We start from the raw sequence: 57,085 nt of genomic DNA, 5'->3' as shown, positions 1-57,085 counted from the left end.
ACCCACCAGCGGCCACCGCAGCCCGCGTCCCGGGCTGACCGCGCGCCCACCGGTGTCCGGCGGGCGCACGGCAGGGGGCTCAGCCGAGGTCGTGCATCCACCCGTACGGGTCGTCCGCGGCACCGGACTGGAGGGCGAGCAGCGCCCCGCGCAGGCGCATGGTGACCTCGCCGGGCTCCCCGTCGCCCTGGGTCCATTCCGCGCGCCGGGACTTGACGGTCCCGACCGGAGTGATCACGGCGGCGGTCCCGCAGGCGAACACCTCGGTCAGCGCACCGCTGGCGGCGTCCCGCTCCCAGTCCTCCGTGGAGATCCGGCCCTCCTCGGCGGTGTACCCGAGGTCCCGTGCGATGGTGAGGAGCGAGTCCCGGGTGATCCCGGGCAGCAGCGAACCGGTCAGCGCGGGCGTGACGATCCGGTCCCCGTACACGAAGTACAGGTTCATCCCGCCCATCTCCTCGACCCAGCGGTGTTCCACGGCGTCGAGCCACACGACCTGGTCGCAGCCCTCGGCGGCGGCCTCCTTCTGGGCCACCAGCGAGGCCGCGTAGTTGCCGCCGGTCTTGGCCGCCCCGGTGCCGCCCTTGACCGCGCGGACGTAGTCCTCGGACAACCAGACGGAGACGGGCTTGACGCCCCCGGGGAAGTAGGGGCCGGCGGGCGAGGCGATCACCACGAACAGGTACGCGTTGGCGGGCCGCACCCCGAGGCCGACCTCGGTCGCGAACATGAAGGGCCGCAGGTAGAGGGACTGCTCGCCGTGGGCGGGCACCCACGCCTTGTCCTGGGTGACGAGGGCGTCGCAGGCGGCGATGAACAGGTCGTCGGGCACCTCGGGCATCGCGAGCCGCCGCGCGGAGGAGCGGAACCGGTCGGCGTTGGCCGCGGGCCGGAAGGTGGCGACGGAGCCGTCGGGGCGCCGGTACGCCTTGAGGCCCTCGAAGATGGTCTGCGCGTAGTGCAGGGTCATGTTCGCCGGGTCGAGGGAGATCGGCGCGTACGGCACCAGCTCGGCATCGTGCCAGCCGCGACCCTCGGACCACTTGACGGTGACCATGTGGTCGGTGAAGTGACGGCCGAAGCCGGGGTTGCGCAGGATCGCCTCGCGCTGTTCCTCGGGCAACGGGTGCGAGGAGGGCTTCAGCTCGATCGTGGGCGTCGTCATGACTGGTTGTCCTTCACCGTAGGTGGTCAGGGGCCGAGTCCCGTCTGTCCTCACGGCTCACGCCCGCGCGTGACGATACTAGGACGTCCGAGCTTCGTCGTGTACGGGTGGGTACGCGACGAATGCACGGCCCTGGCTTTCGAGTATCGCGCGCACGGCGGGGCCACGGGGAGACCGCCGGGGGACGGGCCGGGCAGGCGCGCGGAGCCGGCCCGGCACGGGCCCGCCCCGGTCTTGAGGGTGACACCGGCAGGCGGCACACGAGAAGCCGCCGGACGCTCGTGGGCGCCGGCGGCTTCTCGTTCCGGGGTGGGCCCCGGGTGTCCGGGGGCCTGCCCCGGGACGTGTGGCGCGCCGGGTCAGCCGGCTACGCGTGCGGCGAGCGCGTCACCGATCTCGTCGGTGGTGCGCGGGGTGCCGTCGCGCTCGGCGAGGTCGACGGAGACGGCCTCCTCGATCCGGGCGGCCGCGGCCTCGTGACCGAGGTGGCGCAGCAGCAGGGCGACGGAGAGGATCGTCGCGGTCGGGTCGGCCTTGCCCTGGCCCGCGATGTCGGGCGCGGAGCCGTGCACCGGCTCGAACATGGACGGGAAGGCGCCGGTCGGGTTGATGTTGCCGGAGGCGGCAAGCCCGATCCCGCCGGTCACGGCGGCGGCCAGGTCGGTGAGGATGTCGCCGAAGAGGTTGTCGGTGACGATCACGTCGAAGCGCTCGGGCTGGGTGACGAAGAAGATGGTCGCGGCGTCGACGTGCAGGTAGTCCGTGGTGACGTCGGGGTACTCGGCGGCCACCTTGTCGAAGGTGTTCTTCCAGAGGTGACCGGCGTACACGAGGACGTTGTTCTTGTGGACGAGCGTCAGCTTCTTGCGGGGGCGGGCGTTGGCGCGCTCGAAGGCGTCCCGGACGACCCGCTCCACGCCGTAGGCGGTGTTGAGGCTGACCTCGGTGGCGACCTCGGCGGGCGTACCGGTGCGCAGGGAGCCGCCGTTGCCGGTGTAGGGGCCTTCGGTGCCCTCCCGGACGACGACGAAGTCGATCTCGGGGCGGCCGGCCAGCGGGGTCGCGGTGTTCGGGAACAGCTTCGACGGCCGCAGGTTGATGTAGTGGTCGAAGGCGAACCGCAGTTTGAGGAGCAGTCCTCGCTCCAGCACCCCGGAGGGCACGGAGGGGTCACCGATCGCACCGAGGAGGATCGCGTCGTGGCCCTTGAGGGCCTCCAACTCCGCGTCGGGGAGCGTCTCCCCGGTGCGGTGCCAGCGCTGGGCGCCGAGGTCGTACTCCTTGGTCTCCAGCTTCACGTCCTCCGGGAGGACGGCACTGAGGACCTTGAGCCCCTGGGCTACGACCTCCTGGCCGATGCCGTCACCGGGAATCACTGCGAGATTGATGCTGGGAGACATGGCGGCACCCTACTCTCCGTCCCAGGGGATGACACCGATGGTCCACCATTCGGACATCCCAGACGGGAGGGACGGTCGTTCCCTCAGTGTCCGGTGGCGCCGCCGTTGTCACGGCGGTCGAGGGCGCGCTGGAGGGCGGCGGCGGCGTTCTTGCGCTCGACGTCGTCGGTGCGGGGGTGGCGGACCCGTCGGGTGGTCGTCTCGGCCATGGTGATCTGCTCCTTGGCGTCCGGGAGTGCTCAGAGGGGATGCGTCGCGCCGGGGGCGTGAGGCCGTCGGGAGCGGGGAGCGCGGTCCGCAGGGATCACCTGCACGGGGACACGGGCTCGCAACCGCGATCGCTCGGTCGAGCGGGACGTTCGGCTCCTACAAAACTAAGGCAGCGGGACCCATCTGTCTCCACAAGTAGTCGGACTTCCTACTATCTGAGACGACGGCCGCGTTTCCCCAGGTCACGACGGGTACGCCCCAGGTAGGGGGCCGCAGGTGGAGGCTCAGCGGTTGAGGAACTCCGCGCACCGGTGGGGCCCGAGCGCAGCGCCCTCGGTCGGCTTCAGGGTGACCTCGACCTCGGCGGCCCTGACCTTCGGATCGAGCACGGACTGGGCACGTGCCAGCGAGCACACCAGCTGCCCCTTGCCGTCGCCCGGGTAGAGGCCCTCCATGCGCAGGGTGACGCGCTTGCCCTTGCCCGTCGCCGAGTAGGGGCCCGGCATCACGACCAGCGTGGTGAGTCCTTCGCCCTGTCCGACGGGCGGCGGGCTCAGGAGCAGTTTCACCACCCAGTCGAGCGCCTCGATCTTCCGGTCGAGCATGGGCACCGCGCGCAGCCCGGTGTCGGACTCGTAGTACAGCCGCATGCCGCGCGACAGTCCGGCCGCGGACTCCCCCGCGTCCACCACCCCGGTCGGCTGGACCCCGCAGCCCACGAGGGCGGCCCCGAGGACGACGCCCGCCAGCCCCTGCCGGATCTTCACTGCGGGTCCTCCCCGGTGAGTCGCCGGGGCAGCCGCAGGGTGAACACCGCACCGCTCCCCCGCCCGTCGGCGACCTCGATGGTGCCGCCGTGCAGTCGCGCGTTCTCCCAGGCGATCGCGGTGCCGAGGCCACTGCCCTGGCCGCCGCCGTCGGCTTTGCGGGTACGGGCTTCGTCCGCCTTGTAGAAGCGGTCGAAGACCCGCTCCCGTGCGCCGGGCGGTAGCCCGGGGCCGTGGTCGGCGACCTCCAGCGTCACCCAGTCCCGGCCCGCCACGGGCTCCACCCGGAGGGTCACCGTGACCGGCGGGGCACCGTGCCGCAGGGCGTTGCCCACCAGGTTCGCGACGATCACGTCGATGCGGCGCCGGTCGACCACCGCCCGCACGCCCGGCGGCAGGTGCGTGACCACCCGGTCCGTCCAGCCGCGCAGGGCGAGCGACGCCCGTACGGTGTCGGCGAGGTCCGTCTCGGCCGCGTTCAGCCGGATCGCCTTGGCGTCGAAGCGGGAGATCTCCATCAGGTCCTCCACCAGCCGGGCCAGCCGGGCCGTCTCCGCCCCGACGGTCCGGGCGGCCCGCGCCGCGTCCGGCGGCAACTGGTCGGCGTCCTCCTCCAGGACGGTCGCCACCATGGTCATCGCCGCGAGGGGCGTGCGCAGTTCGTGGGACACGTCGGCCACGAAGCGGCGCGCCTTCGCCTCCTGTTCCCGCAGTTCCGTGTCGGAGGCCTGGAGCGCGTCCGCGGTCTCGTTGAACGTCCTCGCCAGGTCGGCGAGTTCGTCGTGTCCCTTGACGGCGACCCGACTGCCGAGGTCGCCGGCCGCCAGCCCACGGGTGGCCCGGCCCAGCTTCCGCACCGGACGCAGGACCGTACCCGCGGCCAGCAGCGCCAGCACCGCCGCCAGCACCACCACCGGTGCGATGCCGTCCCGCACGGAGTCCAGCAGGGCGGCGGTGTCCTCGTGCTCGGCCCGTAGGTCGCTGATCGCGAAGACCTCCAGGCCCGAGGTGCGGCGGTCCCCGTCGGCGTACCGCACGGGCATGCCGACGACCAGGTAGGGCTCGCCCCGCCACCTCACCCGCTGGAACCGGGCCGCCTCCCCGGCGCGCACCGCGGCGCGCAGCTCGGGGGTGATCCGGCCCTGTGTGTCGGCGAGTTCGTCGGAGACCCCGACGAGGTCCTGGTAGCGGGCGACCACCTTGCGGTCGCCCGTGCCGACGCCCTCCGAGACCTTGCCGGCGAACCGGGTCAGCGAGCGCCGGTCGGGCGGGAGGTCGAAGTCGGCGGCGACCTGGCTGGTCCGCTCGCGCAGGTCGTCCACCGCGGCGTTCTGGGTGCGCTGGAGGACGGCGGTGCGGGCGTCCCGGTAGGCGAGGGCCGTCGCGGTCACCGCGCTGATCAGGGCGACCGCGACGAAGGTGGCGACGAGCCGGACGCGCAGCCCGCCGAAGAACCCGGGGGCACGCCGCGTCGGCCCGGCACCGCGGCGGTCCCCGCCCGGGCGGCTCACAGCGGCCCGAAGCGGTAGCCGAAGCCCCGCACGGTCTGGACGTACCGCGGTTTCGCCGGTACGTCCTCCAGTTTGGCCCGCAGCCGTCCGACGGCGGCGTCCACCAGCCGGGAGTCGCCGAGGAAGGTGTGGTCCCAGACGGATTCGAGGAGCTGTTCACGGCTGAAGACCTGGCCGGGGGAGGCCGACAGCTCCAGCAGCAGCCGCAGTTCGGTGGGCGGCAGCGCGATCGTGGCGCCGTGCTTGGTCACGGTCAGCCCGGCCCGGTCGATGACCAGCCCGGCGAGGTCGGCGTCCGTCCGTATCTGGCCGGACGGTTCCGCACGTCTCAGCACGGCCCGGATGCGGGCCTCAAGCACGGGGGCGGTGACCGGCTTGGTCACGTAGTCGTCGGCGCCCGCCTCCAGGCCGGTGACGATGTCCTGGTCGTCGCCGCGGGCGGTGAGCATGATGACCGGCAGGGTGGCGCTGCGGCCCCGGATGCGGCGGCACACCTCGAAGCCGTCCATCCCCGGCAGCATCAGGTCCAGCACCGCCAGGTCCACGTCCTTGCCGCCCGGGCCGTCCAGCAGGGCGAGCGCTTCCTCCCCGGTGGCCGCCGTGTCGATGGCGTACCCGTGCCGGCGCAGCACGAGCTCCATTCCGTCCCGTACGGACGCGTCGTCCTCGATGAGCAACACATGCGGCATGGGGTCGATTATGTGCACCCCGACGGCCGGTCCGTCGCCCCCGTCCCCGGTCGACTCGGCAGGTCGGGGGCATTGTTACGTTCCCATCATGTGGTCATGCAGTGGCCATGAACTGTCGTGGCGAAGGTGGGCGCCATGATCCTCAAGACGACCTCCCGCAGTACGTCCCGGCTGCGCCTGGCCGCGTTCGTCGCGGCCCCCGTCCTCGCCCTCTCGGTGGCGTGCGGCGGGGGTGACGACGGCGGCGGCACGAAGAGCCACGGCATCGCCGACGCCCCGACCGCCACTCAGTCCGAGGAGCCATCCAAGGCCGCGCAGTCCTCGAAGTCCGCCGGGAAGGAGACCCGGCCCGCGGGCAAGAGCGCCTTCTACGACGCCCAGGTCACGTTCGTCCAGTGCATGCGCGCCAAGGGCGACTACCCGGAGTTCCCCGACCCCAAGCTCAGCGGCTACCTCGACTGGGACAAGATCAACGAGCTGGGCTCCCAGCCCGGACGCAACCAGGGCATCAAGGCGGGCAAGAACAACGTCTGTTTGCCCGAACTCCAGGCGGTCATGGCGGTCGAGCCGGAGCGCGACCAGCAGAAGTCCTTCGAGTCGATGCTCGCGCACGCCCAGTGCATGCGGGACAACGGCGTCTCCCGGTTCACCAACCCGACCATGAGCGGTGGCAACGCGATCCCCGGCGGCGACCCGAACCCCGCGTCCCCGGTGCTCGACCACGAGTCGCCCGCGTACAAGAAGGCCGAACGGGCCTGCAAGCCGAAGCTGATCGACAGCGTGGCGGGCATGCAGTGAAGCACCGCTCCGCCTTCCTCGCGCTCGGCGCCGTGACCGTGGTCGCCGCCACCGGGGGTTTCCTGTACCTCGGTGGCGGCGACGGCGCGGACACCCCCGGGAAGGGCGGCGACCTGCCGCCCGCCACCGCGGCCGTCGTGCGCACCGACCTGGTGCAGTCCAAGACGGTCGACGGCAAGCTCGACTTCGCCCAGCGCCGCACCGTCAAGTCCGCCGTAGAGGGCACCGTCACGGTGGCCGCGGCCGAGGGCGAGACGCTCACCACGGGACAGGCGCTGTACGAGCTGAACGACAAACCCGTCACCCTCCTGTACGGGCCGGTCCCGATGTTCCGCGAGATGAAACGGGGCGACCGGGGCAGCGACGTCCTCCAGCTGGAGCGCAACCTCCGTGACCTGGGGTACGGGGCGAAGCTGTACGTCGACGTCTGGTACGACGAGGACACCGAGGCCGCCGTCAAGCAGTGGCAGAAGGCCCTGAACCGCGACACCACCGGGCGGGTCGGCAAGGGCGACGTCGTCTTCCAGCCCGGCCAGGTCAAGGTGGCGAAGGCCGACGCGGCACTCGCCGACCAGGTCGCCCCGGGCGAACCGGTCCTGACGGTCGCCTCCACCAAACCGGTCGTGCGGGCCGAGTTGGAGCAGTCCGACGGCGCGCTCACCTCCAGCGGCACCAAGGTCGAGGTCGTCCTGCCCAGCGGGAAGACCGCCGCCGGCAAGGTCGCCGGGACGGTGCGCCCCGAGGCGACCGGCGAAGGGGGCGAGGGTGCCCAGGACGGCATCACCGTGGAGGTGGTCCTGGACGGCGGGGCGGGCGCCGTGGCCGGCGAGGACGCCAGGAAGTCGGCGAGCGTGCGGTTCGTCAGCGAGGCGCGCAAGGGGGTGCTGGCGGTGCCCGTCGAGGCGGTCGTCGCCCTGCGCGGCGAGAACGGCGGCTACGGCCTCCAGGTCGTGCGGGGCACCACCTCACAGGTGGTGCGGGTGGAGACCGGGATGACCGCCGACGGACGGATCGAGGTCAGCGGCCCGGACGTCCGCGAGGGCCTGCGGGTGGGAGTGGCGAAACCGTGACACCGACACCGGTACCGACCACCACCCCGACCCCGGTGGTGGAGCTCCGGGGCGCCACCAAGTCGTACCCGGGCGGGGTGCACGCCCTGCGCGGGGTGGACCTCACCGTCCACGAGGGCGAACTGCTCGCCGTCGTCGGCCCGTCCGGCTCCGGCAAGTCCACGATGCTCCAGGTGATGGGCACCCTCGACAAGCCCACCGCGGGCACCGTGCGGATCGCCGGGTACGACGTGTCCGCGCTCCCCGACTCCCGGCTCTCCGCGCTGCGCGCCCGGCACATCGGCTTCGTGTTCCAGCACTTCCACCTGGCGGCGGGGCGCGATGCGGTGGACAACGTCGCGGACGGCCTGCTCTACGCGGGGGTGTCGCTGCGCGAGCGGCGGGCCCGGGCCCGCGAAGCACTGGCCCGGGTGCGCCTCGACCACCGCTTCGGGCACACCCCGAACGAACTGTCCGGCGGCGAGAAGCAGCGCGTGGCCATCGCCCGGGCCCTGGTGGGCGCCCCCCGGCTGCTGTTGGCCGACGAGCCGACCGGGGCGCTGGACACCGCGTCCGGCGCGGTCGTCATGGAGTTGCTGCACGAGCTGAACGCGTCCGGCACCACCGTCTGTGTGATCACCCACGACCACGGGATCGCGGACGCGCTGCCGCGCCGGGTGCGCTTCCGGGACGGCGAGATCGTCTCGGACTCGGGCCCCGGCCCGGCCCGCGCCGACCGTGCGGAAGGAGCCGGTTCATGAGGAACGACCTCAAGCCCGCCCGGCTCTCCGCCCGCGACGTGCTGCGCGTCGGCGCGGTCGGCCTGCGGGCCCGCCGCGCCCGGGTGGTGCTGTCCGCCCTCGGCATCGCCATCGGCATCGCGACCATGGTCACGGTCATCGGGCTGTCCGAGTCGAGCCGGTCGGACCTGATGGCCCAGCTCGACCGCCTCGGCACCAACCTGCTCACCGCCGAAGCGGGCGAGGACCGCGAGGGGAACCCGCTCAAGCTGCCCAAGAGCGCGGTCGCGATGGTCGAGCGGATCGGCCCGGTGCAGCACGCCACGGCCACCGCCGAGGTCGACGCCCGCATCCGGCGCAGCGATCTGGTCCCCGAGGAACGCACCGCCGGGGTCACCACCCAGGCGGCCCGTACCGATCTGCTGACCGCGCTCGGCGGCGAGGTGGACCGGGGCGTCTGGTTGGACGCGGCCAGTTCGCGGCTGCCCACGACGGTGCTGGGGTCCGAGGCGGCGAAACGGCTGGGCATCACCGGCACCGGGGAGACGATCATGATGAACGACACCCGGGTGGTCGTCGTCGGCATCCTCGAACCGATCGTGCTGGTCCCCACCCTGGACCGGGTGGCCCTGGTCGGGTTCCCCGCCGCCGAACGCTACTTCGGCTTCGACGGGCATCCCACCACCGTCTTCGAGCGCTCCACGGACGCTTCGGTCGAGGAGGTGGGGGCGGTCCTGGCCCGCACCATCAGCCCCGGGCATCCGGGGGGCGTCAAGGTGTCCCGGCCCTCGGACGCACTGGCCGCCAAGGCCGCCACCGACGAGGGCCTGACGCGGCTGATGCTCGGTCTGGGCGGGGTGGCCCTGCTGGTCGGCGGGGTGGGCGTGGCCAACACCATGGTCATCTCCGTGTTGGAGCGTCGTCAGGAGATCGGTCTGCGCCGCTCGTTGGGCGCCACGCGCCAGGCGATCCGGCTCCAGTTCCTGACCGAGTCGCTGCTGTTGTCCGCGCTCGGCGGGGTGTCGGGTGCGCTGCTGGGCGCGGCGGCGACCTACGGCTTCGCGACGGTCCAGGGGTGGACGGCGGTGGTGCCGCCCTGGTCCCTGGCGGGCGGGCTGGCGGCGACCCTGCTGATCGGGGTGGTCGCGGGCCTCTACCCGGCGATCCGGGCCGCCCGGCTCCACCCGACGGTGGCGCTGAACGCGGTGTGACGCGGCGGGTTTCAGTGATCGCGGTGGGCGCAGGCCGGGCCGCGCCCCCGAAGGACCCGGCCCGCCCGGCCCGCGCCACCCGACGTCCCCGGCGTCACAGCACGTCGCCGTCGCGCCAGTCGAAGAGCAGCGGGTGTGCGGGATCCGGGACCCGGTGGCCGGGGTCGGCGTCCGGCGCGGCCCACACGTAGGTGGTGCCCTCCTCTTCCGGCAGCCGCTCCTCGCCGTTCGGTCCGAGGACGCCCAGCGCACCGGGCCACACCTGCCAGCCGCGCTGTTCGTACAGGGCGGCGCCCGCGTCGCTCGCCGACAGGGCCCCGCACGCGTACGAGCGGGCCACGACCTCCTCCAGGGCGGCCATCACCCGCCCGCCGAGGCCGCGCCGGCGGACGTCGGCGCGAACGGCGACCCCTTCGACGTACCCGACGCGCAGGGAACGCCCGGCGTGCAGCACCCGCCGCTGGATCACCGAACCGTGTGCGGCGACCCCGCGCGCATCGGTCACCAGGGCGTGCATCCCGCCGACGGTGTGCTCCCAGTCCCCGTCGCTGAAGTCGCCGTCGAAGGCGTCGTGGAGGAACGCCCGCACGGCGCGCAGTTCCTCGGCGGTGAGTTGGGCGGTGTGGGCGATCCGGACGTCGGGGACGGTGGGGTGCGCAGGGGGCGGGGAGGCGGTCATCGCCCCAGTATCGGCAGCCGTCGCCGGGGCGCGCACCCGAAATTCCGGCGCCGGCCCGGTGCACGGGTGACAGTGCCGGACTATCGTCCCCTGCTGTCTGCCCGCGCACCCGGGTCACCCGGCACACTCCCCGGTATGACGGAGACCGCACGGCACTGGAGTCCGATCCACGGCGAGCCCTACCGGCCCGAGCCCTACCGCCCGGTGCGGGTGCCCGCCGCCGCTTCGGTGGCCTGCGCGGCCGAGCTGCGGTGGCGCATGGAGGAGCGGCGGACGGTACGGATGTTCTCGCCGGACCCGGTACCGGCCGAGGTGGTGCGGGACGCGGTGGCCTGTGCGCGCACCGCACCGTCGGGGGCGCACCAGCAACCGTGGACGTTCGTCCTGGTGCGAGACGAGGAGGTGCGGCAGTTGATCCGGCGGGCCGCCGAGCGCGAGGAGCGGACCTCCTACGACGGGCGGTTGGGCGAGGAGTGGTTGGCGGCGCTGCGTCCGCTCGGCACCGACGAGGTGAAGCCGCACCTCACGGACGCGCCCGCGCTGTTGGTCGTGTTCCAGCAGCGGTACTGGGTGGGGCCGGACGGCGCCCGGCGCAAGCACTACTACGTGGACGAGTCGGTGGGGATCGCGGTCGGCATGCTGTTGACCGCGCTGCACCTGGCGGGGCTCGCGGCGCTGGTGCACACGCCCAGCCCGATGGGTTTTTTGCGGGAGGTGCTGGGTCGCCCGGCGAACGAGAAGGCGTTCGCGGTGCTCCCGATCGGTTATCCGGCCGCCGACTGCGAGGTGCCGGCGCTGGTGCGGAAGTCGCTGGAGCAGGTGTTGGTGGAGGTCTGACCCGTTGAGCTGCGCGTGCGTTGTCCTGCTCGGGTGCGCTGTGGCTTTGCGCAGTTCCCCGCGCCCCTGTCGGGGCCCTGGCGGGGCGGGGGGCGACGGCGAGGAGCGAGTGGGATCAGGGGCGCGGGGAACTGCGCAAAAGCCACAGCGCACCGCACGGGTCAGCGCACCGGTGGGGGGATGGAGACCGCCCCGGACCCTGACTTGGGGGTTCAGGGAACGGGGCGGTGTCTGGGGGCCCGCGCGTGGGCCGGGGGGCGGTCCACGCGCGGGCGGGCGGTGGCTGGGCTGGGAAGGGAGCCACCGCCGGAGGACGGCCGGGTGAGGACCGCCCTGGTCTAGGTCAGCCCATGTGCGGGTAGGTGTAGTCGGTCGGCGGGACCAGGGTCTCCTTGATGGCCCGGGTCAGGGTCCACCGCATGAGGTTCTGCGGGGCGCCGGCCTTGTCGTTGGTGCCGGAGGCCCGACCGCCGCCGAAGGGCTGCTGGCCGACGACCGCACCGGTCGACTTGTCGTTGATGTAGAAGTTGCCGGCCGCGTAGCGGAGCTTGTTCATGGTGTGCGCGACGACGGCGCGGTCACCGGCGATGACGGACCCGGTGAGGGCGTAGTCGGACACCGACTCCATCTGGTCGAGCATGGCGTCGTAGCGGTCGTCCTCGTAGACGTGGACGGCGAGGAACGGGCCGAAGTACTCGGTGGTGAAGACCTCGTTGGTCGGGTCGGAACACTCGACGACGGTCGGGCGCACGAAGTAGCCCACCGAGTCGTCGTAGGTGCCGCCTGCGACGATCGTGCAGCTGTCGTCGGCCCGGGCGCGGTCGATGGCGGCCTTGTTCTTGGCGAAGGACCGCTCGTCGATGACGGCGCCGATGAAGTTCGACAGGTCGGTGACGTCACCCATGGCGAGCCCGTCGACCTCGGCCGCGAACTCCTCCTTGAAGCCGGAGTTCCAGATCGAGGCCGGGACGTACGCGCGGGAGGTCGCGGAGCACTTCTGGCCCTGGTACTCGAAGGCACCGCGGGTCAGGGCGGTCTTCAGGACGGCGCGGTCGGCGCTGGGGTGCGCCACCACGAAGTCCTTGCCGCCGGTCTCGCCGACCAGCCGCGGGTAGGTGCGGTACTTGGCGATGTTCTCCCCGACCGTCTTCCACAGCAGCTGGAAGGTGGGGGTGGAGCCGGTGAAGTGGATGCCCGCGAGGTCGCGGTGGTGCAGGGCGACCTCGGAGACGGCGATGCCGTCGCCGGTGACGAGGTTGATGACGCCCTTGGGCAGCCCCGCCTCCTCCAGGAGGCGCATCAGCAGCACGGCGGCGTGCGTCTGCGTCGGGGACGGCTTCCACACGACGACGTTGCCCAGGAGCGCGGGGGCGGTGGGCAGGTTGCCCGCGATGGCCGTGAAGTTGAACGGCGTGATCGCGTAGACGAACCCTTCCAGCGGGCGGTGGTCGAGGCGGTTCCACACGCCCGGCGAGTTCGCCGGCGGCTGCTCGGCGAGCAGGTCACGGGCGTACTGGACATTGAAGCGCCAGAAGTCGACCAGCTCGCAGGGCGTGTCGATCTCGGCCTGCTGGGCGGTCTTGGACTGGCCCAGCATGGTGGAGGCGGCCAGCGTCTCGCGCCAGGGACCGGCGAGCAGGTCCGCGGCGCGCAGGATGATCGCGGCACGGTCGTCGAAGGACATCGCACGCCACGCGGGGGCGGCGGCCAGGGCCGCGTCGATGGCGTCCTGGGCGTCCTCGCGGGTGGCGTTGCGGTACGTGCCGAGCACGGCGCGGTGGTTGTGCGGCTGCACGACCTGGAAGGCGTCGCCGCCGCCGAGGCGCTTCTCGCCGCCGATCGTCATGGGGAGGTCGATCGGGTTCTCGGCCAGCTCCTTGAGCTTGGTCTCCAACCGGGCGCGCTCCGGGGAGCCGGGCGCGTAGCCGTGGACCGGCTCGTTGACCGGCGTGGGGACCTGGGTCACAGCGTCCATGGTTTCCGTGTCTCCTAAGTGGGTCGGGAGGGGGCGGGGAGCGCTCAGCCCTTGGTGAGGATGGAGCGGGCGAAGAAGAGCAGGTTCGCGGGCTTCTCCGCGAGGCGCCGCATGAAGTAGCCGTACCAGTCGGTTCCGTAAGCGGTGTACACGCGCATGCGGTGGCCCTCGGCGGCGAGCCTCAGGTGCTCCTCGCTGCGGATGCCGTACAGCATCTGGAACTCGTACTCGTCCAGCTTGCGCCCGGCGCGGTGGGCGAGGTCCTGGGCGATGGCGATCAGACGCGGGTCGTGGGACCCGATCATCGGGTACCCCTCGCCCTCCATGAGGATGCGCAGGACGCGGACGAACGCCTTGTCGATCTCGGCCTTGTCCTGGAACGCGACGGAGGCGGGCTCCTTGTAGGCGCCCTTCACGATGCGCACCCGGCAGCCCTCGGCAGCGAGCCGGCGGGCGTCCTCCTCGGTGCGGAACAGGTACGCCTGGATGACGCATCCGGTCTGCGGGAAGTCCTGCCGCAGCTCGCTGTGGATGGCGAACATCGAGTCGAGGGTGGTGTGGTCCTCGGCGTCCAGGGTGACGGTGGTGCCGATCTCGGCGGCGGCCTCCACGACCGGCCGCACGTTGGCGAGCGCCAGCTCGTGGCCGCCCTCCAGGGCCTGGCCGAACATGGACAGCTTCACCGACATCTCGGCGCGCTCGCCGAGGCCCAGCTCCTTGAGGCGGCCGATCAGCTCCAGATAGGCGTCCCGGGCGGCGAACGACTGCTCGCGGGTGGTGATGTCCTCACCGACGACGTCGAGGGTGACCTCCAGGCCCCGCTCGGCGGACTCGCGCACGATCGGGATCACCTGGTCGACGGTCTCACCGGCGATGAACCGGGCCACGACCTGCTTGGTGCCCGGCGCCGCCGACACGAACCGGCGCATCTTGTCGCTGCGCGACGCGGCGAGAATCACGGGACCCAGCACGGGCCACCTCCACGGAGAGAACGAACAGGCCGCTGGCCCGGGGGTCCGACAAGGAAGTGAACGGTCCGGGGACGGCAAGGGGAACCACCGTGAAAACTAGGGATCGGTCCGATCCTGGGCCATCGACAGCTGTCACGCATCCGCGGCCCGGATCTCAGACATCTGTATGAAGAACCGGCCGCCGCAGGGGAGAATGGCATCCGTGAAGGGCGACTACGGCGACTACCAGGAACTCGTGGACGAGGTCTCGGCGCTGCTCGGGGCGCCCGCGACCCTGGAGAACCGGGACTTCCGGCTGATCGCGTTCGGCGCCCACGACAGCGACGACGACACGGCGATGGACCCGGTCAGGACCCGCTCGATCCTCACCCGCGGCTCCCCGGCCGCGGTCCGTTCCTGGTTCGAGGGCTTCGGCATCACCCGGGCCACCGGTCCGGTGCGCATCCCGGCGGCCCCCGAGGCGGGGGTGAACCGGGGCCGGATCTGCCTTCCGGTGCGCCACCGGAACGTCGTCCTCGGGTACGTGTGGCTGCTGGACGACGACCCCGGGCCGAGCGAGGTGCAACTCGCCGCGGCGATGGAGGTCACCGAACGGATCGGGGTGCTGCTCGCCGACGAGGAGCAGGCGGGCGCGGACCTCACCCGCGAGCTGCGGGCGGTGCTGACGGCCGGGCCCGGCTGGCAGGGCGACATGGCGGTGGCCGCGCTGCGCACCGCGCTGGGGCCCCGCGCTGACGGTCTGCACGGCGTGGTCTGCGTGGCGCCCTGGTCGGTGACGGGTGCCGCGGCGCCCCCGTTGCCGTCCGTGCGGGCGCTGCCCGCGGCGAGCGCCCTGTGCGCCCTGCCCTGGGGCCCGGACGCCCAGGCGCTCGCCGTGCTGGTGCGGCTGCGGACGCCCGACGCGCTCGACCCGGCGTTGACCGTGGCGGAGCGGCTGCGCACGACGCGGTCCGGGGCGTCCCCCGGCGAGCGGACGTCGGCGACGGCCGGGGTGGGCGCGCCCCGCCGTGACCTGGCCGATCTGGCGGGCGCGTGGCGGGAGGCCGCCGCGGCGGCCCGGGCGGCCCGGGCGGAGTCCCGGTTCGCCCCGGTGGCCGAGTGGTCCGCCATCGGTCCGTACCGGCTGCTGACCGCCCTGGCCCCGCCGGGGGGCGAGCCGGTGCACGATCCGGCGGCCCGGGAGCTGCTCGCGCCGGCGCACCGGGAGCTGGCCCGCACCGCCGAGGTGTACCTGGACCGTGCGGGTCAGGCCGGGCGGGCCGCCGCCGAGCTGGGCATCCACCGCCAGACCCTGTACTACCGGCTGTCCCGGGTGGAGCAGCTCACCGGCCTGGACCTGGACGACGGCGAGGACCGACTGCTGCTGCACATGGCGCTCAAGGCAGCGCGGCTCTAGGGCCTCCCGACTTGTGGCGTACGGGGTCGGGCCGGGTCAGACCGCGGCGGGGAAGTCCTTGATCGGGGCGTGGCCGAAGACCGGGGCGAGCACGTCGGCCAGCCGGTCCTTGACCGCGTCCGGGTGGGCGAGCGGGTGCAGCGGTCCGGACGGCGTCAGCGGCACTCCGCGGTCCGCCAGCAGGTACAGCATCCGCAGGGTGCGCATCGTGTTGGAGGTGTGGACGGGCATCGGCCCGCGGCCGAGCGCGGCGAAGTCCGCGCCGATCGGGTCCAGCCACGCCGTGGACGCCCCGGCGGTCAGCTCGGGGCGGGTGAGCACCCGGGCCAGGGCGCCGGCCAGCCGGTCGTCCTCCCGCTGGTCGAAGACGTGGTCGGTGCGGGCCAGCAGCCGCTCGGCGGCCAGCGCCAGCATCGCGGTCGGATCGACCTGCGGATGCGTGCCGAAGGTCCCCAGCAGGTCCGCGCCGTGGGCGACCGCGTGCAGCCACCCCGCCTCCGCGTCGAAGCCGCGCAGATCGGGCTCGGTGACGTACCAGTGCGTGAACGCCTCCAGCCAGGACGGCGCGAAGTCGCCGCGGCTGACGATCATGTCCAGCACCAGCGGGGCGAAGGTCCGGGCCTGGATCTCGTCATCGGCGAACCGGGCGGCCATCTCGTCGCCCAGCCGCAGCCTGCGCTCGCCGGCGATGACGTCTCGGGCGATCCAGGTGCGCAGCACCACGTACGGCACCCCGTCGCGGACGTCCGGATCGGGATCGCGCAGACACCGCGCGAGTTCGGCGGTCAACGCGTCGAGGTCCCCACCTGCCGGTACCTGGATTCCGGCCTCGAAGATCTCATTCCAGTGATCGGTCACAGCCGGTCACCGTAGCACCCGTGCTACGCCATCGGTGCGGCCCCGGTGACGCCCCCTACGGCCGGGCCTGGCCCAGGATGCCCCGCTCGTACGCCCTCGCCACCGCCGCCGCGCGGTCGTTGGCGCCCAACTTGGCGTACAGATGGGCGAGGTGAGTCTTCACCGTGCTCTCGCTGATGAAGAGTTCATGGGCGATCTCCCGGTTCGACGTGCCCCGGGCGACCAGGATGAGGATCTCGCGTTCACGGGCGGACAGCGGCTCGTTGCCGGGCGCGCGGACCGCCCGGACCAGCCGCGAGGCCACCGCCGGGGAAAGGACCGTACGCCCCTGGGCCGCCGCCCGGACCGCCGTGAAGAGTTCGTCGCGCGGGGCGTCCTTCAGCAGGTAGCCCGTCGCGCCCGCCTCGATCGCGGGGAGGGTGTCGGAGTCCGTGTCGTACGTGGTGAGCACCAGGACCTTCGCACGGGCGCCGCGGCGCGTGAGTTCGGTGATGGCGTCGACCCCGCCGCCGCCCGGCATCCGCAGGTCCATCAGGACCACGTCCGGGTCGAGTGCCGTGGTCGCGGCGACCGCCTCCGTGCCGTTGGACGCCTCGCCCAGCACGGTGAAACCGGGTGCGGACGCGAACATGCCGCGCAGACCGTCCCGTACGACGGGGTGGTCGTCGACGATCAGCAGCGAGATCACGGCGTCTTCGGCCGGGGCGTCATCGGTCACGGCGTCATCGGTCATGGCACACCAACGGTACGCGAGCCGACACCGCCGTGCCGTACCCCGGTTCGGCCTCCACGGTGAGCGATCCCGCCATGCGGGCGGCGCGGGCGCGCATGCCGTCGAGTCCGAAGCCGCCGGTGCCGGTGCGTCCGGGCACGGCCATCGGGTCGAAGCCCCGCCCGTCGTCACGCACGTCGAGGGTGACCTCGTCGCCCATGAAGCTGAGGGTGGCGACGACCCGGGAGGCGTCCGCGTGCTTCGACACGTTCGCCAGGGCCTCCTGGGTGATGCGCAGCAGGGTGGCCGACACCTCTGCGTGCAGGTGTTCCGCCGCACCCGTGAGGATGAACTCGGCCCGCACCCCCGTCCGTTCGGCCCACTGGTCGATGGTCTTGCGCAGCGCCCGGGGCAGGCCGTCGCGGGCCAGGGCCACGGGCGCCAGGTTCTGCACCGAGCGGCGGGCCTCGCCGAGGCTGTGCCGGGCGAGGTCCGAGGCGCGGTCCACATGGGTGCGGGCGACGGCCGGGTCAGGGGTGTTCGCGACGACCTGGAGTTGGGCGATGATCCCGGTCAGCCCCTGGGCGAGGGTGTCGTGGATCTCCGCGGCCAGCCTTCGGCGTTCGTCGGCGATGCCCGCCTCCCTCGCCTGGACGAGGAGTTGGGCGTGCAGGGCGGCGTTCTCGTCGAGCGCCTGGTGGAGGGCCGCATTGGCACCCTCGAGTTCGGTGATGCTTTCCGCCCGGGCCCGGGACAGCGACTCCTCCAGTTCGTAGAAGTGGGCGACCAACGTCAGCAGGACGTTGTTGGCCACCAGGAGCCCGACGAACAGCAGCCAGCCCGCCCCGCCGTGGAAGGGCAGCCCGCCGGCCTGTGCGCCCGCGACCGGCACGGAGCAGGCGACCAGCCCGACCCGCCGCCAGCGCTGGTCGGGTATCCGCTCGTTGACGTCGAAGTAGCCGGTGGAGACGTAGAACGCGAAGAGCGGGTTGAGCCAGGTCAGAACGAAGCCGATCGCCCAGCGCGCGGTGTAGTAGGCCGCCGAGGTGGAGTCCGGACCCCGGTGGGTGCGCACGGCCCGGCCCCACCACAGTTGGAGCGCCAGCGCCACGACGACCAGCACCGCGACGGCGACCCGTTCGGCGGTGCTGGGCATCAGCTCGGCCGTGGGGACCGAAAGGACCGCTCCGACGCCGAGCAGCCCGTACGGCTGCCACCGGTGGAAGACGTCCCAGCGCCGCTCCATGTCCCTGTCCACCGTGGTCATCCCCCAAGTCTGCACGGCCGCGAGCCTGAAGGTTCCCGCCCCTACTCCCAGCGGAACCAGCGGATGGCCACGGCGGAGGGGACGAGCGTCCACGCGGCGAGGACACCGAGGTGGGACCAGGCGGGCCAGTCGCCGGCCGCCGCCGCGTCGAGGGCACTGGCCGCGGCACCGAAGGGGGTGAGCTCCACCATCCGGGCCAGGACGTCCGGCATGGCCGCCACGGGCACCCACACGCCCGCGGTGAACAGCATCGGGAAGGCCATCGAGGAGCCGATGGCGGTCGCGACCTTCGCGGTGGGGGCGAACGCCGCCACGAGGGCGCCGAGGGCGAGCGCCGCGGCGGCGGCGAGCAGCAGGGCCAGCGCGTAGCCGAGGACCTGGCGCGGCAGCGCCACGTCGAAGGCGAGTCGACCCACCGTCAGGGAGGCCAGCGCCGACAGCAGGGCCGCGGCACCGTTCAGCCCCATCTGCGCGGTCAGCAGGGCGGACGGCCGCATCGGCGTGGTCGACATGCGGCGCAGGACGCCCCGCTCGCGGTAGCCGGTGAGAACGGGAGGCATCACCTGGAGGCCGGCCATGATCAGGGCGACCAGCACGGCCACCGGCACGTACACGTCGATGAGCCGGATGCCCCCGAGGTCGTCGCTCACCTCCCGGAACTTGGGGACGAAGCCCAGGACCACGAACAGCAGGGTCGGGAAGCCCAGGGCCCAGAAGAGGCTCCCGGGCTCACGGCGGAAGAGCCGGGCCTCGGCCCGCAGCACGGCGGTACGGGGGGAGGCCGCGCGGGACGGGGTCGCAGGGGCGGTCATGGTGCTGCTCCAGGTCGGCTCTTCGGCGGAACGGGCGTGGGCGGGGCGTGGGCGGTGGGTGCTCATGCGTCCGTGAGGCCTTCGGTCAGGTCGAGGAAAGCGTCGTCCAACGTGGCGTCGGTGACGCGGAGTTGGTGGGCCGTGACGTGGTACCGGGCGAGGAGCGAGAGCACCGCGTTGACGGTCTCGTCGGTTCCGCCGAGGGTGATCCGGCCGTCCTGGTGGGCGAGGGACGCGAGTCCGGGCAGTGCGGTCAACTGCTCGTCACCGAGGGGCGCGGACGGGGTGAACGAGATGACGGTGGCTCCGGCCGTCCGGTGGATCAGGCCGCGGGGCGTGTCCAGTGCGGTGACCCGCCCGTGGTCGATCACGGCGATCCGGTCGCACAGCCGCTGCGCCTCCTCCATGAAGTGCGTGACCAGGAGGACGGTGACGCCGCGGTCGCGGACGTCTTCGACGATCTGCCAGGTGTCGCGCCGGGCCCGTGGGTCGAGTCCGGTCGTCAACTCGTCGAGCACCACGATCCTGGGGTTCCCGATCAGCGCGAGCGCGATGAACAGGCGTTGCTTCTGGCCGCCGCTGAGCACCGCGAAGCGGCTGGCGAGGTGCTCGGTGAGGCCCAGGCCTTCGGCGAGCTGACGCCAGGGCGTCGGGTTCGGGTACAGGGCCGCGTACAGTTCCAGCGCCTCGCGCACGGTGAGCTTGGCCTGGAGTTCGCTCTCCTGGAGCTGGGCGCCGAGGACGCGGGTCACGGCCGCGTGGTCGGCGACCGGGTCGAGCCCCGCGACGCGGACCCGGCCGCCGTCGGGGACGCGCAGCCCCTCGATGCACTCCACGGTGGTGGTCTTGCCGGCGCCGTTCGGGCCGAGGATGCCGAAGATTTCGCCCTCTTCGACAGTGAAGGAGACGCCGTCTACGACGGGGCGGCCGCCGTAGGACTTGCGCAGGTCGCTGACTTCGATGACGGGTCTGCGGGTCGTCATCGGGGGGTTCGCCGTGGTCATGCAAGGAGCTTCGCTCCGGGGGCGTGGGGTTCGCATCGCCCATCACGCTCGACGTGGCATCGGCCGATCGGTCGGTGGGTCCGCCCTGGAGGACGACCCCGTGCGGGTGCGCTGCGCTGGCCCGCGCCGTTCCCCGCGCCCCTTCGGTACGCCCCGGTGAGCCTCCGCTGTCCCCTGCGGGTGCGCAGTGGTCACCCGCGCCGTTCCCCGCGCCCCTTCGGTACGCCCCGATGAGCCTCCGCTGTCCCGTGCGGGTGCGCGGTGGTTGCCCGCGCCGTTCCCCGCGCCCCTTTGGGGCGTCCCGGTGGACGTGTCGCCGGGGGGGGCGGGCGGATGTCTGGCGGTGGGGCGTGCCCCTTCAGGGGCGCGGGGAACTGCGCAAACGACAGCGCACCCGCACGGGACTACGCACGCCGGCCAGGACGCACCATCAGGGGCGCGGGGAACTGCGCGAAACGACAGCGCACCCGCAGGGGACTGCGCAGGTCAGCCGGCGACCTCGGGCTGCTTGAACACCTCAAGCAACGCGTAATAGTTGTCCTTGGCGTGACCGAGCGCAACGCCCCGTTCCGCGATCGTCCGCAGCAGCCGCGGCTGATCCGCGCGGATGCCCTGCTCCTCACTGGTCTTGGTGATGTGGTCCAACGCGTTCAGGTTCATCTCCAGGGTGCCGAGGTCACCCGGGTACGCGGCCTTGTCCAGGTTGACCGCGCCGGCGAGGAACCCCTCGTTGCTCAGCACCGTGGGCACGAACCAGCCGAAGGCGAGCTCCGCGAACTCGGTCGGCTTGACCCCGGACGAGCCCACCAGCGCGGTGGCGTGCAGCCACCCGTTCATGGTGGTGTACATCATCTCCAGCAGCGCCGTGTTGTAGAGCACGGCGAGGCCGGGGTCGGTGCCCAGGAAACGGGAGTCGCCCAGGGTGTCCAGAGCGGTCCGGTGCTGGTCGAACACGTCCCGGGGACCGCTGTACAGCAGGACCGAACCGGGCTTGCCGATGAGCGTCGGCGGCACCATGATCGCGCCGTCGAGGTAGGCGATCCCGAGCCGCTCCGCCCATGCGGCGGCCTCGGCGGCCTCCTTGGGCGTACCGGAGTTGAGGTTCACCAGGGCGCGGCCCGCGAGGGCCTCCTCGGCGCCGTCGAGGATCGCGTACGAGGTGGTGTAGTCATTGAGACACAGGAGCGTGACGGGGCTCGCGGCCACCGCCTCGGCGACGCTGTCGGCGCGGTGCGCGCCCTTGGCCACGAGGGCGTCGGCCTTGCCGGGGGTGCGGTTCCAGACGGTCACGGGGTGGCCGGCGTCGACCAGGGCGTGCCCGAGGACGACACCCATGGGGCCCAGGCCGATGAGGGTAACGGGGGTGTCGGATGCGCTACTTGCTTGCTGGTTCGTCATGAACGGCACGCTAGGGTTTCACATAGATGTGAGAGTCAAGCGAATCTGAGTGGTGACGGTCACATGCGCATAGGTGCGTTCTCCCGCCGGACCGGGGTCAGCCAGCGGCTGCTGCGGTACTACGAGGAACAGGGCTTGCTGGCGCCCCGCAGACTGCCCAGCGGGTACCGCGAGTACGAGGAGGCGGACGTCCGTACGGTGCGGGGCATCCGCACCATGCTGGCCGCGGGGCTGAGCACCCGGACGATCGCGGAGTTGATGCCCTGCCACGTGGACGACGGCGTGGGTCTCGTACCCGCCTGTTGGGGGGTGCTGCCCGAACTGTTGAAGGAGCGCGAGCGGCTGGACACCGCGATCACCGACCTGTTGAGCGCGCGCGACGCGCTGGACGGCATCATCGCGGTCACCCCGCAGCCCGAGCCGGACGACATCGGAGCCGGGGCCGAGGCCGGCGTGGTCCCGGCCGGCGCCGTCTGCTGACCGGTCCGGCCCGGTGCGGCCGGGCCGGGATCAGGGGCGCTCGGCGGCAGCCATGACCTGCCGCAGCCCCTCGGTGAGTTGGGCGCCGGTCGGCGTGGTGCCCGGGTCGAAGAACCACTGCACCATCAGGCCCTGGAGCAGGGTCCCGTAGAAGCCGCCCGCCGTCACGGCCAACGGGTCGGTCGGCTCGGGCTCGGGGCCGCCGAGGAACATCGCGACGAGCCCGCTGCGGGCCGCGCCGGTCGCCCGGGCGAGGTGTTCGCGCACCCCCGGGAGCCGATCCGCGTGCACCATCACCTCCAGACCGAGCCGCCAGGTCGACCGGTTCTCGGTGAAGGTGCGGATCACGTTCTCCCAGGAGCGTTCGAAGCGGGCGAGGGAGCCGTCCCCGGTGGGGTCGTCCCCGTCCGGGACCTCGTCGAACGTGAGGCTGACGCCTTCGATCAGATCGACGTACGCCTGCGCCAGGAGGGCGTCCTTGGAGCCGTAGTGGTAGCCGATGGACGCCAGGTTCGTCCCCGATTCCCGGACGATGTCGCGCGCCGTCGTCTCCAGGAAGCCCTTCTCCAGCAGGCAGCGCTTGGCGCCTTCGAGCAAATCCTCACGGTGTCCCATGCCGGGCAGCGTACCGGCGGGCGCGCACCCGCTCCGTACCGCCGACCGCAGCGATCTATACGCTCGTACTAGACAAGTGTCTTATACGTTCGTATGGTTCCGCCATGACCAATCCTTCGGTGGGTGCCCCACGGCACGCCGCCCCTCCCCCGCCCCGCGCCGGGCGCCGCGAGTGGACCGCGCTGGTGGTCCTGATGCTTCCCCTGCTCCTCGTCTCGATGGACGTGTCCGTGCTGTACTTCGCCGTCCCGGCGATCAGCGCGGACCTCGCCCCGAGCGGCACCCAACAGCTGTGGATCTTCGACATCTACGCCTTCGTCCTCGCCGGCCTGCTGATGACGATGGGCTCGGTGGGCGACCGCATCGGCCGCCGGAAGCTGCTGCTGATCGGCGCGGTCGCGTTCGGCGCCGCTTCCCTGGGCGCCGCCTACGCCAGCAGCGCCGAGATGCTGATCGCCGCCCGCGCGCTGCTCGGCATCGGCGGGGCGACCCTGATGCCGTCGACCATGGCGCTGGTGCGGAGCCTGTTCCAGGACCCGGCGCAGCGCGCCAAGGCCATCGGGGTCTGGTCGGCCGTGATGACGGGCGGCGTGGCGCTGGGCTCGGTCATGAGCGGGGTGCTCGTGGAGTACTTCTGGTGGGGCTCGGTCTTCCTGGTCAACCTGCCCGCCATGGCACTGCTGCTGGTGCTCGCGCCCCTGCTGATCCCGGAGTCGAAGGATCCGGCGCCCGGCCGCTTCGACCTGCTGAGCGTGCCGTTGTCGATGGCCGCCGTGCTCCCGCTGGTCTACGGGCTCAAGGAGATCCCCTCGGAGGGCTTCGCGACCCCCTCCGTGCTGTCCTTGCTGGCCGGTCTGGTCTTCACGGCCCTGTTCGTCCTGCGCCAGCGCACCTCGGCGTCCCCCCTGATCCCGCCCGCGCTGCTGAGCGGGAGCGGCTTCGGCCCGGCGGTCTGCCTCAACTCGCTCGCCATGTTCGCGATGATGGGCTCCGCCTACTTCACCACCCAGTACCTCCAGTCCGTGCTCGGCAAGAGCGCGATGGAGGCCGCCCTGTGGTCGCTGTTGCCGTCGGTGCTGATCGGTCTCGCGGCCCCGGTGACCACGGGACTCGTCCAACGGGGCGCCCACCGCGGGTACGTCGTCACCGGCGGCTTCGTCACCGCGGCGGGGGGTTTCGCCCTGTTGACCGCGGCCGGGACCGAATCCCTGTGGCTGGTGCTGGCCGGGTCGGGCGTACTGGCCTGCGGAGTCGTCACCGTGATGGCGCAGATGACGGACGTGGCGCTGGCGGCGGCCCCACCGGAACGGGCCGGATCGGCGTCCTCGCTGCTGGAGACGGGACAGGAGTTCGGCGGTGCACTGGGCATGGCCGTCCTCGGTTCCATCGGCACCGCCGTCTTCCGCCACCGGATGGAGGACGACGCACCGCCGGGGCTACCGGAAGCCGCCACGGAAACGCTGGGCGGGGCCCTCGCGGTCGCCACCGAACTGCCGGCGGGCACCGGGGCGGCACTGACGGCCCTGGCCCGCGGGGCGTTCACGGACGGCATGGGCGCGGCGGCCCTCGGCGGCACGGCGGTCCTGCTGCTCGCGGCCGTCCTCGCCCTGGTGCTGGTGCGCCGGCCGACGGCCGGGGCCCCCGCGGAGCGACCCGCGCCGAACACCCTCGACCACGTCTAGGACGCCCCGCGCACACGGACGGGCCGGTCGATCCGGGGGGATCGACCGGCCCGTCCGTGCGTGGTTCACCGCCTTGCGGCGGGCCTACGGGGCGTGACTCAGTGGGTCAGGTCCACCGAACGGGCGGACACCGCACCGATCTCGTCGCCCAGCTCCGCCAGCACCGTCGCCGGCACGGTGTCGTCGACGGTGAGGACCGCGAGGGCCTCGCCACCGGCCACCGAGCGGGAGACCTGCATGCCCGCGATGTTGACGCCCGCCTCGCCGAGGACCCGGCCGACCGTGCCGACGACCCCGGGACGGTCCGCGTACTTCAGGACGACCATGTGGTCGGCGAGGGCGAGGTCGATGTCGTGCTCACCGATCGCCACGATCTTCTGGTGGTGCTTGGGACCGGCCAGGGTGCCGGAGACGGACACCTCCTGGCCGTCGCCGAGGGTGCCGCGCACGGTGACCACGTTGCGGTGGTCGGGCGACTCGCTGGAGGTCGTCAGCCGGACCTCCACCCCACGTTCCTGGGCGAACAGCGGGGCGTTGACGTAGGACACCGTCTCGTCCACGACGTCCTCGAAGACGCCCTTCAGCGCGCTCAGTTCGAGCACCTTCACATCGTGCTGCGTGATCTCGCCGTACACCTCGACGTCGAGCCGGACCGCGACCTCACCGGCGAGCGCGGTGAAGATCCGGCCCAGCCGCTCGGCGAGCGGCAGCCCCGGCTTGACGTCCTGGGCGATGACGCCGCCCTGGACGTTCACCGCGTCCGGCACCAGTTCGCCCGCGAGCGCCAGCCGCACGGAGCGCGCGACGGCGATGCCCGCCTTCTCCTGGGCCTCGTCGGTCGAGGCGCCGAGGTGCGGGGTGCAGACGACCTGGTCGAACTGGAACAGCGGCGAGTCGGTGCAGGGCTCCTTCGCGTACACGTCGAGCCCGGCGCCCGCGACGCGCCCCTCCTTCAGCGCCGAGTACAGCGCCTCCTCGTCGACGATCCCTCCGCGCGCGGCGTTCACGATCCGCACGGTCGGCTTGACCTTGTGGAGCGCCTCGTCGCCGATGAGGCCCAGGGTCTCGGGGGTCTTCGGCAGGTGGACGGTGATGAAGTCCGAGACCTCAAGGAGCTCGTCCAGCGACAGGACCTTCACACCCATCTGCGCGGCGCGCGCGGGCTGCACGTAGGGGTCGTAGGCGACGATCTTCATGCCGAAGGCGGACATCCGCTGGGCGACGAGCGCACCGATGCGGCCGAGGCCCACCACGCCCAGGGTCTTCTCGGCGAGTTCCACGCCGGTGTACTTCGACCGCTTCCACTCGCCGTTCTTCAGGGCGGAGTTGGCCTGCGGGATGTTGCGCGCGGTGGCCACCAGCAGACCGCAGGCCAGTTCGGCGGCGGTGACGATGTTGGAGGTCGGGGCGTTGACGACCATCACGCCGGCCTTGGTGGCGGCGGACACGTCCACGTTGTCCAGACCGACGCCCGCGCGGGCGACGACCTTCAGCTTCGGGGCGGCGGCGATGGCCTCGGCGTCGACCTTGGTGGCCGAGCGGACCAGGATGGCGTCGACGTCCGCGATGGCGGGCAGCAGCGCGGCGCGGTCCGCCCCGTTGCAGTGGCGGATCTCGAAGTCGGGCCCGAGTGCGTCGACAGTCGCGGGCGACAGCTCTTCAGCGATGAGTACGACCGGTTTGCCGTTGGCAGCAGTGCTCACGTGAGTCCTCACAAGTCCATTGCGGACGGCCGTCCCGACGGCCGCAGGCGGTGGAGGTTGGCTTGCCGCGTGGAAGACGCACGACGCTGTGGGCCTGACGCGTATGTGCTGTGCAGTGTAGTGGCGTGACGGGGGACGAATTCCGCCGCACCGGAAGGATCACCCATCCGTGGCTGGCCGGACTGGACAAACAACGCACCCCGTCCGCGCGGACCGATGGAGGCGGGCGCCCAAGACCGGAGGGGCCGGATCGTGTGATCCGACCCCTCCCGGCCTGATGGGACGTGGCGCGCCCCCGACGGTTCCGTGCCGGGGCGTCCCGCGCGGGCGCGGTGCGGCGCACAGGCGCACGGCAGCGCACGGGAATCCGGTGCCCCGGCGGTGGGGCGCACGGACAGGCGCGCGCCCCGGAGGCTTACGCCTCCTCGTCCACCCAGCTCATGAGCTTGCGCAGGTCCTTGCCGGTGGTCTCCAGCAGGTGCCCCTCGTCCGCCTTCTTGTACTCGTTGTACTTCGGCAGCCCGGCCTCGTACTCCTTCATCCAGTTGTTGGCGAAGGTGCCGTCCTGGATCTCGCCGAGGACCTTCTTCATCTCGACCTTGGTGGCGTCCGTGATGATCCGCGGGCCGGTGACGTAGTCGCCCCACTCGGCGGTCTCGGAGATCGACCAGCGCATCTTCTCCAGGCCGCCCTCGTACATGAGGTCGACGATGAGCTTCAGCTCGTGCAGGCACTCGAAGTAGGCGATCTCCGGCTGGTAGCCGGCCTCGACCAGGGTCTCGAACCCGGCCTTGACCAGCGCGGAGGCACCACCACAGAGGACGGCCTGCTCACCGAACAGGTCGGTCTCGGTCTCCTCGGTGAAGGTGGTCTTGATGACGCCGGCGCGGGTGCCGCCGATCGCCTTGGCGTAGGAGAGGGCGAGCGCGAAGGCGTTGCCGGAGGCGTCCTGCTCCACGGCGGCGATGCAGGGCACGCCGCGCCCCTCCTCGTACTGGCGGCGCACGAGGTGACCCGGGCCCTTGGGGGCGACCATGCACACGTCGACGCCGGCCGGGGGCTTGATGAAGCCGAAGCGGATGTTGAAGCCGTGTCCGAAGAACAGGGCGTCGCCGTCCTTCAGGTTGTCCTTGATGGACTCCTCGTAGACCTTGCCCTGGAGCGGGTCCGGCACGAGGATCATGATCACGTCGGCCTCGGCGGACGCCACGGCGGGGGTGACCACACGCAGACCCTGCTCCTCGGCCTTGGCCTTGGACTTCGAGCCCTCGTGCAGACCGACCCGGACGTCGACGCCGGAGTCACGCAGCGACAGCGCGTGGGCGTGGCCCTGGCTGCCGTATCCGATGACGGCGACCTTGCGCCCCTGGATGATGGACAGGTCGGCGTCGGCGTCGTAGAACAGCTCGGCCACTGGGTTTCTCCTTGGTTTCTACCGGTGTCGCTGGTTGTGCGTCCCACCGTACGGCGGGCGGGGACGGGGGCGGTGCGGGGTCTCGCGATGCGGGCGCGCGCGTGGGGTGGTACGCGCGCGGGGCCCCCACGTCGTGCGGGAGGGCGCCGGTGCGCTGGTCGTACCGCCCCACGCGCGCGGAGGGTCCCGCGCACACGAGGGCTTGGGTGGGGCGGTGGGACCGGGGTGGGGTCCCGCCGCCACCGGGTCAGGCGGAGCGGTCCAGGGCCCGCAGAGAGCGGTCCGTGATGGAACGGGCGCCCCGGCCGATGGCAATGGTGCCCGACTGGACGAGCTCCTTGATGCCGAACGGCTCCAGCATCTTGAGCATCGCCGACAGCTTGTCGCTGGAGCCGGTGGCCTCGATGGTGACGGCCTCGGGCGAGACGTCGACGGTCTTGGCGCGGAACAGCTGGACGATCTCGACGATCTGGGAGCGGGTCTCGTTGTCGGCGCGGACCTTCACCAGGACGAGTTCACGCTGGATCGCCGAACCGGGCTCCAGCTCCACGATCTTCAGGACGTTGACGAGCTTGTTGAGCTGCTTGGTGACCTGTTCGAGGGGGAGGTCCTCGACGTTCACCACGATGGTGATGCGGGAGATGTCGGGGTGCTCGGTGACGCCGACGGCGAGCGAGTCGATGTTGAAGCCGCGGCGGGAGAACAATGCGGCGATCCTGGCCAGGATGCCGGGGGTGTTCTCGACCAGGACCGAGAGCGTGTGCTTGGACATGACGGTCATTTTCTTCCCTGCCTCGATCGTCTTCCGGGCCTCAGTCGTCCTCGTTGTCGCCGAAGTCGGGGCGGACGTCACGAGCGGCCAAGATGGTGTCGTTGGAGGTCCCGGCGGCGACCATCGGCCACACCATGGCGTCCTCGTGGACGATGAAGTCGACGACCACGGGACGGTCGTTGATGGCGTTGGCCTCGGCGATGACCTTGTCGAGATCGTCGGGCGACTCGCAGCGCAGGGCCACGCAGCCCATGGCCTCCGCCAGCTTCACGAAGTCCGGGACGCGGGTGCCGCCGGCGGGCTTGCCGGGGACGGGCTGGCCGTCACCGGTCGCGTCACCGGGGCCGCTGTGCAGGACGGTGTTGGAGTAGCGCTGGTTGTAGAACAGGGTCTGCCACTGGCGGACCATCCCGAGGGCGCCGTTGTTGATGATGGCGACCTTGATGGGGATGTTGTTCAAGGCGCAGGTGGTCAGTTCCTGGTTGGTCATCTGGAAGCAGCCGTCGCCGTCGACCGCCCAGACCGTGCGCTCCGGCTGACCCGCCTTGGCGCCCATCGCCGCGGGCACCGCGTAGCCCATGGTCCCGGCGCCGCCGGAGTTGAGCCAGGTGGCGGGCTGCTCGTAGCGGATGAAGTGGGCGGCCCACATCTGGTGCTGGCCGACGCCCGCGGTGAAGATCGTTCCCTCGGGGGCCAGTTGACCGATCCGCTCGATCACCTGCTGCGGTGAGAGCGAGCCGTCGGCGGGCTGGTCGTAACCGAGCGGGTAGGTGTCGCGCCAGCGGTTGAGGTCGGTCCACCAGTCGGCGTAGTCCCCGGTGTGGCCGTCGCTGTGCTCCTTCTGGACGGCCTGGACCAGATCGGCGAGGACCTCGCGGGCGTCACCGACGATGGGCACGTCCGCGGCGCGGTTCTTGCCGATCTCGGCGGGGTCGATGTCCGCGTGGACGATCTTGGCGTAGGGGGCGAAGCTGTCCAGCTTGCCGGTGACGCGGTCGTCGAAGCGGGCGCCGAGGGCGACGATCAGATCGGCCTTCTGGAGCGCGGTGACGGCGGCGACCGAGCCGTGCATGCCGGGCATGCCGAGGTGCTGCGGGTGGCTGTCGGGGAAGGAACCGAGCGCCATCAGCGTGGTGGTGACCGGCGCGCCGGTCAGTTCCGCGAGGACCTTCAGCTCGGTGGTGGCACCGGCCTTGATGACCCCGCCGCCGACGTACAGCACGGGCCGCTTGGCCTGGGTGATCAGCTTGGCGGCCTCGCGGATCTGCTTGGCGTGCGGCTTGGTGACCGGACGGTAGCCGGGCAGGTCCTGGGCGGGGGGCCAGCTGAAGGTGGTGCGGGCCTGGAGGGCGTCCTTGGCGATGTCGACCAGGACCGGGCCCGGGCGGCCGGTGGCGGCGATGTGGAACGCCTCGGCGATCGTCCGCGGGATGTCCTCGGCCTTGGTCACCAGGAAGTTGTGCTTGGTGATCGGCATGGTGATGCCGACGATGTCCGCCTCCTGGAAGGCGTCGGTGCCGATGGCGGCGGAGGCGACCTGGCCGGTGATCGCGACGAGCGGGACGGAGTCCATGTGCGCGTCGGCGATGGGGGTGACCAGGTTGGTGGCGCCCGGCCCCGAGGTGGCCATGCAGACCCCGACCTTGCCGGTGGCCTGGGCGTACCCGGTGGCCGCGTGACCGGCTCCCTGCTCGTGCCGGACCAGGACGTGCCGCACCCGGGTGGAGTCCATCATCGGGTCGTAGGCCGGCAGGATCGCGCCGCCCGGAATGCCGAACACCGTCTCGGCCCCGACCTCCTCGAGGGAGCGGATGAGGGACTGCGCGCCCGTGACGTGCTCGACGGTGACGGACTGTCCTCCGGAACGGGGCCGCGGCTGCGGATGGGCCCCGGTGGCCTGCTCGGTCATCGGCATTCTCTTCTCGATGCTGAGGGGGATTTGCGAGAGTTGTACGGAGTGCTGCGGTCTGGTCTGGCGACCGGCGCGGTGCCGGTGCAACAAAAAACCCCTCGTGCCGTGAGGCAAGCGAGGGGAGCGCGCCGGTGCGTTCGCTGGGTGCCGTGAAGGACCCTGCTTCAGCCGACGCGCTGTCCAAGTACGAGAATTCGGGTGCGCATGGCTACGACCCTCTCCCCCGCACTCAACCCCTGTCAAGTGGGTGGGACGTGGGTCTCATTATGTGAGCGGGTGGAGAGTCCACGGCGGTGCACGGGCGGCGGCGGCGCCGGGTACGCACCCGGGCTGAGCTGGCTGTATCCGCCTCCCGGCGGCCGGGATTCACGGGCGGTGGCGGGGCCGGTGCCGCTCGGCTCGCGGGCGGGCCGAGCAGGCGACCCGCCGCCCGCGAGGACGGACGCCGTGACGGCGCTGCGACCGTCCCAGCCCTCTCCCCCGGCGTCCCGGGCGCCCTCGTGGAGGGCACCGGCGGACGTCTCCTGGGGCACCGGGTAGCGGCCGGTGCTCAGGGCGCGCCGCAGCCGGTACTCGTCCAGGGCGGGCGAGAAGGCCGCGCCCTGACCGTAGGTGCAGCCCATCGCCCGCAGCGCGGTCACCTGTTCCGGTAGGTCCACCCCGTCCGCGACGGACTCCAGGCCGAGGTCGGTGGCGATCCGCAGCAGACCGCTTGTGATCTTGTGGAGCCGTCCGGACTCGACGACGCCCTCCACCAGGCTCCGGTCCAGTCGGAGAATGTCCAGCGGGAGCCGTCGCAGGGCCGTGAGGGCTCCGTGCCCGTTACCGAAACCGTCGAGGCCGATCCGCACGCCGAGCCTGCGCAGGGCCGTGAGGCGGCGTTCCAGTTCGTCGAAGGACACCGTCGGGTCGCAGTCGGCCAGCTCGACCACCAGGCTTCCGGCGGCGAGCCCGTGCCGGGCCAGCAGGACCTCGACGGAGGACATCGGTCGGGACCGCTCGACCAGGTGGCGGGCGCCGACCCGGACGACGACGGTCGTCGGGTGGCCCGCACCGGCCCGGTCGGCGGCCCGGACGAGGGCTTCCTCCAGCGTCCAGCGCCCGAGCTCCGCCGCGCGGTCGGTGTCGTCGGGCGCCCACGGGAACTCGGCGGGGGTGAACAGGCCGTCCTGTGCGGATCTCCAGCGTGCCTGCGCGCCGACGGCGCCGATCACCCCGGTGGTCAGGTGCACCACGGGCTGGTGCAGCAGGGCGAACTCGCCGTCGTCCAGCGCCGCCCTGAGCCGTCCGGCGAGCTCGGCGCGGCGCACCACGTCGGCCTGCATCTGTGGGGCGTAGAGCTCGACACGGCCCTTGCCGGCGGCCTTGGCCCGGTACATCGCGAGGTCGGCGTTGCGCAGCAGTTCGCTCTCGCCGACGCCCGGTTCCGCGAAGGCCACGCCGATGGACGCGGCGACCCGGACGTCGTTGCCGTCGATCGGGTAGGGCTCGGACAGTCGGGCCCGCAGTCGGTCGGCGAGGTCGAGGATGTGGCGTTCGCGGGCGGCCCGGTCGGTGGTGCCGTCGCCGAGGACGAGGGCGGCGAACTCGTCGCCCCCGAGGCGGGCGGCGGTGTCGCTCTGACGTACCGCCTCCTGGAGTCTGCGGGCGGCCTGGACGAGGAGTTCGTCGCCCGCCTGGTGCCCGATGGTGTCGTTGACCGCCTTGAAGCCGTCGAGGTCGATGAAGAGCACGGCGGTGCCCGGATCGCGGTCGGCGGAGCGGCGTCCGCCGAGGCCGCGGGCGACCCGGCGGGTGAACAGGGCCCGATTGGGCAGGCCGGTGAGCGGGTCGTGCTCGGCGCTGTGCTGCAACTGGGCCTGGAGCCGGACGCGTTCGGTGACGTCACGGCTGTTGAAGAGCAGCCCGCCGTGGTGGCGGTTGACGGTGGACTCCACGTGCAGCCACTGGCCGCCGCCGGAGCGGAAGCGGCACTCGATACGGGTCGTGGGCTCGTCGTCCGCGCTGGCGGCGAGGAACCTGCGCACCTCGTGGACGACCGCCCCGAGGTCGTCCGGGTGGATCAGCGCGGCGAGTTCGCTGCCCATCAGGTCCTCCGCGTCACGGCCGTAGACCCCGGCGGCGGCGGGGCTGACGTAGCGCAGCACCCCGCTGGGCGCGGCGATCATGATGACGTCGCTGGAGCCCTGCACCAGGGAGCGGAAGTGGTTCTCCTTCTGGGCGAGTTCCTGGGTGAGGGTGGTGTTGTCCATCAGCATGATGCCCTGCCGGACGACCAGGGCGAGGACGACCGTGCAGGCGGTGACCAGGACCACGCGGTCGATGCTGCGGTCGTTGAGCACGTTGTAGAGGATGCCCAGGGTGCAGACCGTGGCCGCCAGGTAGGGCGCGAGCGCGGCGAGCGAGCCGGCGATGGGCCGCGGGGCGGTCCGGGGTGCGCCGTCGTGCAGGCACTGTGACCGGAACTGCTCCACCGGGTGCTGGACGGGCCCGTAGGCACCGGGGTCGGTTCCGGCCTCCGGCCACCCCCGGTCGGGCGCCGGAACCGACCGGAGCGGCGGCCCCCACCGTGCGCTGCGGTTCGCCGGGGCGTGGCCGTGGCCCTGGTGCCCGTGGTCCTCGTGGCGCCGCTGGTGGGTGTGGCCCTCGTGACCGTGGGCGCTGTGTGGCCGGCCGCGGTACGGGGCGCCTTCGTGCGGGCGTTTGGTGCCGGACGGGACACCGCCGGACGGGACCGCGCCCGGTGGGCGCGGCGCCGGGCTGTCGTCGCCGCCGCTGTCGGTGGCGGCGCGCTGGTGCGGCAGGCGGAGCGCCGGGAAGGACCGCACCACGGTGTCCCCGCGGGGTGGTGGGCCCGATACCGGGAGCACCGACACGGGGAAGGACGGCAGGACCAGGGGGTGTTCGTCGGGCACGGGTTCCTGGTCGAGGGGCCGCCCGGTCGCGTCCTGGAGGGAGGCCCAGGGCGCGTAGGCGAGCAGGAGGGAGCCCGCGAACCAGCCCGCGTCCAGGAGTTGCCCGGAGCGGTAGCTGGCGTGCAGGATCGGCGAGCTGAAGAGGGCGTCGCACATCACGGTGACGGCGAGGGCGCCGATCGCGGTGTTCACCGCGGAGCGGTTGACGGCCGTGCGGCGGTAGTGCAGCGCCAAGACGATGCTGACCAGGGCGATGTCCAGCAGCGGGTACGCCAGGGACAGCGCCGCGTGGGCGACGCTCTGACCCTCGAAGCGTGCCGTGTGGGCGAGCGCGAGGCTCCAGGAGAGGGTGAGCAGGGACCCGCCGATGAGCCAGGTGTCGAGAGCGAGGCAGATCCAGCCGGCCCTGGTCACGGGCCGTTTGGCGAGGAGCAGCAGCCCCACGATGGCGGGTGGGGCGAAGCACAGGAAGAACAGGTCGGCGAAGCTGGGGCTGGGCACCGGCTCGCGCAGGACGACCTCGTACCAGCCCCAGACGCCGTTGCCCAGGGCCGCCATCGCCGAGGAGAGGGCGAAGAGGTACCAGGCCACCCGTGAGCGGCTGTGCCGGGTGCGGGCGTAGAGCAGGCAGGACACGGCGGCGGTCGCCGCGGCGGCGCTCAGCCCGAAGTCACCCATGACGAGGGCCACTTCGGGCGAGCCCCAGTCCAGGGCCGCCCCGGTCGCGTAGCCCCCGCAGACGAAGGCGAGGAGGATCTGGGTCACCAGGCCGGTCCCGCCGGCCGTACGGGGCCGGACGGAAAGGGCGGCGCCCCGGGCGCTCACCGCTCGCTCCCCGGCTGGGAGCGGGCACGGTTGCGCTGCCCTCGCTGACATCGGTGGCGCGGGCGGGTGTCTTCGCGGCGGCTGCTCTCACCGCCCGGTCCGCGGCGTACGAGTGCGCGTGCGGATCGCCGTCGGATTCCTCTGCGTGTCGGATGGTCGTTCCATAGGCCGTGCATCAACGATCGCCCCCCTTGCGTTCTCACTGTCTCGTCCCCCGCGCCGAACAGCGTGCGGCGCAGCCCCTTGATGCCGACGATACACCAGACTCGTCACTCAGGGACATAGTTGCTCTACTCTCCGTGACGGTCGGCGGCGTTTCCGACACACGGAGCATTTGGGGGAAGGCGGGAGGTCCCCGACCGCCGGGTGGCGCGCTGGGGGACGTGCCGCGGGTCGTGCACGGCGTGGCACGGCGGTGCGCGGCACACCAGGGGGCGCTCGACGCACCTCGGTGCGCTGCGGTCACTGCGCGCACGCCGTGCGGCCCTCGTCCGGTGACCGCGCCGTGCGGCTCACCCGGTGACGAGGACCGGGTTCAGCAGCGGCTCCCCCGCCGCGTACCGGGTCAACTGCGCGACCAGCAACCGCTTGGCCCGCGGCAGGTACGCGCTGGAGGGCCCGCCCGCATGGGGGCTGATCAACACCCCCGGTGCGTGCCAGAGGGGGTGGTCCCCGGGCAGCGGCTCGGGGTCGGTGACGTCGAGCGCGGCGGTGAGGCGGCCCCGGGTCAGCTCCGCGAGCAGCGCCCCGGTGTCCACGACGGCGCCCCGGGCGATGTTCACCAGGAGCGCACCGTCCTTCATCCGGGCCAGGAACGCGGCGTCGGCCAGGTGCCGGGTCTCGTCGGTGAGCGGGGTGGCGAGGACCACGACGTCGGAGTCCGGGAGCAGGGCCGGCAGTGCGTCCAGGGCGTGCACCGGACCGCGGGCGGCGATCCGTGCGGAGCGGGCGACCCGGGTGACGTCCGCGACCTCGAAGGGCAGCAGCCGCTCCTCGATCGCCGCGCCGATCGACCCGTACCCGACGATGAGCACCGACCGGTCGGCGAGCGCGGGACGGAAGCCGGAGCGCCACCGGCCGCGGTCCTGGTCGCGCACGAAGTCCGGGACGCCGCGCAGGGATGCGAGGATCAGTGCGAGGGTCAACTCCGCGGTGCTGGCGTCGTGCACCCCGCGCGCATTGCACAGGTGCACGCCGGAGCGCACGGAGGGCAGCGCCGGCAGCACGTCGTCGACTCCGGCGGTGAGCGTCTGGACGACCTCCAGACGGTGCATCAGGGGCAGTGCGCCCACCTTCACGGACGACCGCTTCAGATAGGGCACCGTGAAGAACGCGCAGTCCGCGGGGTCGGCGGGGTACGCCTGCTCGCCGTCCTCGCCGCCGTCGTAGAAGTGGTAGGAGAGGGCGTCGGGAAGGCCCTCGATCTCGTCCGGGGGCATGGGCAGCCACACGTCACCTGTCATGGTCTCGAGGCTAAGGGCTGTCCCGAGCCGGTCCGCGACGGCCGGTGGACGGCCCCTGCGGCGAGGAGGTCCGGTGCGCAGCGGTTAGTTTGGGGGCCGCTCGAACAGCAGTGGGAGGGTACGGCGAGGTGGAGCGCAGGACGATCGGCGCGACGGGACTGCGGGTGGGTGCGGTGGGGCTCGGCTGCATGCCGATGAGCTGGGCGTACTCCGCCTCCCGGCGGCGCGGCGAGGAGTCCGTGCGCACCCTGCACACGGCTCTGGACCTGGGCTGTTCGCTGCTCGACACCGCCGACATGTACGGGCCCTTCACCAATGAGCTGCTGATCGGACGGGTCCTCAGACAGCGCCGGGCCGAGGCGTTCGTCACCACCAAGTGCGGCCTGTTGGTGGGCGACCAGCACATCGTGGCCAACGGTCGCCCCAGCTATGTGAAGCGGGCCTGTGACGCTTCGCTACGCCGACTCCAGACCGATGTGATCGATCTGTACCAGTTGCACCGCCCCGATCCGGAGGTGCCCGTCGAGGAGACCTGGGGGGCGATGTCCGAGTTGGTGGGCGCGGGCAAGGTGCGCGCCCTCGGTGTGTGCGCGCTGGGCGTGCGCGCCTCCCGCCGGTCCACGGAGCGGCCGCACGCGGTGACGGTGCGCCAGTTGGAGCGGCTGCAACAGGTGTTCCCGGTCGCCGCGGTCGAGGCGGAGCTGTCGGTGTGGTCGCCGGAGGCCGTCGAGGTGCTGCTGCCCTGGTGCGAGGCGCGGGGGGTCGGTTTCCTGGCCGCGATGCCGTTGGGGAGCGGCTACCTCACCGGCACGCTGACCCCCGGTCAGGGCTTCGAACCGGACGACGTACGGGCCCGGCACCCCCGTTTCACCGCGGAGGTGATGGCCGCGAACCAGTCGATCGTGGCGGGTTTGCGCCGGGTGGCCCGGCGACACGGCGGCACCGCGGCCGGGGTGACCCCGGCGCAGGTCGCGCTGGCGTGGGTACTGGAACGGGGCCGGCACGTGGTCGCGGTCCCGGGCGCCAAGCGGGCCCGCTGGGTGGTGGAGAACGCCGGGGCGGCGGGGCTGCGGCTGACCGACGCGGACCGGGCGGAGATCGCGGGGCTGCCACCGGTCCGGGAGTCCTGGGAACCGTGGGACTAGCTCTTCCTTTCCCCGGCAGTCGCCGTCTGCGGCCATCGCCCGCGGTTTCTGCACGAGAACCCGTCCGCGAGCCGACCGCCGTCTGATCACGCCGCGTAACGGGTCACCGGGGAAGCGGGACGGCTTCCCAGGGAGCCGTCGGGCGGGATTGCATCTACCCATCCCCTTCAACAAGACGATACGTATCGTCTTGACACGCGGGTCATCGTCCCGTACCTTCTCACCCATGGGAACTCTGTGATGACAGCACGCGCCACCGCGTAGAGCCTCGCTCCGCCGTGGGCGCACCGCCGCCCGTCCGTCACCACCCGAGGGGGCCTGTCTTGCGTACCCATACTGCCCAACTGACCGTGCACGACCTCACCAAGCGCTACGACGAGAAGCTCGTCCTCGACCACGTCCACCTCTCCGTCCGGCCCGGCGAGAAGGTCGGCGTGATCGGGGACAACGGCTCGGGGAAGTCCACGCTGCTCAAGCTACTGACCGGCCATGAACGGCCCGACAGCGGTGAGGCCACCGTCAGTGCGCCCGGCGGCGTCGGCTATCTCGCGCAGGCGCTCGACCTGCCCGCCGACGCCACCGTCCAGGACGCGATCGACCTGGCACTGACCGAACTGCGCGCCCTGGAAGCCCAGCTGCGCTGCGACGAAGAACAGCTGGAGACGGCCGACGACGGCCCCGCTCTCGCATCCGCTCTCACGGCCTACGAGCGGCACCTCACCCGGTACGAGGCGCGCGACGGCTACCGGGCCGAGGAACGCGTCGACATCGCCCTGCACGGGCTCGGCCTGCCCGCACTGGCGCGCGATCGCCTGCTCGGCTCGCTCTCCGGCGGTGAGCGGTCCCGGCTCGCGCTCGCCGCGACACTCGCGGCCCAGCCGGAGCTGCTCCTGCTCGACGAACCGACCAACGACCTGGACGACCAAGCCGTCGGCTGGCTCGAAGCGCACCTGCGCGAGCACCGTGGCACGGTGGTCGCGGTCACCCACGACCGCGCCTTCCTGGCCAACCTGACCAACACGATCCTGGAGGTCGCGGACGGAAGGATCACTCGGTACGGCGACGGCTACGCCGGCTACCGCACGGCGAAGGCCGCCGAGCGCAGCCGCCGTCTCCAGGAGTACCAGCACTGGCGCGACGAGCTCACGCGCAGCCGTCATCTGGCCGAGTCGAACGCGGCGCGGCTCGGGGCGATCCCGCGCAAGGTGCCGATGGCGAAGTTCGGGCACGGCGCGTTCCGCTCCCGGGACCGCAGCCACGGGGCGACGGTCCGGATCCGGAACGCGAAGGAGCGCGTCGCCCGGCTGACCGCCGCACCGGTCCACCTACCGCCCGATCCACTGGTGTTCGCCGCATCGGTGCCCACCGGCACGACCAACGGCGAGGCCACCGACGGCAGGGTCGAGCCCGCCGCCGAGCTCGTCGACGTCCGTCTGGACGACCGGCTCGACCTGCCGCAGTTGTCGCTCGCTCCGGGAGAGCGGCTGCTCGTCACCGGGCCGAACGGTGCGGGCAAGTCCACGCTGCTCGGGATCCTCGCGGGCGAGGTCCGGCCGCAGCGCGGCACGGTGCGGGTGTCCGGGAAGGTGGGGATGCTGCGCCAGCAGCAGGTGCCGTGGCCGTCGGACCTGAGCGTACTCGGCGCCTTCGCCCACGACCGGCCCGGCGACCGGGAGGAGCAGCGCGACCTGCTGCTCTCCCTCGGCCTGTTCCGGCCCGCCGACCTGCGGCTGCGGATCGGCGAGCTGTCGTACGGCCAGCGGCGCAGGATCGAGCTGGCCCGGCTGGTCACGCGGCCGGTCGATCTGCTGCTCCTGGACGAGCCGACGAACCACCTCTCCCCGGCCCTGGTCGAGGAACTGGAGCAGGCCCTCACCTCGTACGGGGGCGCGCTCGTGGTGGTCACCCACGACCGGCTCATGCGGGAGCGGTTCACCGGGAGCCGCCTCGAACTGGCCGGTGGGCGACCCGTCGTGAACGTCTGACACGAGGAGGCCGCGAGAGGGGCGGTGCAGGCGCGGGGGTACCCCGGCAGTCGGGAACGTTCCGGGGCCGGGCGGTGTACTGGAGACTGGGCGCCCGCCGGACCGTGGACGGCCTACGGTGCCGACACCGCCCGGCCGTGCCCATTGACCACGACGAAGGGACCGAGATCGTGCGACGTCCAGCCGTGACGGCCGTGCTCACCGCCGCCGCGCTCCTGCTCACCGGGTGTTCCTCGGACGGCTCCGACCCACCCGGCCTCGGGAGCCGGACGACGGACGCTTCGACGGCGCCCTCGGCCTCCGCGTCCGGGGCCGACGCCGACGCTCCCCCGGCGAAGGGCACCGCCTCGGTGGTGCGCACGGTGACCGAGGACCTCCCGTCCCCCTGGGGCCTCGCCCCGCTGCCCGACGGCGACGTGCTGGTCTCCTCGCGCGACGAGGGCACCATCAGCCGGATCGACGGCCGGACCGGTGCGCGAGTGGAGCTGGGTGCCGTACCCGGGGTGGCGGCGGCTGGCGAGGGCGGGCTGATGGGGCTCGCGCTCTCGCCCTCCTTCGCCTCCGACCAGATGGTCTACGCCTACTTCACCACCGCCTCGGACAACCGCATCGCGCGGCTGCGGTACGAGGAGGACAAGCCCACCGGGCAGCAGCTCGGCGCGCCCGACACGGTGCTGCGCGGGATTCCGAAGGGCACCAACCACAACGGCGGCCGGATCGCCTTCGGCCCCGACAAGATGCTGTACGCCGGCACGGGGGAGATCGGCGAGACGGGACTGTCCCAGGACAAGGAGTCGCTGGCCGGCAAGATCCTGCGCATGACCCCGCAGGGCGAACCGGCACCGGGCAACCCCCTGGGCAAGGACTCGTACGTCTACTCGTACGGACACCGCAACGTCCAGGGGCTCGCCTGGGACGAGGAGAAGCGGCTGTGGGCCGCGGAGTTCGGCCAGGACACCTGGGACGAGCTCAACGAGATCGTCCCGGGCGGCAACTACGGCTGGCCCGAGGTCGAGGGCAAGGGCGGCGGGGCCGGGTTCCGCGACCCGGTGGCGCAGTGGCCCACCTCGGAAGCCTCGCCGAGCGGCATCGCCTACGCGCAGGGGTCGATCTGGATGGCGGGGCTGCGCGGGGAGCGGCTGTGGCGCATCCCGGTGGGCCCGGCGAACGGCGCGGCGGACGGCGCGCCCGAGCCGCAGGCGTTCCTGCACGGCGAGTACGGGCGGCTGCGCACGGTGGTGGCCGCGGGCGACGACCGGCTGTGGCTGATGACCAGCGAGACGGACGGCCGCGGGTCGCCCGGGGACTCCGACGACCGGGTCCTGGAGCTGCGGGTGAGCTGACCTGCGGCCGTCAGTCCGACGGTTCGGCGGGCGCCGGCGACGGTGCCGGCATCCGGACGGTGACCTTGCCGGAGCCGAGGTCTATCGGCCCCCGCCCCGGGTCCCCGTCGCTCTGGTCCTCCCGGGTGAGTTCCAGGCGCTTGGTCTCGTCGTCGGTGTGCCTGCGCCCGGGCGCGAAGACTGCGTCGATCACGTTGAACACGGTGCCTCCTCGGGCCGGTTCTCCCCGTCAGCGTAATCGAGCCCGTCCCGTGTCCGGGGGTGAGCGCAACGTCACCGGGCGCCGGGCCGCTCGCTGCCCGCGCCGACCGCACGGGGCGCCGGCGGGAAGGCCCCCAGCCGGTGGGCCAGGGCCGCCGCCTCGCCGCGGCCGGAGACCTGTAGCTTGCCCAGGATGTTGGAGACGTGCACGCTCGCGGTCTTCGGTGCGATGAACAGCTCCTGGGCGATCTGGCGGTTGCTGCGGCCAGCGGCGACCAGCCGCAGGACGTCGCGTTCCCGGCTGGTCAGGCCGAAGGCGGTCAACGGGTCGACGGGGGCCGGGGCGGGCAGGCCGGTGAGGGAGAGGCGGGCCCGCTGGGCCAGCCGCTCCACCGCCTCGCCGAGCGGGACGGTCCCCAGGTGGCGGGCGAGGGCGGCGGCCTGTCGGAGGAGTTCCGTCGCCCGGGTGCGGTCGTCCTCCGCGCCGAGCAGGGCCTCGGCGAGCCGGAAGCGGACCTGCGCCAGGTCGTAGGGGCGCTCCAGCGGGCCGAAGGCGGTGACGACCTCCTGCCAGTCGGCCGGGGTGTCGGTCCCCTCGGCGCGACGGAGCTCGGCCCGGACCCAGTGGTCGTGGGCCTGCCAGACGGGCGCACCGATGGTGAGCGTGCGGGCGGCGGACCGGATGCGCGCGAGGGCCGCGGCCCGGCCCGGGCCGGCCGGTGGCAGCCCGCGGGCGTCGGCCTCGACGGTGGCGGCGGCCCGCAACAGGGGCCAGCCGTAGCGCTGGGTGCCGGGCGGGAACCCGTAGGTGGTCGCGGCGTCGAACTCCACCCGGGCGTCGAGGACCCGGCCTTCGTGCGCGGCGACCTCCAGGGCGACCGCGGCCATCGGTAGGGAGTGTTGGGGCATCTGGCCGTAGTTGCCGTACCAGCGGCGGGCTTCCGCGAGTTGGCGGGTGGCCTCCGCGTCGTCCCCGCGGGCGAGCGCCAGGTGCGCGGCGTGGACGGCCGCGGAGGCGCGGGGCTTGGAACCGTAGACGGGGTGCCGGGTGCGGGCGATGGAGCAGGCGGAGTCGTCCCAGCGGCCGAGCGCGTACAGGGACTCGGCGCGGTTGCTCCAGATCCACGCCTCGGTGTCGCGCAGGCCGAGGTTCCGGGCCAGCTCGGCGCCCTCGTCGAGGAGGGCGACCGCCTCCCGGGAGCGGCCGACGCCTTCCAGGGCGGAGGGCAGGTTCACGTAGACGCGGCCGACCGCGCCCCGGCCCAGGTCCTGCGCGTTCTCCTTGACCTCGTACATCTCGGCGAGCCCGGCCTCCACGTCCCCCGCGTCGACCATGAGGCCGCCCAGGGTGAGGCGGGCGTTGAGTTCGATGTCCCGGGCGCCGACCATGCGGGCGTACTCGACGGCACGTTCGGCGGCGGTGAGGCTGTCCGGGCCCGGCTGGTGGAGCATCAACCAGTTGGCGACGCGGGCGAGGACCTCGGCGTGCACCAGGGACGGCGGCAGACCGCTCACCAGGTCCTGGGCGGTGGCGAGTTCCTGCCAGCCGTCGCCCCGGGCGAGGGTCTGGACGAGCATGGACCGCTGCACCCAGAACCAGGCGGCGCGCAGGGCGTCGGGTTCGTCCTGGAGCAGCCGCAAGGCCCGCTTGGTGATCTTCAGCGCACGGTCGCGCTCCCCGCAGAGCCGTCCGGCGACGGTGGCCTCGGCCAGTACGTCCTGGTAGGTGAGGCGGGTAGCCCCGGGGGTGACGTCACAGCGCGGGTCCGACCCGACGTTGTCGCCCGCGCACAGCAGGGCACGGACCTCCTCGGGCGTCTCGTCCCACAGTTCCATCGCCCGTTCCAGCAGCCTCAGCTGCTCGGCGTAGGCGTGGCGGTGGCGGGCCTCGGTGGAGGCTTCGAGCACGGCGGGCAGGGCCTTGGCCGGGTCGTGCGCGTGGTACCAGTAGCTGGCGAGGCGGGTGGCGCGCTCGTCGGCGGGCACCAGGGTCGGTTCGGCTTCCAGGGCCTCGGCGTAGCGGCGGTTGAGGCGGGAGCGCTCGCCGGGCAGCAGGTCGTCGCTGACCGCCTCGCGGACCAAGGAGTGCCGGAAGCGGTAGCCGTCGCCGTCGGGCGTGGGCTGGAGGATGCTGGCGCCGACCGCGGCCCGCAGTGCCTCGATGAGGTCGTCCTCGCCCAGTCGGGCGACGGCGGCGAGCAGGGCGTGTCCGATGCTGGAGCCGCCCTCGGCGACGGTCCTGACGACCCGTTGGGCGTGGTCGGGGAGCCGTTCGACCCGGACGAGGAGGAGGTCGCGCAGCGAGTCGGACAGCGGTGGGCAGCAGTCCTCGCCCGCGGCGACGGCCAGCTCCTCGACGAAGAAGGGGTTGCCGTCGGAGCGGTCGAAGATCTCGTCGACGAGGGTGGGGTCGGGTTCCGCGGCGAGGATGCCGGCCATCTGGGCACCGACCTCGTCACGGCTGAAGCGGTTCAGCTCGATGCGGCGGATCGTGCGCAGCCGGTCGAGTTCGGCGAGCAGGGGGCGCAGTGGGTGGCGCCGGTGGATGTCGTCGGCGCGGTAGCTGGCGAGGAGGACGATCCGCCCGCGGCGCAGGGTGCGGAAGAGGTAGGCGAGGAGGTGGCGGGTGGAGGCGTCGGACCAGTGCAGGTCCTCCAGGGCGATCAGGACGGTCCGCTCGGCGGCGACCCGCTCCAGCAGGCGCGCGGTCAGCTCGAAGAGGCGCGCCATCGCCTCCTCGTCGTGGAGTCCCCCGGGGGCTTCGCCCAGTTCGGGCAGGAGTCGGGCGAGTTCCTCCTCCTGCCCGGCCGCCGCGGCGGCGAGTTCCCCGGGCAGCAGGAGGCGCAGGGCGCGCAGGGCGGTGGAGAAGGGGGCGAACGGCAGTCCTTCGGCGCCGATCTCGACGCAGCCGCCGACGGCCACGACGACGTCCCGGGCGTGGGCGGTGCGGGCGAACTCCTCGATGAGGCGGGTCTTGCCGACGCCCGCCTCGCCACCGAGGAGCAGCGCCTGGGGTTCGCCCTCCGTGGCGCGGGTGAGCGCCTCGCGGAGCACGCCGAGCTCCGCGGTCCGACCGATGAACACGGGGCTTACTGACCTGGTCTCCACGCCACCGAGCATCGCACAGGCCGGTGACGCTCCCCCAGCGGATATGCGGGCGCTCCGGCTCGGCGGCGGCCGGTGGCCCGGGGCGCGGTGGGGCCCGAACGGGACCGTCGGGGGGGGGGGGGGGGGGGGCCCCCCGGGGGGGGGGGGGGGGGGGGGGGGGCCCCCCGGGGGGGGGGGGGGGGGGGGCCGGGGGGGGGGGGGGGCCCCCCGGGGCCCGGGGGGGGGGGGGGGGCCCGCCCCCCCCCACGGGGAGGGTGGTGCCGGCCCGTTCGCCCCTGGTGCAGGCGGGTGTCGGGCCCGGTGGGTTCATGCGGCGCGGGTGAAGCGCTCGGGCTGTTGTCCACGGGTCCCTACGGGGCCCGGCCGGCCGGCGGGTTGCTGCTCGTCCGCGGTGCGGCGTTCGCGGCGCAACCGCAGCGCCGCGCGGACGAGGCGCTGGCGGTCGGCCTCGCGGTGGAGGTCTTCGATGTGGAGTCGGTGCAGTTCGTACGCGAACATCTGGTGCCCCTCGGCTGGTTGTGGTGGTCGCTTCCGCGATGCCTCCACTGTCGTGGCCCGGGGGGTGTCGGCGCATCGGGCGGATGCCGCATCTGCCTCGGTGGGGGTGCCTTAGACGGGGAGCGATCGGCTTCCGGGGGCCTTAGGCGGGTTCGTGGTGGCGGGTGGGGTGGGGGCTGCGGCCGTGCCGGGATCACGTGGTGGAGCCGGGCCCCGGGCCCTCTCCCGGCTCCACGGAGAGGTAACGGTACGAGGTGTGCCAGAACCAACGAAAACCGCCGCAACCATGGGGAATTCCTGGTCGGCGAGGGCTTCCAGGCCGTCACGGTCACCCAGGGCGCCCCAGATGAACAAGTGACCTCACCAACATCGGCGTGGCGGTTGGCATTTAGATCATCTCTTCTCGTACTCATGTGCGGGAGCTCCGAGGATGCACGATCCACGACGCGTCGCACCGGAGTGCATGCAGGCAACAACTCACCTGATTTCGGGGGATTTTAACCGCAATGAACAAGAACATCAGAAGGAAGACCAGCCGCCGGGTCACGGCTCTCGCCGCTGCCGCGCTGGCGTTCGGAATCGCCGCCGGTCCCACGACGACCGCCCAGGCGTCCACCGCCCAGGGCACCGTCGACGGTTGGGGCGACCACAAGGACGACTGGTCCGACGAGGGCCTCCTGTCGACCACCAAGCATGCCCACAGTGGCGCCACCGGCCTATGGCAGTTGGTGCTGTGGCAGGACGGGTACCTCGCGGAGTCCGACGTAGACTGCAAGTTCGGCCCCAAGACCCAGGCCGCCACGAAGCGGTGGCAGAGGGACCACCTGGGCGCCGCCGAGGCGGACGGCGTGGTCGGCAACAAGACGTTCGGCGAGGCCAGCAAGAACATCTGGACCACGGACAACGGCTTCAGCATCCGGTACGGGTACATCTACATCGGCCGGCACGTCACCAGCGGCGAGTACCTCTTCCACACCAGCTACACCACCGGCTTCGTCAAAGCGAGCTACACCAGCGCCGCGAACTGCCGCTGAGACGGTGCTCCGGTCGGCTTGACCGTCCGGAGCACCGCGTAGGACGACACCGATCGGTGCGGTGGAGCCGCCGGACAGCTCCACCGCACCGGTCGGCATGCCCGTACGGGCATGCTCGCCGAGGACGCGCCGGTGTTGCCGCACCGGCGCGTACGGTCCCGGACTGCGTCCCGGGCTACGGGCTGACGCAGATCACGTAGGACTGGAAGCCGCCGCCGAGCACCGTGAACGACGCCTGGGTCTGCCATCCGGTGGCCGGCCCGCCCTGTGTGCCCGCGGGCTTGGGGATCGGCGCGTTCTCGATGACGTTGACCGAGCCGAGGAGCCCGAAGGTGTCGAAGCCGCCGCCGGTGGCCACGTCACCGGGGAGGCAGTTGGCCGTGGACGTCACGCCCACGCCGATGAGCAGCGGGGTGGCCTGGGGACCCTTGATGACATAGGTGTTCAGCGTCGCCGGACCCTGCGGTCCCTGCGTGCCTTGGGTTCCCTGGGGGCCCTGAGTGCCGTTGGTCCCGTTCGCGCCCTGCGCGCCCTGGGTTCCGTTGGTCCCGTTGGTGCCCTGGGGGCCCTGAGTGCCGTTGGCGCCCTGCGGACCCTGGGTGCCGTTGGTCCCGTTCGCGCCCTGGGTGCCCTGGGTGCCCTGCGGACCTTGGGCGCCGTTGGTGCCGTTGGTGCCCTGCGGACCCTGCGCACCATTGGTGCCGTTCGTGCCCTGGGTGCCCTGCGGGCCCTGGGACCCGGCAGGACCCTGCGCACCGTTCGTGCCGTTCGTGCCCTGGGTGCCCTGCGGGCCCTGAGATCCGTCGGCCCCGTTGGCACCCTGTGCGCCCTGCGCACCGTTGGTCCCGTTGGTGCCCTGCGGACCCTGCGCGCCATTGGTGCCGTTGGTCCCGTTGGCACCCTGAGTGCCCTGCGGTCCGGCAGCACCGTTGGCGCCCTGAGCACCCTGCGCACCGTTGGTGCCGTTGGTGCCGTTCGCGCCCTGCGGACCCTGCGCGCCGTTGCTGCCGTTGGTCCCGTTGGTGCCCTGCGGACCCTGCGGCCCGGCGGCGCCGTTGGCGCCCTGAGCGCCGTTGGTCCCGTTGGTGCCGTTGGCACCCTGGGAGCCCTGGGGACCGGCAGAACCGTTGGCACCCTGTGGACCCTGCGCACCGTTGGTGCCATTGGTGCCGTTGGTCCCGTTGGTGCCCTTGGCGCCCTGGGGGCCGGTAGCACCCGTGGCACCCTGAGTGCCGTTGGTTCCCTTGGCACCCTGGGGACCCTGCGGGCCGGTGAGGCCAGAGGTGCCCTTGGCACCCTGCGGCCCCTGCGGGCCCGGCACACCCTGCGGTCCCTGCGGACCCTGCGGACCGTGGCCACCGCCACCGCCACCACCGCCGCCCTGGGGGCCGCGCGCTTCCTGCCCATCGGCGTCGCGGTCCTGCCCGCTCACCGTCGTGGCACCGTTCGGCCCCGGCAGACCCAGGCTGTGCCGAGGGCCCGAGCGCTCGACGGCGTCGGCGATGGCCACCGTGCTCGGCACGACGTTGAGCACGGCGGCCAAGGTACCTGCCGAAACCAGGGTGATCGTTCTCACCCGGCTGCGACCGATGGTTCTACGGTTCACCTGAATTCCTTTCACGAAGAACGACGGAGACGGGTCAAGGCCGCCGCAGAAGGCAGCCGCTCGGCCTAACGACGCAATTGTGCGACGTTCGTAGGGGATGATGAATCGGGTCATTTTCGACAGACGTCCGAGCAGGTTGCGCATACGGCTCGCGACAGAAGGAAAATGTCCCCCGATTGGAGACGCATTGCGGTGAAGAGGCCGCGGATACGGGGGGCCGACCGGTGGGGGAATCCGTTGCGTGTCGGAATGTGGAGGCCGTGGGGCTTCCTCTACGGTGACCCCCACGGCACGTCCTGAAAGCCGGCCCGAGCGTGCCGGCGCAGGCTCCGTCCGGAAAATCTCACGTACGGAGTGAAAGGAGGACGGGGAAGCGGGCCTGCCGCAGGCACCACGCCCCTGACTGCCCATGCGTGGAATTCTGTTGGCCGGCGGCACCGGATCACGACTTTGGCCGCTGACCCGTTCCGTTTCCAAACAGCTCCTGCCGGTGTTCGACAAACCGATGGTCTATTACCCCCTCTCCACGCTCGTACTGGCGAGGGTGAGCGAAGTCCTCGTCATCACGACCCCGGAACACCAGGAGCAGTTCCGCACACTGCTCGGCGACGGAAGTCAGCTCGGTCTACGCATTGACTACGCGACACAGGAGCGTCCGGAAGGAATCGCCCAGGCGTTCGTCCTGGGGGCCGATTTCATCGGGGACGAATCCGTCGCACTGATCCTCGGCGACAACATCTTCCACGGCTCGGGGCTGGGCGCCCGGCTGACGCAGGAGGGCCGAACGCACGGCGGCCACGTCTTCGCGTACCAGGTCGCGAACCCCTCGGCCTACGGCGTGGTGGAGTTCGACGACCACGGCAGGGCGTTGTCCATCGAGGAGAAGCCCACCCGCCCGCGGTCCCGGTACGCCGTGCCCGGACTGTACTTCTACGACCACCGGGTCGTGGAGATCGCGCGCGGGCTGCGGCCCAGCGCCCGCGGCGAGTTGGAGATCACCGACCTCAACCGCGCCTATCTGGAGGCCGGCGAACTCCGCGTCACCCGGCTCGACCGGGGCACCGCCTGGCTGGACACGGGGACCTTCGCGTCCATGGTCCAGGCCGCGGAGTTCGTCCGGGTCGTCGAGGAGCGCCAGGGACTCAAGATCGGTTGTGTGGAGGAGGCGGCCTGGCGGGTCGGGCTGATCGACGACGACCAGCTCCGCGCCCTGGCCCGACCGCTCCTCACCAGCGGATACGGGCAGTACCTGATGGACCTGTTGGACCAGGACGACCGGTGTGCGTGTGCCGTCGTGGCGCCGCGGGACGGCGGATCGACGCAGTCCGCGGCGACCACCTGACGGATCACCGGGACAGACGGAAGGAAGGTGACGGGTGAGACCGCTGGACATCGAAGGGGCCTGGGTGGACCGACCTCAGGTCTTCACGGACCGCAGGGGCCACTTCCACGAGTGGTTCAAGGCCGACGCGTTCCGCGAGGTGACCGGCCACCCGCTGCGCCTGGAGCAGGCCAACTGTTCCCGGTCCGGTCGCGGCACGCTGCGGGGCATCCACTACGCCGCGGTCCCGCCGGGACAGGCCAAGTACGTGACGTGCGTCAGCGGAGCGGTGCTCGACGTGGTGGTGGACCTGCGCACCGGCTCCCCGACCTTCGGCAGCTGGGAGGCGGTGCGCCTCGACGACCGGGAGCACCGGGCCGTGTACCTCTCGGAGGGCCTGGGCCACGCCTTCATGGCGCTGGAGGAGGACTCCGTCGTGGTCTACCTCTGCTCCGAAGGGTACGCACCGCACCGGGAGTTCGGGATCCACCCGCTCGATCCGGAGCTGGCGATCCGGTGGCCCGACGGCCTCGCTCCGGAACTCTCCGCCAAGGACGCCGCGGCGCCCACGCTGGCGGAGGCCGAACGGCGGGGCCTGCTGCCCAGCCACGAGGAGTGCCTCGCCCACCGGCGAGGGCTGCGCTCCGGAGCCCGGGGAGAAGCATGCGTCTCCTCGTGACCGGCGGGGCGGGGTTCATCGGTTCGGAGTTCGTCCGCGGCTGGCTGCGGGCCGATCCGACGGCGCACGTCACCGTCCTCGACGCACTCGCCTACTGCGGGGTCGAGGAGAACCTCGCGTCCGTCGCGGACCGCCCCGGGTACCGATTCGTCCGCGGTGACGTCTGCGACCGCGCGGTGGTCGACCAGGTGATGGCGGGACAGGACGCCGTGGTGCACTTCGCGGCAGAATCGCACGTGGACCGGTCGATCGCGGGGGCCGCGCCCTTCGTCCGCACCAATGTCGTCGGCACCCAGGTCCTGTTGGAGGCGGCGCTGCGCCACCGCGTGGGCCGGTTCGTTCAGGTGTCGACGGACGAGGTGTACGGCTCGATCAGCGAGGGCTCGTGGACCGAACAGTCGCCGCTCGCACCCAACTCCCCGTACGCCGCGTCCAAGGGTGCGGCCGACCTCCTGGTCCTCGCCCACCACCGCACCCACGGTCTGGACGTGGTGATCACCCGGTGCACCAACAACTACGGGCCCCACCAGTTCCCCGAGAAGCTCATCCCGCTGTTCGTCACCCGGCTGCTCGACGGGAGGACCGTCCCCCTCTACGGCGACGGTCGCCACGTCCGCGACTGGCTGCACGTCTTTGACCACTGCCGCGGCATCGAACTCGCCCTGCGCGACGGGCGGCCCGGGGAGGTCTACCACATCGGCGGCGGGACCGAGCTGAGCAACCACAAGCTCACCGGGCTGCTGCTGGACGCCGTCGGCGCCGACTGGGACCGGGTCACCCCGGTGGCCGACCGCAAGGGCCACGACCTGCGCTATTCGCTGGACGACGGCAAGATCCGCGAACAGCTCGGCTACGCGCCCCAGGTCCCGTTCGCGGAGGGTCTCGCGGCCACGGTCGACTGGTACCGGGACAACCACGGCTGGTGGAGTCCGCTCACCGCCGGGTCGGAGCGGTCATGACGGCGGCGACGGAGGGCACGTCGTGGCTGGTGACCGGCGCGGGCGGGATGCTCGGCCGGGACGTGCGGGCGGAACTCCTCGCGACCCCGGGTGCCGAGGTGACCGGGCGGACCCGCGGCGAGCTGGACGTCACCGACCACCGGGCCGTGCGCGCGGCCGTCGCCGCCCACCGGGTGGTCGTCAACTGCGCCGCCTGGACGGACGTGGACGGCGCCGAGGCGCACGAGGCGGCGGCGACCGCGGTCAACGGCACGGGCGTACGGCACCTCGCCCGTGCCTGCGCCGAGACGGGGGCGGTCCTGCTGCACGTCTCCACCGACTACGTCCTGGCCGGTGACGCCCGCCGACCGTACGCCGAGGACGCGCCGACCGGGCCGCTCAACGCGTACGGTCGGGGCAAACTGCTGGGGGAGCGGGCGGTGGCCCACCTGCTTCCGCGCACCGGCTACACCGTGCGCACCGCCTGGCTCTACGGCACGCACGGGCCCAACTTCGTCGCCACGATGCTCGAACTCGCCCGTGACAGGGCGAGTGTCGACGTGGTCGCCGACCAGTACGGTCAGCCCACCCGGTCGGCGGAGCTCGCCCGGCAGGTGGTCGCGCTCGGGCGGGCCGCGCTGGCCGGACGGGCGCCGGCGGGCGTCTACCACGGCACGGCGGCGGGGTGCACGACCTGGTACGGGCTGGCCCGGGAGACGTACCGGCTGAGCGGGCTCGACCCCGAGCGCATCCGCCCCGTCGGCTCGGCCGCCTTCCCGAGGCCCGCCGCCCGACCGGCGTACGGGGTGTTGGGACACGAGGGGTGGACGCGTGCCGGGGTCGCCCGCCAACCGGGTTGGCAAGGCCAGCTGGCGACGGCCCTGGCGACCCCCCGGTTCGCGGCACTGGCCGCCCGGGCCCGGACCGCGGCCCCCACCCTCGTGGCGGGGTGAGGGCCGGGGCGCCGCCTCAGACCAGCAGCGGTCCGCCGCAGCGGGTCGCGCCCTCCTTCATGGCGATGAGGTTCGCCACCACGTAGGAGATGTTGTTGGAGGAGTGCCACTCCGTCGGGAAGTACGTCACCAGACGGGAGCTCTGGAAGCGCGCCTCGATCTCGGGGACGAACGCCCGGTACTGGTCGTCCGTGTAGTACCAGAAGGAGTTCTCGTTGTAGAACGCGACGTGGGTGGGGTCCTGGTAGGCCCCGCGCCCGTCCGAGCTGGGCGTCGTGGTGAGCAGCATCCCGCCGGGCGCCAGCAGCCGGTACAGCTCGTTGATCAGCGGCACCTTCGCGGTCACGTGCTCCAGGAAGTCCACCGCGCGGATCAGGCCGACCGAGCCGTCGGGCAGGTCCAGCGGGTCGGGGAGCGTCGCCACGATGTCCACGCCCTCGCCCGGGTGCTGGTCCACGCCCAGGTAGCCCGGGGGCTTGCGGTGGGCCGCGCCGAGGTCCAGGGCGAGCAGCCCGCGGCGCCGGCTCCAGGCCAGGGCGTTGGCCTCGACGTACTTGTCGTAGAGGGCGACCGTCTCCCGCTGGATGTGCGCATTGACCTCCGCGTCGCGCTGGGTGTTCTGCGCGTGCATGCGCTGGAGGTAGAGGCAACGGTCGACGTGGTGGAAGTCGCCCACCTGGAACAGTCGGCACATCAGGTCCTGGTCGTCCAGGACCGTGCGGGTGGCGTCGTAACCGCCGACCTTCGTGTAGGCGTCCCGGCGGAACGCCCGCACGTGGTTGGGCGCGTACCAGATGTACGAGACGTTGTGCGGCGTCGGCGCCATGGTCGTGGTGGCCAGCAGCTGCCGGCCGTCGACGAGCACCTCCTCGTACTGCCAGCCGTGCGTCTCGTTGAACCGGGAGTCGTCCCGTCCGCCGTCCTCGGTGATCTGGGCGGTGTTGCTGTAGACGAAGACGGCGTCCGGGTTCGCGGCGAACGCCTTGCCCAGCTCGGCCAGGCAGTCGCGGGCCAGCAGGTCGTCGTGGTCGAGCTCCACCAGGATCTCGCCGCGGGCGAGTTCGCAGGCCCGGCGCTTCGTCGCGCCGACGCCGCGGATATCGTCGGCGATCTCCACGCGGACCCGGTCGTCGGGGCGTTCGGGCCGCCACCGGGCGCCGTTGTTGAGGAGGACGATCCACTCCCAGTCCTGACGGGACTGCGCCTGGAGCGTCGCCAGGCACTCGTCCAGGAAGCGGGGCCGGTGGCTGGGGGTGAAGACGGAGAACTCGGGTGTCGCGGTCGGCGTCATCTGCGGCTACCTGCCTAGGTCTCGGAGTTCGCGGCGGCATCGCTCTCGTCGGGTGAGGGGTGCGGGGCGACCGGCTCCCGGAAGGGCCGCGGCACGGGGAGTGCAGCGCCGGGACGCGTTCGACCACACGTCCAGAATCTTCCCACTCGTCACCGTTCGGGAGGATTGGGGATGCGGCGGTCAAGGTAGCGACGCGCCCGCCGTCCCGTCACCTCTCAGCGGGCCGGGCCTCCCGTAGACCACTCGAACGTACGCAGAGCCCACCCCTGTTCGCCCCCGCCCGCGTCCGAGGGAGCCGCCGAGGTGACCACCCGTCAGGTCTCGTGCGTGGAGGCGCGGACGACCAGCTGAGGGGGGAACCGTTCGATCCGCTCGGCCCGTTCGCGGCCCGGCGCCTGAAGCAGCGTCAGCCCGCGTTCGGCCATGACGGACAGCGGGTGCCGGATGGACGTGATGGGCGGGTCGAGGAGCTTGAGCATCTCGGTGTCGTCGAATCCGGTGACGGCAATCTGTCGGGGCACGGCGACCGAGGAACGGTGCAGCGTGCTCACGAGCCCCACGGCGAGGACGTCCGCTCCGCAGACCACCGCGTCGACGCTGTCGCGCTGTTCGATGATGCGGCGGGCCGCCGTCCGACCGGCACCGGTGGTGAAGTCGGGCAGCAGGATGGTGGGGGCGTCGGGCCCCTGCGCCTCGGTGAAGGCCGCCACGCGTTCGGCGCCCGAGGAGGACGCCTGGTCGGCGACGAGCGCGATCCGGTGCCGGCCGATGCCCTCCAGGTGGTCGACGAGGAGCCGGACCGCGGCGGCGTTGTCGAGGGTGACCGCGACGGTGCCGGAGCCCTTGGCCCACCGGTCGAAGAGGACCACGGGACGCCGTCGGGCGGCATCGCGGATGGCGGGCCCGGAGGCGCTGGCCGACACCGGGACGACGAACAGGCCGTCCACCCGGCCGCTGAGCAGGGTGTCGATCTGCTCGGCCTCGATCGCGGTGTCGTTCGCGGCGTCGGAGACGACCAGCGTGCCGCCCACCGCGCGCACCTGCCGGGCGATGGCGTCGGCGAGTTGGACGAAGTAGGGGTTGGCGAGCGAGGGGAGGACCACGCCGATGGTGCCGGTCTCACCGGTGCGCAGCGCCCGGGCCGAGTGGTTGGGCTGGTAGCCGAGCCGGTTCGCGGCCTCCTCGACACGGCGCGCGAGCTCGGGGTCGACGTTGCGCGGGGTGCCGGCGAGGACGCGTGACGCCGTCGCACGGGAGACGCCGGCGGCCTCGGCCACGTCGATGAGTCGGGGCGCTGTCACGTAAGTGTTCCCTCTCGGTCGATGGGGGGGCGCCACGACGGCGGGGCGAACGGGCACGACGAGGCTACTTGACGGCGCGGGTGCACTGGTACAGCATGTCGGAAATCGATCTCCCAGGATCCCAAGGAGGGCAAATGTCGCCCATCACCGTCGTTGGTTCGGTGAACCGCGACTTCGTCCTGACCGTCAAGGACCTGCCGCACCCCGGCGAGACCGTGCTCGCACGGCGCTTCGTGGAGGGGGTCGGCGGCAAGGGCGCCAACCAGGCCGTCGCCGCCGCCCGCCTCGGCTCGCGGGTGCGGCTCGTCGCCAGGGTCGGTGCGGACGCGGACGTCATCCTCGACGCGCTCGGGTCCGAAGGAGTGGACGTCGACGCCGTGCGGTCGGACGGGCGGACCACGACCGGGATCGCCGCGGTGGTCGTCGACGACGCCGGCGAGAACACCATCGTCGTGAACCCGGGGGCCAACGCGGAACTCGGTGTCCAGGACCTGCCGGCCCAGCTCGTCCGGTCGAGGGGAGAGATCGTCCTCGTCCAGAACGAGGTCCCGTCCGAGGTGGTCGCGGCGGCGGTGCTCCGGGCCGGTGAACAGGGCGGGGTCGTCATCCTCAACCCCGCCCCGGCCCGGCCGATCGACATGCGGGTACTGGCCGCCGTCGACGTCCTCGTCCCCAACCTCGGCGAGCTCGCCTCGCTCCTCGACACCGATCGGCCCACCACCGTCGACGAGGTGCGGACCCTGCTGGAGCGCGCCGCGCTCCCGTGCCGGGCCGTCGTGGTGACGATCGGGGCGGACGGCGCCGTCCTGAAGGAGGCGCACAGCCCGCACACCACCCACGTCCCCGCGCCGACGGTGGACGCCGTCGACACCGTGGGCGCCGGTGACACCTTCTGCGGCGCCCTCGCGGACGCGCTCGGACGCGGCGTCGAGCTGCCGGCCGCGGTCGAGCGGGCCGTGCACGCGGCCTCCTACGCCGCCACCGGCCTCGGCGCCCAGACCTCCATGCCGTACGCATCCCAGCTCGACGCACCCGCGGTCACTTCTGCCCCCTGAACCCCGCGGGTCACCCACCAGCACTACGGAGAACCACCCATGAGGAACCTCAAGATCGGCGTGTTCGAGAACGCGCAGACCAATGCGAGCGGCACGGCCACCTGGCGTCACCCCGACAGCCGGCGGCACGACTTCGACACCCTCGACTACTGGCGCGACCTCGCCGCCGTGTGCGAGGACGCCAAGCTGGACTTCCTGTTCCTCGCCGATGCGTGGGGCTGGTCCGAGATCGACGGCGAGCGCCCGCCCATCGCGACGGAGGAGACCCTCGACCTCCCGCGGCTCGACCCGGTCGTGGTGGCCTCCGCACTGCTGTCCACGACGACCAACCTGGGCCTCGTCATGACCGGCTCGGTCCTCGTGGAACCCCCGTACGCGTTCGCCCGCCGCATGGCCACGCTCGACCAGCTCTCCGGCGGTCGCATCGGCTGGAACGTCGTGACGACCGGCACCGCCGACACCGCGGTCAAGGCGTTCGGCATGGAGATGGTGGCCCACGACGACCGCTACCGGATGGCCGAGGACTTCCTCGAACTCGTCTACAAGTACTGGGAGGGGGCCTGGGAGCCGGACGCGCTGGAGAAGGACAAGGAGGGACGGTTCGCCGACCCCGCCAAGGTGCACCTCATCACCCATGAGGGCCCGTACTTCCGCTCCCAGGGCTACGGCAACACCGCGCGTTCCCCGCAGGGCACGCCCGTCCTGTTCCAGGCCGGGGCCTCGCCCGCCGGGCGCCGGGTCGGCGGCCGGCACGGCGAGTGCATGTTCGTGGGCAGCGGCTCGATCCCGCAGCTCGCCGGGCACACGGCGTCCATCCGCGAGGAGGCCGTCAAGGCGGGTCGCCGGGCCGACGAGGTGAAGGTGATGTCGGCGTTCTCCTGTGTCGTCGGTGCGACCACCTCCGACGCGGAACGGCGCTACCAGCGCATCCTCGACGCCCAGCGCCCCGAGGTGACCGTCGCCAGCTACGCCATGTTCACCGGGCTCGACCTGTCGTCCTACGCGCCCGAGACGCCCATGGCGAGCCTGTCCACCGAGCTGTCGCAGACCCAGGTGGCCCGCTTCGCCGACAAGACGGTCGGTGACGTCCTCGCCGACTGGCACACCCACGGGGTCGGAGCGCGACCCGTCATCGGCACGGCCGAGGACATCGCCGACGAGATCTGCTCGCTCGCCGAGGGCGCCGACCTCGACGGGTTCCTGCTGTCCCCGACGATCCAGCCCACCTCGACCACGGACTTCGTCGAGTCGGTGCTGCCGATCCTGCGGGCCCGCGGGGTGTTCCGCGGGGAGTACACGGAGGGCGAGAGCCTGCGCGAGCGGCTCACCGGGGCGTCCGACCGGGCGCTGCCGGACAGCCACCCCGCGGCGCGCTTCCGGCACTGAGCACCGCACCGAGAACAGCACGCGCGAACGAGAGGATGTCGAAGACCATGGCCACGTCTACCCACCACCCGCTCCAGGCGTCCGCCTCGCCGAAGGAACTGGACGGGGCAGCGCTGCGACGGGCGTTCGGGGCCTACCCGACCGGTGTCGTCGCGATCGGCGCGCTGCACGGCACCGAACCGGTCGGGTTCGCGGCGAACTCGTTCGTCTCGATCTCGCTCGAACCGCCCCTGGCCGCGGTCAGCGTGGCCCGCACCTCGACCACCTGGCCGCGGCTCGCCCAGGCACCCGTCCTGGGACTGAGCGTGCTCAGCAACGGTCAGGGCACGCTGTGTCGACGGCTGGCCTCCCGGGAGGGCAACCGCTTCGACGGCGTCTCCTGGCGGGCCACGCCCGAGGGCGCCGTCCTGATCGAGGACGCCGCGCTCTGGCTGACGGCCCGGGTGAGCGCGACCTACGACGGCGGTGACCACGAGATCGTGCTCGTGGAACTGCTGACGGCCGAGTTGTTCCCCGAAGTGGAACCGCTCGTCTTCCACACCAGCCAGTTCCGTGAGCTCGTCCCCCATGAATGACGTCCGGGCGGTTCGCGCACCCCTCACGGGTGAGGTGGTGCACGGTGCCGGTCGGGGCCGTGGGCTCGGGTTCCCCACCGCGAACCTCGCGGCCGATCCCGGCTCACACGTCCCACCGCCCGCGGTCTACAGCGGCTGGGTCGTACGCCACTCGACCGGCGCCGTCCACCGCGGCACCATCAGCATCGGGTCGAACCCGACCTTCTGCGACACGACGGACGTACACGTCGAGGTCCACTGCCACGACGTGTCGGACGACTTCTACGGCGAACGCATCGGACTGTGGTTCGTGGCACGCATCCGCGACACGGTGAAGTTCGCGTCCACCGACGACCTGGTGCGCGCCGCCCACCTGGACGTCCTGCGGTCGGAGGCACTGCTCGCCTCCGACCGCGGGCGCCGCGTCCTCACCGGCGCGCTCGCCGCGGACGCAGAGACCGCCTCCGTCTGAGGCACCCCGCTCCACCCGGAGTCGGCGGCGCACACCGCCGTACTCCCCCGCTCCACGACCGGCCCGGTCCGGGCCCCACTCCCCCACACCCTGATTGGCTCAAGAACGAACAAAGGTGTGAGTAATGAGCGCATTTCAGTGGTTGAACGAACAGTTCAGCTTCTTCGGCCTGGATGTCTACTGGTCCGATTTCCTCGGCAACATCCTGGCGCTCGCGACGGTCTTCCTGGCGCTGCGGCGCTTGCTCATCGCCTGGCCGGTGCAGATCCTCGGGTCGGTGCTCCTACTGATCGCCAGCTTGAACGTGGACCTCGGAGGAAACGCCGCCCGGCAAGTGGTGATCATAGCATCGGCCACCTGGGGCTGGGCGACGTGGCGGCGCAGCCGGGAGAAGGAGGGCGCGATCAACGTCCGCTGGGCTTCCTGGCGGGAACGCATCGTGCTGCTCGTCGTGATGGTCGTCGGAACGTTCGCGTTCGCCGCCCTGCTCAAGGCGACCGAAGCGTCCTTCTACCCGGGCGCTCCGTGGTGGATGGTCCTCGCTGACGCCTGGATCTTCGTCGGCTCGATCCTGGCGATGTACTCGCAGGCCCGACGGTACGTGGAGTTCTGGTTCGCCTGGCTGGCCGTCGACCTCGTCGGGGTGCCCCTGGCCATCCACTCCGAGCTGTACTTCTCCGGCATCGTCTACGCCATCTTCTTCGTGATGGTCGTCATCGGCATCCGTGACTGGGCGGGCCGCAGCACGAACCAGGAGATCGTCTCGCCGCTCGAACCCGCGGTCGTCGTGGAGGGCCGCGACCTGGAGGGCCACGACGACCAGGGAACCCGCAACGGCACCGCACCGGCCACGGGGTCGCACTCCCCCGCATCGGGAACGGGAACGGCGAGCGGGCCCGGGGCCGCCGACTGACCGACGCGTCCCTCGTGGATGCGGCCACCACCGAAGACACCCGTCGGCGGGGTCCCTCAGGGGGACCCCGCC

General features: G+C 72.3%; 49 protein-coding genes. 21 read left to right on the top strand and 28 right to left on the bottom strand.

Annotated elements, in window-relative coordinates:
* Positions 1-79 precede the first annotated feature (79 nt).
* The 6 genes from ACFV88_RS16535 to ACFV88_RS16510 all read right to left on the bottom strand — a co-directional run bounded on the left by ACFV88_RS16535 (position 80) and on the right by ACFV88_RS16510 (position 5,742).
* Complete coding sequence (locus ACFV88_RS16535) at positions 80-1,165, bottom strand: branched-chain amino acid aminotransferase (protein ID WP_385491378.1); 1,086 nt, start codon at positions 1,163-1,165, stop codon at positions 80-82.
* A 359-nt stretch (positions 1,166-1,524) separates the two neighbouring features.
* Positions 1,525-2,565, bottom strand: coding sequence for a 3-isopropylmalate dehydrogenase (locus ACFV88_RS16530; protein ID WP_385491375.1), 1,041 nt, complete (start codon positions 2,563-2,565; stop codon positions 1,525-1,527).
* An 83-nt stretch (positions 2,566-2,648) separates the two neighbouring features.
* Positions 2,649-2,774 carry a hypothetical protein gene (locus tag ACFV88_RS16525; protein ID WP_385491372.1) on the bottom strand — a complete coding sequence of 42 codons (126 nt, stop codon included), beginning with the start codon at positions 2,772-2,774 and terminating at the stop codon, positions 2,649-2,651.
* Positions 2,775-3,059: 285 nt separating this feature from the next.
* Positions 3,060-3,542, bottom strand: a complete 483-nt coding sequence (locus ACFV88_RS16520) for a hypothetical protein (protein ID WP_385491370.1) — start codon at positions 3,540-3,542, stop codon at positions 3,060-3,062.
* Complete coding sequence (locus ACFV88_RS16515) at positions 3,539-5,053, bottom strand: ATP-binding protein (protein ID WP_385491367.1); 1,515 nt, start codon at positions 5,051-5,053, stop codon at positions 3,539-3,541. The genes ACFV88_RS16520 and ACFV88_RS16515 overlap by 4 nt, the downstream gene beginning before the upstream one ends.
* Positions 5,050-5,742, bottom strand: a complete 693-nt coding sequence (locus ACFV88_RS16510) for a response regulator (protein WP_385491364.1) — start codon at positions 5,740-5,742, stop codon at positions 5,050-5,052. Before ACFV88_RS16510 ends, ACFV88_RS16515 begins: the two co-directional genes overlap by 4 nt.
* Before the next feature lie 135 nt (positions 5,743-5,877).
* On the opposite strand from ACFV88_RS16510, the gene ACFV88_RS16505 reads away from it, so the two are divergent.
* Genes ACFV88_RS16505 through ACFV88_RS16490 form a run of 4 tightly spaced genes read left to right on the top strand, consistent with a single transcriptional unit; the run spans position 5,878 to position 9,540 of the window.
* Positions 5,878-6,540, top strand: a complete 663-nt coding sequence (locus tag ACFV88_RS16505; RefSeq protein ID WP_385491361.1) for a hypothetical protein — start codon at positions 5,878-5,880, stop codon at positions 6,538-6,540.
* Positions 6,537-7,610 carry a peptidoglycan-binding protein gene (locus ACFV88_RS16500; RefSeq protein WP_385491358.1) on the top strand — a complete coding sequence of 358 codons (1,074 nt, stop codon included), beginning with the start codon at positions 6,537-6,539 and terminating at the stop codon, positions 7,608-7,610. Before ACFV88_RS16505 ends, ACFV88_RS16500 begins: the two co-directional genes overlap by 4 nt.
* Complete coding sequence (locus tag ACFV88_RS16495) at positions 7,607-8,350, top strand: ABC transporter ATP-binding protein (protein WP_385491355.1); 744 nt, start codon at positions 7,607-7,609, stop codon at positions 8,348-8,350. Before ACFV88_RS16500 ends, ACFV88_RS16495 begins: the two co-directional genes overlap by 4 nt.
* Complete coding sequence (locus ACFV88_RS16490) at positions 8,347-9,540, top strand: ABC transporter permease (RefSeq protein ID WP_385491352.1); 1,194 nt, start codon at positions 8,347-8,349, stop codon at positions 9,538-9,540. Before ACFV88_RS16495 ends, ACFV88_RS16490 begins: the two co-directional genes overlap by 4 nt.
* A 94-nt stretch (positions 9,541-9,634) precedes the next feature.
* On the opposite strand, the gene ACFV88_RS16485 is transcribed toward ACFV88_RS16490, so the two are convergent.
* Positions 9,635-10,219, bottom strand: coding sequence for a GNAT family N-acetyltransferase (locus ACFV88_RS16485; RefSeq protein ID WP_385491349.1), 585 nt, complete (start codon positions 10,217-10,219; stop codon positions 9,635-9,637).
* Positions 10,220-10,354: 135 nt separating this feature from the next.
* Here ACFV88_RS16485 and ACFV88_RS16480 point away from each other — a divergent pair, with 135 nt between their 5' ends.
* Positions 10,355-11,056, top strand: a complete 702-nt coding sequence (locus tag ACFV88_RS16480; protein ID WP_385491346.1) for a nitroreductase family protein — start codon at positions 10,355-10,357, stop codon at positions 11,054-11,056.
* 343 nt (positions 11,057-11,399) lie between these two features.
* Here ACFV88_RS16480 and pruA read toward each other — a convergent pair whose 3' ends face one another.
* Both pruA and ACFV88_RS16470 read right to left on the bottom strand, forming a co-directional pair.
* Positions 11,400-13,031: an L-glutamate gamma-semialdehyde dehydrogenase gene (gene pruA, locus ACFV88_RS16475; protein WP_385491343.1), complete on the bottom strand. Its 1,632-nt coding sequence runs from the start codon at positions 13,029-13,031 to the stop codon at positions 11,400-11,402.
* Positions 13,032-13,075: 44 nt separating this feature from the next.
* Entirely contained in the window at positions 13,076-14,002 is a 927-nt protein-coding gene (locus ACFV88_RS16470; protein ID WP_385491340.1) for a proline dehydrogenase family protein, read from the bottom strand.
* Positions 14,003-14,195: 193 nt separating this feature from the next.
* Between ACFV88_RS16470 and ACFV88_RS16465 the strand changes: the two genes are divergently transcribed.
* Entirely contained in the window at positions 14,196-15,398 is a 1,203-nt protein-coding gene (locus tag ACFV88_RS16465) for a PucR family transcriptional regulator (RefSeq protein ID WP_385491338.1), read from the top strand.
* Between the two features lie 36 nt (positions 15,399-15,434).
* Here the strand turns inward: ACFV88_RS16465 and ACFV88_RS16460 are convergent, their stop codons facing one another.
* The 6 genes from ACFV88_RS16460 to ACFV88_RS16435 all read right to left on the bottom strand — a co-directional run bounded on the left by ACFV88_RS16460 (position 15,435) and on the right by ACFV88_RS16435 (position 21,449).
* Entirely contained in the window at positions 15,435-16,256 is an 822-nt protein-coding gene (locus ACFV88_RS16460) for a DUF2785 domain-containing protein (protein WP_385491335.1), read from the bottom strand.
* A 55-nt stretch (positions 16,257-16,311) separates the two neighbouring features.
* Positions 16,312-16,989, bottom strand: coding sequence for a response regulator (locus ACFV88_RS16455; RefSeq protein ID WP_385491332.1), 678 nt, complete (start codon positions 16,987-16,989; stop codon positions 16,312-16,314).
* Entirely contained in the window at positions 16,979-18,235 is a 1,257-nt protein-coding gene (locus ACFV88_RS16450; protein ID WP_385491329.1) for a sensor histidine kinase, read from the bottom strand. The genes ACFV88_RS16455 and ACFV88_RS16450 overlap by 11 nt, the downstream gene beginning before the upstream one ends.
* 41 nt (positions 18,236-18,276) lie before the next feature.
* The gene (locus tag ACFV88_RS16445; protein WP_385491785.1) at positions 18,277-19,047 is read right to left on the bottom strand and encodes an ABC transporter permease; all 771 of its coding nucleotides are present in this window, start codon (positions 19,045-19,047) and stop codon (positions 18,277-18,279) included.
* Between the two features lie 62 nt (positions 19,048-19,109).
* Positions 19,110-20,051, bottom strand: a complete 942-nt coding sequence (locus ACFV88_RS16440) for an ABC transporter ATP-binding protein (protein WP_385491326.1) — start codon at positions 20,049-20,051, stop codon at positions 19,110-19,112.
* A gap of 486 nt (positions 20,052-20,537) precedes the next feature.
* On the bottom strand, positions 20,538-21,449 hold the full coding sequence (locus ACFV88_RS16435) for an NAD(P)-dependent oxidoreductase (protein ID WP_385491324.1): 912 nt from the start codon (positions 21,447-21,449) through the stop codon (positions 20,538-20,540).
* Positions 21,450-21,512: 63 nt separating this feature from the next.
* Between ACFV88_RS16435 and ACFV88_RS16430 the strand changes: the two genes are divergently transcribed.
* Positions 21,513-21,929: a MerR family transcriptional regulator gene (locus tag ACFV88_RS16430; protein WP_385491321.1), complete on the top strand. Its 417-nt coding sequence runs from the start codon at positions 21,513-21,515 to the stop codon at positions 21,927-21,929.
* Between the two features lie 30 nt (positions 21,930-21,959).
* Here the strand turns inward: ACFV88_RS16430 and ACFV88_RS16425 are convergent, their stop codons facing one another.
* Positions 21,960-22,544, bottom strand: a complete 585-nt coding sequence (locus ACFV88_RS16425; RefSeq protein WP_385491318.1) for a TetR/AcrR family transcriptional regulator — start codon at positions 22,542-22,544, stop codon at positions 21,960-21,962.
* A gap of 104 nt (positions 22,545-22,648) precedes the next feature.
* Between ACFV88_RS16425 and ACFV88_RS16420 the strand changes: the two genes are divergently transcribed.
* A complete protein-coding gene (locus ACFV88_RS16420; RefSeq protein WP_385491315.1) occupies positions 22,649-24,226 on the top strand; it encodes an MFS transporter in 1,578 nt (525 codons plus the stop codon).
* 98 nt (positions 24,227-24,324) lie between these two features.
* Here the strand turns inward: ACFV88_RS16420 and serA are convergent, their stop codons facing one another.
* The 6 genes from serA to ACFV88_RS16390 form a co-directional block, all read right to left on the bottom strand.
* A complete protein-coding gene (gene serA / locus ACFV88_RS16415) occupies positions 24,325-25,929 on the bottom strand; it encodes a phosphoglycerate dehydrogenase (protein WP_385491313.1) in 1,605 nt (534 codons plus the stop codon).
* A gap of 415 nt (positions 25,930-26,344) precedes the next feature.
* On the bottom strand, positions 26,345-27,343 hold the full coding sequence (gene ilvC, locus ACFV88_RS16410; protein ID WP_385491310.1) for a ketol-acid reductoisomerase: 999 nt from the start codon (positions 27,341-27,343) through the stop codon (positions 26,345-26,347).
* A gap of 247 nt (positions 27,344-27,590) precedes the next feature.
* A complete protein-coding gene (gene ilvN / locus ACFV88_RS16405) occupies positions 27,591-28,115 on the bottom strand; it encodes an acetolactate synthase small subunit (protein WP_385491307.1) in 525 nt (174 codons plus the stop codon).
* 40 nt (positions 28,116-28,155) lie between these two features.
* Positions 28,156-30,030 carry an acetolactate synthase large subunit gene (locus ACFV88_RS16400; protein ID WP_385491304.1) on the bottom strand — a complete coding sequence of 625 codons (1,875 nt, stop codon included), beginning with the start codon at positions 30,028-30,030 and terminating at the stop codon, positions 28,156-28,158.
* A 236-nt stretch (positions 30,031-30,266) separates the two neighbouring features.
* On the bottom strand, positions 30,267-33,818 hold the full coding sequence (locus ACFV88_RS16395; RefSeq protein ID WP_385491301.1) for an EAL domain-containing protein: 3,552 nt from the start codon (positions 33,816-33,818) through the stop codon (positions 30,267-30,269).
* A gap of 461 nt (positions 33,819-34,279) precedes the next feature.
* Complete coding sequence (locus ACFV88_RS16390) at positions 34,280-35,230, bottom strand: 2-hydroxyacid dehydrogenase (protein ID WP_385491298.1); 951 nt, start codon at positions 35,228-35,230, stop codon at positions 34,280-34,282.
* Positions 35,231-35,358: 128 nt separating this feature from the next.
* On the opposite strand from ACFV88_RS16390, the gene ACFV88_RS16385 reads away from it, so the two are divergent.
* From ACFV88_RS16385 to ACFV88_RS16375, 3 genes are all read left to right on the top strand, one after another.
* Positions 35,359-36,375, top strand: coding sequence for an aldo/keto reductase (locus tag ACFV88_RS16385; protein ID WP_385491296.1), 1,017 nt, complete (start codon positions 35,359-35,361; stop codon positions 36,373-36,375).
* A 323-nt stretch (positions 36,376-36,698) separates the two neighbouring features.
* Complete coding sequence (locus ACFV88_RS16380; RefSeq protein WP_385491293.1) at positions 36,699-38,360, top strand: TlrC/CarA/OleB/SrmB family ABC-F type ribosomal protection protein; 1,662 nt, start codon at positions 36,699-36,701, stop codon at positions 38,358-38,360.
* Between the two features lie 167 nt (positions 38,361-38,527).
* The gene (locus ACFV88_RS16375) at positions 38,528-39,703 is read left to right on the top strand and encodes a PQQ-dependent sugar dehydrogenase (RefSeq protein ID WP_385491782.1); all 1,176 of its coding nucleotides are present in this window, start codon (positions 38,528-38,530) and stop codon (positions 39,701-39,703) included.
* Positions 39,704-39,713: 10 nt separating this feature from the next.
* Here the strand turns inward: ACFV88_RS16375 and ACFV88_RS16370 are convergent, their stop codons facing one another.
* From ACFV88_RS16370 to ACFV88_RS16360, 3 genes are all read right to left on the bottom strand, one after another.
* Complete coding sequence (locus ACFV88_RS16370; RefSeq protein WP_385491290.1) at positions 39,714-39,905, bottom strand: DUF6191 domain-containing protein; 192 nt, start codon at positions 39,903-39,905, stop codon at positions 39,714-39,716.
* 71 nt (positions 39,906-39,976) lie between these two features.
* Positions 39,977-43,024 carry an AAA family ATPase gene (locus ACFV88_RS16365; protein WP_385491288.1) on the bottom strand — a complete coding sequence of 1,016 codons (3,048 nt, stop codon included), beginning with the start codon at positions 43,022-43,024 and terminating at the stop codon, positions 39,977-39,979.
* A 294-nt stretch (positions 43,025-43,318) separates the two neighbouring features.
* Entirely contained in the window at positions 43,319-43,510 is a 192-nt protein-coding gene (locus ACFV88_RS16360; RefSeq protein WP_385491285.1) for a hypothetical protein, read from the bottom strand.
* 506 nt (positions 43,511-44,016) lie between these two features.
* Between ACFV88_RS16360 and ACFV88_RS16355 the strand changes: the two genes are divergently transcribed.
* On the top strand, positions 44,017-44,544 hold the full coding sequence (locus tag ACFV88_RS16355; RefSeq protein WP_385491283.1) for a peptidoglycan-binding protein: 528 nt from the start codon (positions 44,017-44,019) through the stop codon (positions 44,542-44,544).
* A gap of 175 nt (positions 44,545-44,719) precedes the next feature.
* Here the strand turns inward: ACFV88_RS16355 and ACFV88_RS16350 are convergent, their stop codons facing one another.
* The gene (locus tag ACFV88_RS16350) at positions 44,720-46,078 is read right to left on the bottom strand and encodes a collagen-like protein (RefSeq protein WP_385491280.1); all 1,359 of its coding nucleotides are present in this window, start codon (positions 46,076-46,078) and stop codon (positions 44,720-44,722) included.
* 481 nt (positions 46,079-46,559) lie between these two features.
* On the opposite strand from ACFV88_RS16350, the gene rfbA reads away from it, so the two are divergent.
* Genes rfbA through rfbD form a run of 4 tightly spaced genes read left to right on the top strand, consistent with a single transcriptional unit; the run spans position 46,560 to position 50,041 of the window.
* Positions 46,560-47,492 carry a glucose-1-phosphate thymidylyltransferase RfbA gene (gene rfbA / locus ACFV88_RS16345; RefSeq protein WP_385491277.1) on the top strand — a complete coding sequence of 311 codons (933 nt, stop codon included), beginning with the start codon at positions 46,560-46,562 and terminating at the stop codon, positions 47,490-47,492.
* A gap of 34 nt (positions 47,493-47,526) precedes the next feature.
* Positions 47,527-48,150 carry a dTDP-4-dehydrorhamnose 3,5-epimerase gene (rfbC, locus tag ACFV88_RS16340; protein WP_385491274.1) on the top strand — a complete coding sequence of 208 codons (624 nt, stop codon included), beginning with the start codon at positions 47,527-47,529 and terminating at the stop codon, positions 48,148-48,150.
* Complete coding sequence (gene rfbB, locus ACFV88_RS16335) at positions 48,135-49,109, top strand: dTDP-glucose 4,6-dehydratase (RefSeq protein ID WP_385491271.1); 975 nt, start codon at positions 48,135-48,137, stop codon at positions 49,107-49,109. The genes rfbC and rfbB overlap by 16 nt, the downstream gene beginning before the upstream one ends.
* Positions 49,106-50,041: a dTDP-4-dehydrorhamnose reductase gene (gene rfbD, locus ACFV88_RS16330; protein ID WP_385491268.1), complete on the top strand. Its 936-nt coding sequence runs from the start codon at positions 49,106-49,108 to the stop codon at positions 50,039-50,041. The genes rfbB and rfbD overlap by 4 nt, the downstream gene beginning before the upstream one ends.
* A gap of 16 nt (positions 50,042-50,057) precedes the next feature.
* On the opposite strand, the gene ACFV88_RS16325 is transcribed toward rfbD, so the two are convergent.
* Together ACFV88_RS16325 and ACFV88_RS16320 are read right to left on the bottom strand one after the other, a co-directional pair.
* Positions 50,058-51,332 carry a glycosyltransferase gene (locus ACFV88_RS16325; RefSeq protein WP_385491265.1) on the bottom strand — a complete coding sequence of 425 codons (1,275 nt, stop codon included), beginning with the start codon at positions 51,330-51,332 and terminating at the stop codon, positions 50,058-50,060.
* A gap of 314 nt (positions 51,333-51,646) precedes the next feature.
* Complete coding sequence (locus tag ACFV88_RS16320) at positions 51,647-52,633, bottom strand: LacI family DNA-binding transcriptional regulator (RefSeq protein WP_385491262.1); 987 nt, start codon at positions 52,631-52,633, stop codon at positions 51,647-51,649.
* 134 nt (positions 52,634-52,767) lie between these two features.
* Here ACFV88_RS16320 and ACFV88_RS16315 point away from each other — a divergent pair, with 134 nt between their 5' ends.
* From ACFV88_RS16315 to ACFV88_RS16295, 5 genes are all read left to right on the top strand, one after another.
* Positions 52,768-53,688 (top strand): ribokinase, encoded by a 921-nt coding sequence (locus ACFV88_RS16315; protein WP_385491259.1) that lies wholly within the window; start codon positions 52,768-52,770, stop codon positions 53,686-53,688.
* A 39-nt stretch (positions 53,689-53,727) separates the two neighbouring features.
* On the top strand, positions 53,728-55,074 hold the full coding sequence (locus ACFV88_RS16310; protein WP_385491256.1) for an NtaA/DmoA family FMN-dependent monooxygenase: 1,347 nt from the start codon (positions 53,728-53,730) through the stop codon (positions 55,072-55,074).
* A gap of 47 nt (positions 55,075-55,121) precedes the next feature.
* The gene (locus ACFV88_RS16305; protein ID WP_385491253.1) at positions 55,122-55,649 is read left to right on the top strand and encodes a flavin reductase family protein; all 528 of its coding nucleotides are present in this window, start codon (positions 55,122-55,124) and stop codon (positions 55,647-55,649) included.
* The gene (locus ACFV88_RS16300) at positions 55,642-56,100 is read left to right on the top strand and encodes a riboflavin kinase (protein WP_385491250.1); all 459 of its coding nucleotides are present in this window, start codon (positions 55,642-55,644) and stop codon (positions 56,098-56,100) included. Before ACFV88_RS16305 ends, ACFV88_RS16300 begins: the two co-directional genes overlap by 8 nt.
* A gap of 124 nt (positions 56,101-56,224) precedes the next feature.
* Complete coding sequence (locus ACFV88_RS16295) at positions 56,225-57,013, top strand: nicotinamide riboside transporter PnuC (protein ID WP_385491248.1); 789 nt, start codon at positions 56,225-56,227, stop codon at positions 57,011-57,013.
* The last annotated feature ends 72 nt before the right edge of the window (positions 57,014-57,085 follow it).

Source organism: Streptomyces sp. NPDC059816, assembly GCF_042732055.1.
Lineage (GTDB): Bacteria > Actinomycetota > Actinomycetes > Streptomycetales > Streptomycetaceae > Streptomyces.
This window is presented reverse-complemented; position numbering and strand designations above follow the sequence as displayed.

Excerpts from the sequence above, each read along its gene's own strand:
- ACFV88_RS16535 (WP_385491378.1), bottom strand. The coding sequence starts at position 1,165 with ATGACGACGCCCACGATCGAGCTGAAGCCCTCCTCGCACCCGTTGCCC.
- ACFV88_RS16530 (WP_385491375.1), bottom strand. The coding sequence starts at position 2,565 with ATGTCTCCCAGCATCAATCTCGCAGTGATTCCCGGTGACGGCATCGGC.
- ACFV88_RS16525 (WP_385491372.1), bottom strand. The coding sequence starts at position 2,774 with ATGGCCGAGACGACCACCCGACGGGTCCGCCACCCCCGCACCGACGAC.
- ACFV88_RS16510 (WP_385491364.1), bottom strand. The coding sequence starts at position 5,742 with ATGCCGCATGTGTTGCTCATCGAGGACGACGCGTCCGTACGGGACGGA.
- ACFV88_RS16505 (WP_385491361.1), top strand. The coding sequence starts at position 5,878 with ATGATCCTCAAGACGACCTCCCGCAGTACGTCCCGGCTGCGCCTGGCC.
- ACFV88_RS16490 (WP_385491352.1), top strand. The coding sequence starts at position 8,347 with ATGAGGAACGACCTCAAGCCCGCCCGGCTCTCCGCCCGCGACGTGCTG.
- ACFV88_RS16485 (WP_385491349.1), bottom strand. The coding sequence starts at position 10,219 with ATGACCGCCTCCCCGCCCCCTGCGCACCCCACCGTCCCCGACGTCCGG.
- ACFV88_RS16480 (WP_385491346.1), top strand. The coding sequence starts at position 10,355 with ATGACGGAGACCGCACGGCACTGGAGTCCGATCCACGGCGAGCCCTAC.
- pruA (WP_385491343.1), bottom strand. The coding sequence starts at position 13,031 with ATGGACGCTGTGACCCAGGTCCCCACGCCGGTCAACGAGCCGGTCCAC.
- ACFV88_RS16465 (WP_385491338.1), top strand. The coding sequence starts at position 14,196 with ATGGCATCCGTGAAGGGCGACTACGGCGACTACCAGGAACTCGTGGAC.
- ACFV88_RS16455 (WP_385491332.1), bottom strand. The coding sequence starts at position 16,989 with ATGACCGATGACGCCGTGACCGATGACGCCCCGGCCGAAGACGCCGTG.
- ACFV88_RS16450 (WP_385491329.1), bottom strand. The coding sequence starts at position 18,235 with ATGACCACGGTGGACAGGGACATGGAGCGGCGCTGGGACGTCTTCCAC.
- ACFV88_RS16445 (WP_385491785.1), bottom strand. The coding sequence starts at position 19,047 with ATGACCGCCCCTGCGACCCCGTCCCGCGCGGCCTCCCCCCGTACCGCC.
- ACFV88_RS16440 (WP_385491326.1), bottom strand. The coding sequence starts at position 20,051 with ATGACCACGGCGAACCCCCCGATGACGACCCGCAGACCCGTCATCGAA.
- ACFV88_RS16435 (WP_385491324.1), bottom strand. The coding sequence starts at position 21,449 with ATGACGAACCAGCAAGCAAGTAGCGCATCCGACACCCCCGTTACCCTC.
- ACFV88_RS16430 (WP_385491321.1), top strand. The coding sequence starts at position 21,513 with ATGCGCATAGGTGCGTTCTCCCGCCGGACCGGGGTCAGCCAGCGGCTG.
- ACFV88_RS16425 (WP_385491318.1), bottom strand. The coding sequence starts at position 22,544 with ATGGGACACCGTGAGGATTTGCTCGAAGGCGCCAAGCGCTGCCTGCTG.
- ACFV88_RS16420 (WP_385491315.1), top strand. The coding sequence starts at position 22,649 with ATGACCAATCCTTCGGTGGGTGCCCCACGGCACGCCGCCCCTCCCCCG.
- ilvN (WP_385491307.1), bottom strand. The coding sequence starts at position 28,115 with ATGTCCAAGCACACGCTCTCGGTCCTGGTCGAGAACACCCCCGGCATC.
- ACFV88_RS16400 (WP_385491304.1), bottom strand. The coding sequence starts at position 30,030 with ATGCCGATGACCGAGCAGGCCACCGGGGCCCATCCGCAGCCGCGGCCC.
- ACFV88_RS16395 (WP_385491301.1), bottom strand. The coding sequence starts at position 33,818 with ATGTCAGCGAGGGCAGCGCAACCGTGCCCGCTCCCAGCCGGGGAGCGA.
- ACFV88_RS16390 (WP_385491298.1), bottom strand. The coding sequence starts at position 35,230 with ATGACAGGTGACGTGTGGCTGCCCATGCCCCCGGACGAGATCGAGGGC.
- ACFV88_RS16365 (WP_385491288.1), bottom strand. The coding sequence starts at position 43,024 with ATGCTCGGTGGCGTGGAGACCAGGTCAGTAAGCCCCGTGTTCATCGGT.
- ACFV88_RS16360 (WP_385491285.1), bottom strand. The coding sequence starts at position 43,510 with ATGTTCGCGTACGAACTGCACCGACTCCACATCGAAGACCTCCACCGC.
- ACFV88_RS16355 (WP_385491283.1), top strand. The coding sequence starts at position 44,017 with ATGAACAAGAACATCAGAAGGAAGACCAGCCGCCGGGTCACGGCTCTC.
- rfbA (WP_385491277.1), top strand. The coding sequence starts at position 46,560 with ATGCGTGGAATTCTGTTGGCCGGCGGCACCGGATCACGACTTTGGCCG.
- rfbB (WP_385491271.1), top strand. The coding sequence starts at position 48,135 with ATGCGTCTCCTCGTGACCGGCGGGGCGGGGTTCATCGGTTCGGAGTTC.
- rfbD (WP_385491268.1), top strand. The coding sequence starts at position 49,106 with ATGACGGCGGCGACGGAGGGCACGTCGTGGCTGGTGACCGGCGCGGGC.
- ACFV88_RS16325 (WP_385491265.1), bottom strand. The coding sequence starts at position 51,332 with ATGACGCCGACCGCGACACCCGAGTTCTCCGTCTTCACCCCCAGCCAC.
- ACFV88_RS16315 (WP_385491259.1), top strand. The coding sequence starts at position 52,768 with ATGTCGCCCATCACCGTCGTTGGTTCGGTGAACCGCGACTTCGTCCTG.
- ACFV88_RS16310 (WP_385491256.1), top strand. The coding sequence starts at position 53,728 with ATGAGGAACCTCAAGATCGGCGTGTTCGAGAACGCGCAGACCAATGCG.
- ACFV88_RS16305 (WP_385491253.1), top strand. The coding sequence starts at position 55,122 with ATGGCCACGTCTACCCACCACCCGCTCCAGGCGTCCGCCTCGCCGAAG.
- ACFV88_RS16300 (WP_385491250.1), top strand. The coding sequence starts at position 55,642 with ATGAATGACGTCCGGGCGGTTCGCGCACCCCTCACGGGTGAGGTGGTG.
- ACFV88_RS16295 (WP_385491248.1), top strand. The coding sequence starts at position 56,225 with ATGAGCGCATTTCAGTGGTTGAACGAACAGTTCAGCTTCTTCGGCCTG.